Source organism: Parapedobacter sp. SGR-10 (assembly GCF_011030405.1).
Classification (GTDB): domain Bacteria; phylum Bacteroidota; class Bacteroidia; order Sphingobacteriales; family Sphingobacteriaceae; genus Sphingobacterium.
Window position 1 is genome coordinate 1 of the sequence record NZ_JAAJTJ010000012.1, and the last position, 57,671, is coordinate 57,671.

General features: G+C 43.7%; 44 protein-coding genes, 1 other RNA gene and 1 riboswitch (1 of these 46 running past the window's edge). Of the genes, 19 read left to right on the forward strand and 26 right to left on the reverse strand.

The genetic code is table 11. From position 1 onward, the window contains the following. Positions 1-2,055: tetratricopeptide repeat protein (locus tag G5B00_RS10155; protein WP_205966386.1), on the forward strand; the 2,055-nt coding region annotated here is incomplete at its 5' end. A 165-nt stretch (positions 2,056-2,220) separates the two neighbouring features. On the opposite strand, the gene G5B00_RS10160 is transcribed toward G5B00_RS10155, so the two are convergent. Next, complete coding sequence (locus G5B00_RS10160; RefSeq protein WP_163874480.1) at positions 2,221-2,646, reverse strand: nuclear transport factor 2 family protein; 426 nt, start codon at positions 2,644-2,646, stop codon at positions 2,221-2,223. Positions 2,647-3,366: 720 nt separating this feature from the next. Between G5B00_RS10160 and rnr the strand changes: the two genes are divergently transcribed. The 5 genes from rnr (at position 3,367) to G5B00_RS10185 (ending at position 13,143) form a co-directional block, all read left to right on the forward strand. Further along, on the forward strand, positions 3,367-5,499 hold the full coding sequence (gene rnr / locus G5B00_RS10165) for a ribonuclease R (protein WP_163874482.1): 2,133 nt from the start codon (positions 3,367-3,369) through the stop codon (positions 5,497-5,499). 433 nt (positions 5,500-5,932) lie between these two features. Next, positions 5,933-7,033, forward strand: a complete 1,101-nt coding sequence (gene carA / locus G5B00_RS10170; protein WP_163874486.1) for a glutamine-hydrolyzing carbamoyl-phosphate synthase small subunit — start codon at positions 5,933-5,935, stop codon at positions 7,031-7,033. Between the two features lie 134 nt (positions 7,034-7,167). Next, positions 7,168-8,463, forward strand: a complete 1,296-nt coding sequence (gene eno / locus G5B00_RS10175) for a phosphopyruvate hydratase (protein WP_163874488.1) — start codon at positions 7,168-7,170, stop codon at positions 8,461-8,463. Positions 8,464-8,702: 239 nt separating this feature from the next. Next, positions 8,703-9,002, forward strand: a complete 300-nt coding sequence (locus tag G5B00_RS10180) for a cell division protein FtsL (protein WP_163874491.1) — start codon at positions 8,703-8,705, stop codon at positions 9,000-9,002. A 292-nt stretch (positions 9,003-9,294) separates the two neighbouring features. Further along, a complete protein-coding gene (locus G5B00_RS10185) occupies positions 9,295-13,143 on the forward strand; it encodes a TIM-barrel domain-containing protein (protein WP_163874494.1) in 3,849 nt (1,282 codons plus the stop codon). A 209-nt stretch (positions 13,144-13,352) separates the two neighbouring features. Here the strand turns inward: G5B00_RS10185 and G5B00_RS10190 are convergent, their stop codons facing one another. Next, positions 13,353-13,826, reverse strand: coding sequence for a copper resistance protein NlpE (locus G5B00_RS10190; protein ID WP_205966387.1), 474 nt, complete (start codon positions 13,824-13,826; stop codon positions 13,353-13,355). A gap of 49 nt (positions 13,827-13,875) precedes the next feature. Here G5B00_RS10190 and G5B00_RS10195 point away from each other — a divergent pair, with 49 nt between their 5' ends. Continuing rightward, complete coding sequence (locus G5B00_RS10195) at positions 13,876-14,211, forward strand: HopJ type III effector protein (protein ID WP_205966946.1); 336 nt, start codon at positions 13,876-13,878, stop codon at positions 14,209-14,211. Between the two features lie 163 nt (positions 14,212-14,374). Here the strand turns inward: G5B00_RS10195 and G5B00_RS10200 are convergent, their stop codons facing one another. From G5B00_RS10200 to G5B00_RS10215, 4 genes are all read right to left on the reverse strand, one after another. After that, positions 14,375-14,929, reverse strand: a complete 555-nt coding sequence (locus G5B00_RS10200) for a DUF1697 domain-containing protein (protein WP_163874497.1) — start codon at positions 14,927-14,929, stop codon at positions 14,375-14,377. Between the two features lie 82 nt (positions 14,930-15,011). Further along, entirely contained in the window at positions 15,012-15,887 is an 876-nt protein-coding gene (locus G5B00_RS10205) for a VOC family protein (RefSeq protein ID WP_240894453.1), read from the reverse strand. Between the two features lie 14 nt (positions 15,888-15,901). Beyond that, positions 15,902-16,342 (reverse strand): VOC family protein, encoded by a 441-nt coding sequence (locus G5B00_RS10210; RefSeq protein ID WP_163874500.1) that lies wholly within the window; start codon positions 16,340-16,342, stop codon positions 15,902-15,904. Between the two features lie 154 nt (positions 16,343-16,496). Beyond that, positions 16,497-17,609, reverse strand: coding sequence for a metallophosphoesterase (locus G5B00_RS10215; RefSeq protein ID WP_163874501.1), 1,113 nt, complete (start codon positions 17,607-17,609; stop codon positions 16,497-16,499). Between the two features lie 307 nt (positions 17,610-17,916). Between G5B00_RS10215 and G5B00_RS10220 the strand changes: the two genes are divergently transcribed. The 7 genes from G5B00_RS10220 (at position 17,917) to G5B00_RS10250 (ending at position 23,404) form a co-directional block, all read left to right on the forward strand. Then, the gene (locus G5B00_RS10220) at positions 17,917-18,990 is read left to right on the forward strand and encodes a Glu/Leu/Phe/Val family dehydrogenase (RefSeq protein ID WP_163874504.1); all 1,074 of its coding nucleotides are present in this window, start codon (positions 17,917-17,919) and stop codon (positions 18,988-18,990) included. A 36-nt stretch (positions 18,991-19,026) separates the two neighbouring features. Next, positions 19,027-19,974 (forward strand): transcription antitermination factor NusB, encoded by a 948-nt coding sequence (gene nusB, locus G5B00_RS10225; RefSeq protein ID WP_163874506.1) that lies wholly within the window; start codon positions 19,027-19,029, stop codon positions 19,972-19,974. A gap of 6 nt (positions 19,975-19,980) precedes the next feature. Next, positions 19,981-20,427, forward strand: coding sequence for a DUF1573 domain-containing protein (locus tag G5B00_RS10230; protein WP_163874509.1), 447 nt, complete (start codon positions 19,981-19,983; stop codon positions 20,425-20,427). Between the two features lie 68 nt (positions 20,428-20,495). After that, complete coding sequence (yajC, locus tag G5B00_RS10235; RefSeq protein WP_163874512.1) at positions 20,496-20,819, forward strand: preprotein translocase subunit YajC; 324 nt, start codon at positions 20,496-20,498, stop codon at positions 20,817-20,819. Between the two features lie 99 nt (positions 20,820-20,918). Further along, the gene (locus tag G5B00_RS10240; protein WP_163874521.1) at positions 20,919-21,866 is read left to right on the forward strand and encodes a YbbR-like domain-containing protein; all 948 of its coding nucleotides are present in this window, start codon (positions 20,919-20,921) and stop codon (positions 21,864-21,866) included. A 6-nt stretch (positions 21,867-21,872) separates the two neighbouring features. Then, positions 21,873-22,460: a dephospho-CoA kinase gene (gene coaE / locus G5B00_RS10245; RefSeq protein ID WP_163874524.1), complete on the forward strand. Its 588-nt coding sequence runs from the start codon at positions 21,873-21,875 to the stop codon at positions 22,458-22,460. After that, complete coding sequence (locus G5B00_RS10250) at positions 22,460-23,404, forward strand: MBL fold metallo-hydrolase (RefSeq protein WP_163874527.1); 945 nt, start codon at positions 22,460-22,462, stop codon at positions 23,402-23,404. Before coaE ends, G5B00_RS10250 begins: the two co-directional genes overlap by 1 nt. Positions 23,405-23,574: 170 nt before the next feature. Here the strand turns inward: G5B00_RS10250 and fabV are convergent, their stop codons facing one another. From fabV to G5B00_RS10290, 8 genes are all read right to left on the reverse strand, one after another. Beyond that, positions 23,575-24,768, reverse strand: a complete 1,194-nt coding sequence (fabV, locus tag G5B00_RS10255) for an enoyl-ACP reductase FabV (RefSeq protein ID WP_163874530.1) — start codon at positions 24,766-24,768, stop codon at positions 23,575-23,577. A gap of 224 nt (positions 24,769-24,992) precedes the next feature. Next, positions 24,993-25,466, reverse strand: a complete 474-nt coding sequence (locus G5B00_RS10260) for a Dps family protein (protein ID WP_163874533.1) — start codon at positions 25,464-25,466, stop codon at positions 24,993-24,995. Positions 25,467-25,663: 197 nt separating this feature from the next. Next, positions 25,664-26,626: an aldo/keto reductase gene (locus G5B00_RS10265; RefSeq protein ID WP_163874536.1), complete on the reverse strand. Its 963-nt coding sequence runs from the start codon at positions 26,624-26,626 to the stop codon at positions 25,664-25,666. Positions 26,627-26,946: 320 nt separating this feature from the next. Next, the gene (locus tag G5B00_RS10270) at positions 26,947-29,127 is read right to left on the reverse strand and encodes a DUF4954 family protein (protein WP_163874538.1); all 2,181 of its coding nucleotides are present in this window, start codon (positions 29,125-29,127) and stop codon (positions 26,947-26,949) included. Between the two features lie 173 nt (positions 29,128-29,300). Beyond that, positions 29,301-31,142, reverse strand: coding sequence for a glutamine--fructose-6-phosphate transaminase (isomerizing) (gene glmS, locus G5B00_RS10275; protein WP_163874540.1), 1,842 nt, complete (start codon positions 31,140-31,142; stop codon positions 29,301-29,303). An 87-nt stretch (positions 31,143-31,229) separates the two neighbouring features. Next, a complete protein-coding gene (locus G5B00_RS10280) occupies positions 31,230-32,225 on the reverse strand; it encodes a glutathione synthase (protein WP_163874543.1) in 996 nt (331 codons plus the stop codon). Between the two features lie 19 nt (positions 32,226-32,244). After that, positions 32,245-34,074, reverse strand: coding sequence for a flavohemoglobin expression-modulating QEGLA motif protein (locus G5B00_RS10285; RefSeq protein ID WP_240894454.1), 1,830 nt, complete (start codon positions 34,072-34,074; stop codon positions 32,245-32,247). Then, the gene (locus G5B00_RS10290; RefSeq protein ID WP_317168845.1) at positions 34,064-34,903 is read right to left on the reverse strand and encodes an N-formylglutamate amidohydrolase; all 840 of its coding nucleotides are present in this window, start codon (positions 34,901-34,903) and stop codon (positions 34,064-34,066) included. Before G5B00_RS10290 ends, G5B00_RS10285 begins: the two co-directional genes overlap by 11 nt. A gap of 416 nt (positions 34,904-35,319) precedes the next feature. On the opposite strand from G5B00_RS10290, the gene rnpB reads away from it, so the two are divergent. Then, positions 35,320-35,732: RNase P RNA component class A (gene rnpB / locus G5B00_RS10295), an RNA gene on the forward strand. 53 nt (positions 35,733-35,785) lie between these two features. Next, positions 35,786-37,156 carry a sigma-54-dependent transcriptional regulator gene (locus G5B00_RS10300; protein ID WP_163874546.1) on the forward strand — a complete coding sequence of 457 codons (1,371 nt, stop codon included), beginning with the start codon at positions 35,786-35,788 and terminating at the stop codon, positions 37,154-37,156. 272 nt (positions 37,157-37,428) lie between these two features. Here the strand turns inward: G5B00_RS10300 and G5B00_RS10305 are convergent, their stop codons facing one another. The 6 genes from G5B00_RS10305 to G5B00_RS10330 form a co-directional block, all read right to left on the reverse strand. Beyond that, a complete protein-coding gene (locus tag G5B00_RS10305) occupies positions 37,429-39,135 on the reverse strand; it encodes a M3 family oligoendopeptidase (protein WP_163874549.1) in 1,707 nt (568 codons plus the stop codon). Positions 39,136-39,246: 111 nt separating this feature from the next. Beyond that, positions 39,247-40,428, reverse strand: a complete 1,182-nt coding sequence (locus G5B00_RS10310; RefSeq protein ID WP_163874552.1) for a homoserine dehydrogenase — start codon at positions 40,426-40,428, stop codon at positions 39,247-39,249. A gap of 223 nt (positions 40,429-40,651) precedes the next feature. Further along, positions 40,652-41,959, reverse strand: a complete 1,308-nt coding sequence (locus G5B00_RS10315; RefSeq protein ID WP_163874555.1) for an O-acetylhomoserine aminocarboxypropyltransferase/cysteine synthase family protein — start codon at positions 41,957-41,959, stop codon at positions 40,652-40,654. Between the two features lie 240 nt (positions 41,960-42,199). Next, positions 42,200-42,311: riboswitch (SAM riboswitch) on the reverse strand. Between the two features lie 217 nt (positions 42,312-42,528). Next, the gene (gene clpX / locus G5B00_RS10320) at positions 42,529-43,776 is read right to left on the reverse strand and encodes an ATP-dependent Clp protease ATP-binding subunit ClpX (protein ID WP_163874558.1); all 1,248 of its coding nucleotides are present in this window, start codon (positions 43,774-43,776) and stop codon (positions 42,529-42,531) included. 4 nt (positions 43,777-43,780) lie between these two features. Next, positions 43,781-44,479, reverse strand: a complete 699-nt coding sequence (gene clpP, locus G5B00_RS10325; protein WP_163874561.1) for an ATP-dependent Clp endopeptidase proteolytic subunit ClpP — start codon at positions 44,477-44,479, stop codon at positions 43,781-43,783. A 76-nt stretch (positions 44,480-44,555) separates the two neighbouring features. After that, positions 44,556-45,011 (reverse strand): type I restriction enzyme HsdR N-terminal domain-containing protein, encoded by a 456-nt coding sequence (locus G5B00_RS10330; protein ID WP_163874563.1) that lies wholly within the window; start codon positions 45,009-45,011, stop codon positions 44,556-44,558. A gap of 135 nt (positions 45,012-45,146) precedes the next feature. Here G5B00_RS10330 and holA point away from each other — a divergent pair, with 135 nt between their 5' ends. The 3 genes from holA (at position 45,147) to G5B00_RS10345 (ending at position 47,050) form a co-directional block, all read left to right on the forward strand. Then, positions 45,147-46,157, forward strand: a complete 1,011-nt coding sequence (gene holA / locus G5B00_RS10335) for a DNA polymerase III subunit delta (RefSeq protein WP_163874566.1) — start codon at positions 45,147-45,149, stop codon at positions 46,155-46,157. A gap of 63 nt (positions 46,158-46,220) precedes the next feature. Further along, complete coding sequence (locus G5B00_RS10340; protein WP_163874568.1) at positions 46,221-46,787, forward strand: hypothetical protein; 567 nt, start codon at positions 46,221-46,223, stop codon at positions 46,785-46,787. A 68-nt stretch (positions 46,788-46,855) separates the two neighbouring features. Next, on the forward strand, positions 46,856-47,050 hold the full coding sequence (locus G5B00_RS10345) for a YwbE family protein (RefSeq protein ID WP_163874570.1): 195 nt from the start codon (positions 46,856-46,858) through the stop codon (positions 47,048-47,050). 38 nt (positions 47,051-47,088) lie between these two features. Here the strand turns inward: G5B00_RS10345 and glpT are convergent, their stop codons facing one another. The 6 genes from glpT to G5B00_RS10375 form a co-directional block, all read right to left on the reverse strand. Beyond that, the gene (gene glpT / locus G5B00_RS10350) at positions 47,089-48,429 is read right to left on the reverse strand and encodes a glycerol-3-phosphate transporter (RefSeq protein ID WP_163874573.1); all 1,341 of its coding nucleotides are present in this window, start codon (positions 48,427-48,429) and stop codon (positions 47,089-47,091) included. Positions 48,430-48,444: 15 nt separating this feature from the next. After that, positions 48,445-49,359, reverse strand: a complete 915-nt coding sequence (locus G5B00_RS10355) for a glycerophosphodiester phosphodiesterase family protein (protein ID WP_163874576.1) — start codon at positions 49,357-49,359, stop codon at positions 48,445-48,447. Between the two features lie 171 nt (positions 49,360-49,530). After that, positions 49,531-51,501 carry a calcineurin-like phosphoesterase C-terminal domain-containing protein gene (locus tag G5B00_RS10360; protein WP_205966388.1) on the reverse strand — a complete coding sequence of 657 codons (1,971 nt, stop codon included), beginning with the start codon at positions 51,499-51,501 and terminating at the stop codon, positions 49,531-49,533. 88 nt (positions 51,502-51,589) lie between these two features. After that, a complete protein-coding gene (locus G5B00_RS10365; RefSeq protein ID WP_163874583.1) occupies positions 51,590-53,158 on the reverse strand; it encodes a DUF5689 domain-containing protein in 1,569 nt (522 codons plus the stop codon). 11 nt (positions 53,159-53,169) lie between these two features. Continuing rightward, positions 53,170-54,600 (reverse strand): SusD/RagB family nutrient-binding outer membrane lipoprotein, encoded by a 1,431-nt coding sequence (locus tag G5B00_RS10370; RefSeq protein ID WP_163874585.1) that lies wholly within the window; start codon positions 54,598-54,600, stop codon positions 53,170-53,172. 21 nt (positions 54,601-54,621) lie between these two features. After that, positions 54,622-57,671, reverse strand: partial view of a SusC/RagA family TonB-linked outer membrane protein gene (locus G5B00_RS10375; protein WP_163874588.1) — the 3' portion only. The gene runs 184 nt beyond the window's last position; the window shows 3,050 of its 3,234 coding nt (coding positions 185-3,234); the start codon falls outside the window, past its right edge; it ends in the stop codon at positions 54,622-54,624.

Genomic DNA, 57,671 nt, shown 5'->3' on the forward strand with positions numbered 1-57,671 from the left:
TTGATATATAGGTTAGTTGATTGTTCCTTATGCCTCATGATGATGATAGTGGGGCTATTATTGGCACACGCCTGCGGCGACATGCATACCCCAGCTCCATCATACGCCGCTGATACTTTACGGATCAGAGAATTGAACACTTCAGCTATGGCCAAGCTATATGCCGATCCCGATTCGATGCTTATACTCAGTAGCGCAGCCTTAGCGTTGAGCGACTCATTGTCTTATGAACGGGGGAGGTTTCAGTCCCTTTTTAATACTGGGCTCGCTTATAGGGCATTGGGCAAATATCAGCAATCGGTTGACCAGTTAGCCTTAGCACAGGAGGTTGCCCGGACATGGAGAGATACGCTCTTGCAGACCCGCGTATTGAGCGTATCGGCACAGGTGTACGTAGATCTTGGTGATCATGAGAATGCACTGGAACGCGCAACGCATGGACTATTATTGGCACAGCAGGCCAGATTACGGTCACAGGAAGCCTACCTGCTGAGTATTGTAGGGATGATATATGGGCTCCGCGAAAAAGATCACGATAAAGCACTAGATTATTATGGTAAGAGCCTATCCATATATCAAGATCTGGGAGACTCGACTATGATGCCTTTTGTGCTGGATAATATGGCCCATGTCTATTTGTATAAAGGAGATATAGGTCTTGCCGAAGAAAACTATACAAAGGCGTATCATCTGGCGCAGGATCTGAAACAGCCCAAAGCCATATTGACCGCTTTACAGTCATTGTCACATTTTTATACAAGGACCGATCAATTGGATAAAGCGCTTGGCCATCTCCTACAGGCGAGAGATATGCTGCAACACATGCCCGGTGACCGCACCCAATACCTTTTTATGCTATATCAGCTTACGGATTTGTATCAAAGTAAGGGCGATGCTGATCTGGCCTTGAGCTATGGGAGAGAAGCCATGGAAATCGCTGAAAGGGAACAACGTCTGTGGCACATGATCCGTATTGCCGGTAAGCTGGCAGAGGTTTATGAGATCAAAAAGGATTATAGAAACGCTTATCTTCTGAGCGAAAAAGCCAGAATTTCTCAAGATAGCCTGTATAAGAAGGATAAGGAGGATAACATCGTCCGTATAGAAGAACGGTACAAATACCAAAAAGAGCAGGATCAGGTCAAGGCCGAGCATCAGCTGCAACTGCAACGTAAGCAGTCCTATCTCTATATGTTTATCCTGATCAGTATAGCATTACTACTTATATTACTGGTGGTGATGTGGTTTCTTCGCCAACGAAATGTGTTGAACAGCAAACTCCACGAAGCCAACGAATGTATCGAGAAGCAGAATGATAAACTGATGGAGGAGGCACAGTTCAAAACACATCTGATATCTTTGATCACACATGATGTGCGAGCTCCGATCAGCAATCTCAACATGATAATCAATGTTTTGAATCATGGAAATAGTTCCGGGAACTGGACAGAAAAGTCGCTTAAAGGATGTCGCCAGGAACTGGACAAGGTAAAGTATTTTATGGAGGACTTCTTACGATGGGCCGTTTTCCAGTCCGAAGGTGCCAGAATCCATAAATCCTATTTTGATCTTGGCGATGTTATCCGATCGGTCGTCTCGCTATATGATCCGCAGGCCCATGAAAAAGATATAACCATAACGGAGTTTGTTGATGAGGATGTTGAAGTATACGGCATTAAGGAGGCGATTGCCACAGTCGTCAGGAACTTAGTCGGCAATGCGATCAAATTTACAGAAGCTGGCGGAACAGTAGTAGTCAAGGCAGCAAAACAATACGATGCCACGGAGCCGACGATAATCATCTCTGTGGAAGACAGTGGTATAGGCATGTCTGAAGATGTACAGCACAGCCTGTTTGCTCCAGCATCCCAGACAGATCGGTCGGGTAGAAGAGGGCTTGGACTTTTTCTTTGTAATTATTTCCTGTCGCTGCATGACAGTACGCTCCACGTGAGCAGTCGGCTCGGCATAGGTACAGTCTTTTCGTTCAGCCTCATACAACCATCGGATGAATCCATCGCACAGGAAGACAGATACGCAGACGAGGAAAACTAAATCGCCTTATTTTTTTACTAGTCATTTTATCAACCAATGTTACAGAAAATTGTTGACCAGATGTATTGTTTTGTTAATGGGCAGACAATTTATCACTGATTTTTGCTTTCAAAAAAGAGAGGCCGACACTCCTGCCGGCCTCGATTGAAACAAAAATACCCGGTTCTAGGGGTATGTCGTGACTACCTTGCTGATCTGCCAGGTGTCGTCATGGCAGCAGAGCGTGATATAATCTACGCGGGTGAAATTGTCAAACTCCATAATGACTTTGGCCATACAGGTTCTGCTCGTCTCGTCCAGGATACGGTAAGATGTCTTGCAGTCATAGTGAAGATTTTTTGTCTTTTTAAGGAAAGCCAGGTATTGTCTTCGGTTGGATTTCTTGTCGTTCTCCACGTTATAGTGTTCGAAGTCTTTGGTAAGCGACAGCTTGTGGTTTTCGAAGTTTCCCATACTCACGGCCGCCAGGTAATTGGTGATGACCAGGGAAGAAGGAGACGTGTTTTTGGTGTCGTCGATAGTCCCTGCAAATGAACGAAAAGAACCTAGAGAAACAAGAGCAATGACGAGGGTAGTGATGATAGTTTTCATGATGTGTTTTTTATGTTGTTAACTAAATTTTATTGTTTCGTTTAATGTATGACCAAAGGTAGACAGGCATTCATTTCCTCGCCATACCGATTAGGTGGATAGGGGAGGGTATTCGACAAAACCGGTTTTTTTGTCGGTGAAAATTTTTACCGATATATCTTCTTTTTGATCACCTACATATCCTCAAGACGACGGACAATGCCGGAGGGTTGCACAGGGAAAAAGCAGGGCATCGGCAGCAAGCTAAGATACAAGCCTGGCAAAGCCATCGTCGGTAGGAGCAAAAAAATACCTACTGATATTTGAGTAGAGACGAATCCGTGTATAAAAAAGAGGAAATAGATTTTTTTTGTTTGTCGTTAACTTTTAGCCAATAATCAGAGTATATTTTTTTTACTATATATGTATATATATGTCTGTTTTATAAAATTTTATACTATGTAAAATAAATACAAAGTTATAGCATAATAACCTATTTTTAACTACTGTTCAAAGTGTGTTTTGTTTATAGTTTTGATTATCAATTATTTATGATTTTTTATTTTATATTTAAATTATGTTAAATGTTTAATATTCAACTATATAAATAATATAAAATAATTATTTCATTTATGTATGTAGAAAACAAGTTTACATGTCTTTGTCCTACATCTCGATTGCCTTGATCTTAATTAAGCTTTTCCCAAAATCATTACTATCTTTACACTATTATTTTATATTATGAAGTCAACAAAAAACAATCCCTATAAAGAAGTTCTAACGAAGCTGATCCTTGGCGTTTTTGAAAAATCGAGCAATCAGCTTTTCAATTACAAGCAGGTCGCCTCGAAGCTGAACCTGTCCGATACGGACTCCAAAGTAGCCATCGCCGATATCCTTCACGAAGGTGTCGAGAGCGGTGTCTTTTCTCAACCCGAAAGGGGCAAATTCAAGCTTCGCCAACTCAATGTGTATATCACCGGAAAGGTGGATATGACAGCCGACGGTTCTGCCTATATCGTGCCTGATGATGAGCTCGAAGATGATATCTATATCGCGCCCCGAAAACTAAGGCAGGCACTCCACGGAGATATGGTCAAAGTGCATGTCTACGAACGCAAAAAGAAAAGCCGAAAAAGGGAGGGAGAGGTCGTCGAAATCCTGCAACGTGCCAAGACAGATTTTACAGGCACGATAGATATTTCCAAAGGCTATGCCTTCTTTCTTGCAGATGACCGGAAGATGCTGCACGACATCTTTGTCCCGTTAGACCATCTGAATGGTGCGCAAGACGGAGAGAAAGTCGTCGTGAGCATTACCGATTGGCCGGCGAATGCAAAGAACCCTGTCGGAAAGGTAAAAAGCATTCTCGGCAAGAAAGGAGAGAACGATACGGAGATGAATGCCATCCTGGCGGACTTTGGGTTTCCGCTCAGCTTTCCAAAAGCAGTCGAGGAAGCTGCCAATGCCATTTCGGAAGGTATCACAAAGGAGGAGATCGCCAAGCGACGGGATTTTAGAGATACATTGACCTTTACGATAGACCCGGTGGATGCCAAGGACTTTGACGATGCGATTTCGTTCAAGACATTGGAAAACAGGCATTACGAGATCGGCGTGCATATTGCCGATGTGTCGCACTACGTGACGCCCGACAGCATTCTGGACAAGGAGGCTTTCGAGCGGGGTACGTCCGTGTACCTGGTGGACCGTGTCATACCGATGTTGCCTGAGCGCCTGTCCAATGATCTCTGTTCCCTTCGGCCTAGAGAGGACAAGCTGTGCTTCTCGGCCGTATTCGAGATGGACGACAAGGCCAATGTCCACGATCAGTGGTTTGGCAGGACCATTATCCATTCCGACAGGCGGTTTACCTACGAAGAGGCGCAGGAGATCATCGAAACGAAGTCCGGCGATTATGCAGACGAGATACGGAAGCTCAACGAGCTGGCACAGATACTGAAAGAACGCCGTTTCAAAGCAGGAGCGATCAGTTTTGAGACTGAGGAAGTAAAATTCCGGTTGGACGAGAATGGGAAACCATTGGGCGTATACGCCAAGGTACGTAAGGATGCGCACAAGCTCATCGAAGATTTTATGCTGCTCGCCAACCGCCGTGTAGCCGAATTCATCGGCAAGCAGGGCCGTGGCAAAAACAAACTGGGCTTTGTCTACCGTTTTCACGATGTGCCCAATCCGGAGACCTTGACCAACTTTTCCCAGTTTGCTTCACGTTTCGGGCATCGGCTGACGATCAAGTCCGATAAGGAAACGGCCAAATCCCTCAATGCACTGATGACAAAGATCGAGGGCAGTAGAGAGCAGAACCTATTGACCACCCTGGCCGTGCGTTCGATGGCCAAGGCCATATACACCACCAAGCATTCTTCCCATTATGGATTGGCGTTCGACTATTATACACACTTTACCTCGCCTATACGGCGGTATCCGGACGTGATGGTGCACCGGCTGTTACAGTTTTATCTCGAAGGAGGTGCCAAGGTCAATATCGAGCATTACGAAAAGATGGCCGAACACGCTTCGCAGATGGAGAAGAAAGCCGCTGAAGCCGAACGTGCTTCGATCAAATATAAACAAGCCGAATTCCTGCAGGATCAGATCGGCGTGAAATACACAGGCCTGGTGTCCGGAGTGACCGAATGGGGGATGTATGTGGAGATTGCCGAAAACAAATGTGAGGGTATGGTCCGTCTGCGGGATATCACCGACGACTTCTACACGCTGGATGAAAAGAACTTTGCCATTATCGGCCAGCGCAAAAAGAAAGTCTACCAGCTCGGTGATGAGGTGCAGATCAAGGTCAAGAAAGTCGATCTGGAAAAAAGGCAGATTGATTTTACGCTGTTAAGCTGAGTTGAAATAATGAAACCCTTGAAGCCCAACTGACGCTGGCGCACGAATCCCTTCGTGTGCCTCAACAATAAGCACACGAAAGGATTCGTGCGCTAACAAGGGGGCAGATTGATTTTACTTTATTAGGTTAGGGGGCATAGGCTATTCCTATCGAGATTAAGGCCGTGTAGGGGCGAAGAATCTTTTGCCCTCTACTACGCCTCTTCAAACAACCCTTCCTCGAATTATTTTTTACATTTTATTTTTTACTTTTTACTTTTTCCCTTACCTTTGTCTCTCGTGAAAAAAGCCATTTTTGAAACGATCCCCACAGACATTGTCATCAATGTAAAATTGATAAATCATATAAATTGATAAGAATAGCCCATTTGGGCTTTTTTTGTGTCCGAAGGTTCGGTCTGATAAATGGCGCGTGTAAAATTTAAAATAAATAATGACCAACTACAGTAAATTACCAGCAATTTTGGTTCTTCAAGACGGAACTGTATTCCATGGCAAAGCTGCCGGAAAAATCGGAACAACTACCGGAGAGATCTGTTTCAACACAGGGACGACCGGATATCAGGAGATATTTACCGACCCTTCCTACTATGGACAGATCATGGTGACGACCAATGCGCATATCGGCAACTACGGTATCGACGGGGACGATACGGAATCCGGAAAGATACAGATCGCTGGTCTTGTCTGTAAGAATTATAACATCAACTATAGCCGCAAGATGGCCGATGAGTCTATCCAGAGCTATTTTGAGGCACAAAACCTTGTCGGTATCTCGGATATCGATACGCGTTCGCTGGTGCGCCATATCCGTGACAAAGGGGCGATGAACGCAATCATCTCATCGGAAAACCTCGATGTGGAGTCCCTCAAAGCCGAGCTGGCCAAAGTGCCTTCTATGGAAGGTTTGGAGCTCTCTTCTGTGGTTTCGACGACAGAGCCCTATTTCTATGGAGATGAAGACGCGACTACACGTATCGCTGTATTGGATCTGGGTATCAAAAAGAATATCCTCCGCAACTTCGATGCGAGGAATGTGTATGCAAAAGTATTTCCGGCCAAGACCACTTTTGCAGAGATGGAAGCCTGGAATCCGGAAGGCTACTTTGTGTCCAATGGGCCAGGCGACCCTGCCGCGATGCAATATGCCATCGATACCGTAAAAGAAATTTTGGCATCGGAAAAACCAATGTTTGGCATTTGCCTGGGGCATCAGGTGCTGGCATTGGCCAATGGTATCCGAACAGAAAAAATGTTCAACGGACACCGTGGTATCAACCATCCGGTAAAAAATATCATTGCCAATCGTTGTGAAGTCACTTCGCAAAACCACGGTTTTGGAGTTGTACGGGAAGATATCGAGCAATCGGACAATGTCGAGGTGACGCATGTCAACTTGAACGACAACTCTATCGAAGGTATCCGCGTAAAAGGCAAAAAAGCATTTTCAGTGCAATACCACCCCGAATCTTCGCCAGGTCCGCATGACTCACGCTATCTGTTTGACGAGTTTATCAGCATGGTCAAGGCTTAGGGTAATAAAATGTCCCAAACCCGAACGGGTTTGGGACATTTTTTATATTTTTGGTTTCGGCAATAAAAATGACTATATTAGTGTCCAGAATACACTAAGTGTGTTTGAAGTTTAACATAAATCCTATTTAGAAAATGAGTTTAATTATCGATGTTCATGCGCGTCAGATCCTGGATTCGCGCGGAAATCCAACAATTGAAGTTGATGTGACCACACAAAACGGTTTCGTAGGTCGTGCGGCTGTACCATCCGGTGCTTCTACCGGTGCACATGAGGCTGTGGAATTGCGTGACGGTGACAAGAAAAAATATTTGGGCAAGGGTGTTTTGAAAGCGGTCGAAAACGTAAATACAAAGATTGCCAAAGCATTGGAAGGTGTGGATGTGTTCGAGCAAAATGCGATTGACAAGATCATGATCGATCTTGACGGTACAGAAAATAAAGGCAAATTGGGGGCAAATGCTATCCTGGGCGTTTCTTTGGCTGTTGCTAAAGCTGCGGCACAGGAAAGCCATCAGCCGCTATACCGCTATATCGGTGGTGTGAATGCCAATACCCTGCCTATCCCGATGATGAACATTGTCAACGGAGGTGCCCATTCGGATGCTCCGATCGCTTTTCAGGAATTCATGATCATGCCGGTAGGTGCTTCTTCTTTCTCCGAAGCTTTGCGTTGGGGAGCTGAGGTATTCCATACATTGAAGAAGATCCTGCATGACCGTGGCCTGTCTACAGCAGTAGGAGACGAAGGCGGTTTTGCACCTACATTCGAAGGTACCGAAGATGCTATTGAAACTATCCTGTCAGCAATCAAAAAAGCAGGCTACAAGGCCGAGTCAGACATTTGTCTGGCATTAGACTGTGCTTCCACAGAATTTTATGTAAAAGGTAAATACGACTACAAAAAATTCGAAGGAGACAAAGGTGCGATACGTACGAGTGCAGAACAGGCAGCTTACCTTGCTGAATTGACCGAAAAATATCCGATCATCTCTATCGAGGACGGTATGGCCGAAGACGACTGGAAAGGCTGGAAACTGTTGACCGACAAAATCGGCGACCGCGTACAGTTGGTCGGTGATGATCTGTTCGTGACGAATACAAAACGCCTTCAAGACGGTATCGATAAAGACACGGCCAATTCGATCCTGGTCAAAGTAAACCAGATCGGTTCGTTGACAGAGACGATCAATGCGGTGACCCTGGCACAGACGCACGGCTATACTTCTGTAATGTCGCACCGTTCGGGCGAAACAGAAGATGCTACTATAGCGGATCTGGCGGTAGCACTGAACTGTGGACAGATCAAGACCGGGTCGATTTCCCGTTCGGACAGGATCGCAAAATACAACCAGCTCCTTCGGATTGAAGAAGAGTTGGGCGCAAATGCGAAGTTTATCGGAAAAAACTTTAAATTTGCTATCAAGTAATGTTTTTAGAAACTCTTCCAAAGTTCCAAACTTTGGAAGAGTTTTATACAGAGCACTAATTTAGCTCATGCTAGCGCACGAATCCTTTCGTGTGCTTATTGTTTTATGGCACACGAAGGGATTCTCGTGCGCCAGCGTTTGGCTATAAGCTCGCACTAGCTTTCAAAAACTTCGGAGGTCTTTTTGTTTCTAACCAATAAAAGTCCTAACTTTAAAAAAATTATTTCTTTTTATCTGGCATGGAACGTCTTGTTTTATTGATCCGCAACAAGTATTTGATCACAGGCATAGCCTTTGTAGTCTGGATGTGCTTTTTTGATCGGTACGATTTTGCGACACAATACAATTATCTCCAGGAAAAATCAAAATTGGAAAAAGAAAAGACTTTTTATGGGACAGAGATCAAAAACATCGAACAAGCCATAAAAGATGCCCAGTATAATTCCAGTGAGATCCAACGTATAGCCCGTGAAAAATACAAGATGAAACGGGATAACGAAGATGTATATGTCATTACCGAAGTAGAGGTAAAGAAATAAACTTTGGCAATTATATACTTTAGCAACCAACCCGTCATTTCGAACGAGGAACGAGGAGAAATCTATGGATGAATATGAATTTTATTTTCCTTTCTGTCCATAGATTTCTCTCTTCGTTCGAAATGACGAAAATTTAATATGCCTATATCGAGATACTCAGATGCTATCTTTGTAATATTTTTATGATTACCTCCTACTTCCTATAAGTTATCCGTACTTTTACCCTACCTATTTTTAAAGCTTATTATACAGTATCGTATTTTTTTTTGTTTAAAGAGTATAACTGTATATAATGCATAATTTATCCAAACACGCCCTATGGGCATGTTCTTTTGTAGCCCTGTGTATGGGCAATCCTGCCCAGAGTAAGGCGCAGCAGTCGGCCGGCACAGAACGGCTCCAGTCTTCCTTTCAAATCAAATCTGCACACCGGATCAACCCGACCACTGTCGAAGTATTGTTTACCGACAATAGGCGGATGACCTTTGATTTTTATGCAGACCATATATTCCGGCTGTTTCAGGACAATAAAGGAGGTACATTGCGTGACCCGCAAGCCAAACCCCAAGCGCAGATATTGGTTGACAATCCGCGTAGATCCATAGGGTCTTTGGACGTGTCGGAGTCTGCCGATGAGATAGTCCTTCAAACACCCGCTATCAAGGTGTCAATCAAAAAGGCAAATAGCCTGCTTTCTGTCATAAATACCAAAACAAGTAAGACCGTGCTGGAATGGAGCGAACCGGCCCACTTTGAAAAAGATAAGGTGGCACTTTCCTTGAAAGAGAATCCAGATGAGTATTTCTACGGTGGAGGCGTGCAGAACGGCCGTTTTTCGCATAAAGGAAAAATCATTGCCATCGAAAACCAAAACTCCTGGACAGACGGTGGCGTAGCATCTCCCACACCTTTTTATTGGTCTACCAAAGGCTATGGGATGATGTGGTACACGTTCAAAAAAGGAAAGTATGATTTCGGAGCCAAAAAAAAAGGTGAGGTAAAGCTCTACCATGAAAATGATTACCTCGATGTATTTTTCATGGTCAATGACGGAGCCGTACCCCTATTGAACGACTTTTATCAACTCACTGGAAATCCGATCCTGATGCCCAAATTTGGATTTTACCAAGGCCATCTGAACGCGTACAACAGGGACTATTGGAAAGAAGATGAGAAAGGGATTCTGTTTGAAGATGGCAAACGGTACAAAGAAAGCCAAAAAGACAATTCAGGTATCAAAGAGAGCCTGAACGGTGAAAAAAATAACTATCAGTTTTCTGCGCGTGCTGTCATAGACCGTTACAAAAGTCATGATATGCCTTTAGGATGGATCCTGCCAAATGATGGTTATGGAGCCGGCTACGGACAGACGGAAACATTGGATGGGAATATCCAAAATCTGAAGGAATTTGGAGATTATGCCCGAAAGAACGGCGTAGAGATAGGGCTGTGGACACAGTCCGACCTGCATCCGAAGGATAGTATTCCCGCCCTGCTACAAAGAGACATCGTCAAGGAGGTGCGTGACGCAGGTGTGCGCGTACTCAAGACAGATGTAGCCTGGGTAGGTCCGGGGTATTCGTTCGGGCTCAACGGCATTGCCGATGTCGGCCATATCATGCCCTATTACGGCAACGATGCCCGTCCTTTTATCATCTCACTGGACGGCTGGGCCGGTACGCAGCGTTATGCCGGAATATGGTCGGGAGATCAAACGGGAGGCGTATGGGAATATATCCGTTTTCATATCCCTACCTATCTGGGTTCAGGTTTGTCCGGACAGCCCAATATCACGTCCGATATGGACGGTATATTTGGCGGAAAGAATGTGCCCGTCAATGTGCGGGACTTCCAATGGAAGACCTTTACGCCCATGCAGTTGAATATGGACGGATGGGGATCCAATGAGAAATATCCGCATGCCCTTGGCGAACCGGCAACCTCTATCAATCGCAATTATCTCAAGCTCAAATCCATCCTCATGCCTTATGCCTACAGCGTAGCACGCGAAGCCGTAGATGGATTGCCGATGATCCGGGCCATGTTCCTAGCCGATCCGAATGCCTATACCTATGGAAAAGCCACACAATACCAGTTTTTGTACGGGCCGAATTTTTTGGTCGCTCCGATATATCAGAATACCAAAATGGATGAAGAAGGCAATGATATCCGACATGGAATCTATCTGCCTCAAGGCGATTGGATCGATTATTTCTCCGGTGAGCTATATCAGGGCAACCGTGTATTGAATAGCTTCGAAGCCCCGATGTGGAAGCTTCCGGTCTTCGTGAAGGCAGGTGCCATCATACCTATAACCAACGCCAACAACAATGTCTATGAAATAGATACAAAGAGACGTACCTATGAAATATACCCTGCAGGCGGATACAGTACTTTCACGGAGTATGATGACGATGGCACGACACAGGCATATCAGCACGGACAAGGTGTCACAACCAGGATCGAGTCCACGGTAAAGGGACAACAAGCCAAGGTAGTCGTGCATCCATCGGAAGGTTCTTTCGAAGGAATGGTAACCGACAAAACAACAGCTTTTGTCGTGAATATAACCAGAAAACCAAAAAAGGTTTCAGTCAAAGTCGGGAATAAGAATATCCGCTTGCATGAAGTATCCTCATCGGATGAGCTCGAAAAAACGGAAAATTCCTATTATTTCGATGAAAAGCCTGATCTGAATCGTTTTTCCACAGCAGGAACTCCATTCGTTGATTTCAAGATACATAAGACACCCCAATTGCATGTCAGGGTACAAGCTACGGATATCTTGTCAAACAGTGTACAGCTCGATATACAAGGATTTGAATTCAATCCGACCAATGGCTTGCTGAGCCGAACAGGCGCACTGTCTGCTCCGGCGAATGTACAGGTCAAGGAAGAGAATATCCAGGCTTATGCGATGAAGCCGACCTGGGATTGGGTGTCCAATGCGGATTATTACGAAATTGAATTCAACGATATGCTATATTCGACTATCTGGGATACAGTCTTATTGTTTGATAATCTACAACCTGTGACGGATTACACTTTTAAGGTACGCGCCGTGAACAAAGACGGTGTATCGGACTGGGCGACGGTACAGGCAACCACAAAATCAAATCCGCTCGAGTTTGCAATCGTAGGTATAGTCGGAGAGACCTCTGTTCCTAATCAGGGCGGGAACGATATTCATAAGCTTTTGGATTTTGATGAAGGCAATCTGTGGCATACCAAATGGGGGCAGCAAGCGGTGCCTTTTGATATGATCCTGGATCTGAAATCCTTTAACCAGCTCGATAAGTTCCATTACCTGCCTCGTACAGGTGGAGGAAACGGCATCTTGACCAAAGGCAAGGTTTACTACAGCAACAATAAAGAAGATTGGTCTGAAGCCGGGGCATTTACATGGGAACGGAATGATGAGACAAAGGTCTTGACATTTGAAGGCAAGCCTACGGCAAGGTATATCAAGCTGTCCATCGAAGAGGGTTCGGGAGGTTTTGGATCAGGCCGTGAGCTTTATGTATTCAAGGTGCCGGGCAGTGAAAGCTATATTCCGGGAGACATCAACAATGACCGTTTGCTGGATGCAAACGATCTCACTTCCTATATCAATTATACAGGATTACGACAAGGAGACTCAGATTTTGAAGGGTATATCAGCAATGGCGATATCAATAAGAATGGACTTATCGATGCTTACGATATATCTGTATTGACGACACAGTTGGAAGGTGGAGCGAAACCACGGAGAGATGAACAAGTGAAAGGACAGATTGCACTGCTGCCTTCGGCTGTGCAGTTGAAAGCAGGGGAAACTGTTGAGATCACGATCAAAGGTAAGGGACTGAAGGATGTCAACGCTTTGAGCTTTGCCCTGCCTTATTCACCCGCGGACTATACATTTGAAGGAATACATGCACCGGGTATTATGCAGATGGAAAATATTACCAACGACAGGCTGCACACCAATGGAATCAAGGCACTCTATCCTACATTTATCAATGTCGGTAACCAGAAAGCCTTGTCCGGAGATGTAGACATCGCTGTGATCAGGCTGAAAGCCAAAAAGAATCTCCGGTTTAACCTGGTGCCTAAGGATGGTTTCTTAGTGGATAAGAAGTTGAATACAGTAAGGTTTTAGTGGGTGTCCATAGACTTCCGAAGTTTCCAAAACTTCGGAAGTCTAAGCTTAAAACTTTTCCAAAGTTCTGAACTTTGGAAAAGTTCGTTACACCGTTATCCCTATTTTTTCTCATGCTAGCGCACGAATCCTTTCGTGTGCTTGGTCTATCGGCACACGAAAGGATTCGTGCGCCAACAGGGGATGTCTGCCTGTAGGTCAGACATCCTCTATTTTTTCTTCAAAACATAATATTCAGCAAGTTCACCGGTGATTTGTTTCCCTTCTATATCCAATTGGATAAGCTGATTTTCGCCCACCTTGAATTTTAGATCGGTATCTTTCCCCTTTAGATGGACTACGCTTCCATTATCATGCCACATAAATGTTCCGCTATCTGTAAATGCCTGCTCTCTTTCGAGGTATTCTGCACGGTAAGTGAATGTTCCATCGTCTTTTAACTCGACGGTGGTTTTAATACCGGGACAGTCTGCACAGGGAGTTGTCCCTTCATAGCTACCTTGCCAGTCCAGAGAGTTTTGTGATGTATGTACGGTATCCATATAGATGTCTTCGGTGTCGGATAGACGGTCTTGTGACTGTTGCGTATTGTTAGGATTGTTGGAATGGCATGAAATAAATAACAATGTAGCTGCTATGCCGTTTAAAATAAATACTTTCATGATCTTTTTCTTTTGTTCCATAATTTATAACTAAAATCAAGCCAAACTTACAAAGTTTTTCTAAGTTTGTATGATGATACAACAGCTATTAGAACAACTGGATTCGAAGACCGTTCAATTTAAAGATATCCTCGCTTATATAGAGGAGCATTATACCTATACAGCTTCTGCTTTTCAAAATGGGGCACAATACAATGCTGCACATGAAAATCAAGGTAGTGCACGGGTGCTTTCATTTGCCCGGCTTGAGGGACTGCCCAAGGAAGATACGTTGAAGCTGTTTGCCGAGCATTATGAAGCCGTGCTAAACACTCCGGACGGTGTCGACCACCAGAATATAAGGCAGTTTATGCAACACGGTTGGGAAGGGGTGAAGTTTGAGAATCCTATATTGACTAAAAAATAACGAATGTTTTAAATCTTCTGTTTGAGGTTTTATAGTTCACAGATGGTACAGCTCGAAACCAAGAATTTGTGCAGCAGCACAATCTGCGAGAAAATATCCGTGTAAATCTGCGGGATATATCTACGTGTTGGAAAATTTTTACACAACGCTTTACGAATGTCAATCACGACTTTTCGAGAATATTCTGTTGCAGCATATCCTGCATTTTTTTCATTGTATTCATGTTTCTGCCTGTGCTTCGCACTTTGAGCTTTTGTTCGATAAATATGTTGGACAATTTGGAAGTCGCCATGCCGTCCGGTACATAAAAATAGGCTATATCGCCACTTATCTTGATTTCTTCATTTCCAAGGTCGATCTTGTGGAAAGCTTCAAGCCGAGTGCTATCGGGTATAGAATCTAGAAAAGTGACAAAGAGCCTGTTTCCGGGGAGGGATGGATCAAAAGGGTTTTGAAGGATACTTTGATGGAGTTGTGCTTCATCCAACACAAATACATCTATATGCAATTTGAAATGGTTGGCGATTAATTCGTGTATTTCTTGTTTTATCGTATCCTTGTCTTTGTCTGAACTCAAACATATATTTCCACTCTGAATATACGTTTTTGCCTGTTCGAAGCCTTGTTTTGACAATAAATCCCGGAGTTCGGCCATCTTGATGATATTTTTGCCAGAGACATTGACAGCTCTCAAAAAGATGACGTATTTGTTTTTCATGGGGTTCGCATTGGGTTTATGAATATTAAAACTACAAAATATCTGTGTATGGCAAAAACAAATTTATAAAAAACTATCCTAATCAGTTAAGGTCGGCTATAATGATCTTTTTCATTTTCATCAATGCTTGGTTGACCGAAGGTGAGGAAATCAATTTGTCGATGTTGTCCGGTACGACCTGCCAGCTTACTCCAAACGGATCTTTGCACCAGCCACACATACTTTCTTTTCCTTGCTCCGTAAGCTTGTTCCAATAGTAATCGATTTCCTCCTGGTCCTTGCAATGTATGACAAAGGAGACGCCTTCGTTGAAAGTGAAATCTTGTGGCACACCACTGTCCATAGCCATAAACAAGGAATGATGAGCAACGAACTGTGTATGTTGAATTTGCCCGGTCATTTCACCATTCGGATATTTTAATATACCGTCCGAGCGATAGTCTGCAAAAACGGATTGATAGAAAGCCAGCGCTTTTTTGCACTGGCCTTGTTGAGATCCGCAGAACATCATTGTCGGCACAATCTTTTGGTTATGGACATCCGAAAGTTTTCCGAGATAGAGTTGCCAGTTGACATTGTATTTGTCTTGTAACCAACCGTATCGGTGACTCCAAGGGTAACTGCCCAAGGCCATCAATACAGCACCTCCGGGCAATAACTGATGCCATAAGGTATCTATTTCTTCTTCACTTTCGCAGATAACCATCATGGATATGGATGGATTGATCTGAAAGATAGGGCCTCCATTGATTCCGATGAAATTGACACCGGAAAGGTTTACACTGGCAACGACAGGATTGACGTTGCTCATGTAGCTGTCCGGAAAAATAGAAGCATAATGCTTTAGGGCTTCTTCTGCATTATTGTCAAACCAAAGAGACAGTGTGATAGAGGAATTATTGTCCATTTGAGTAAAAACTGATTTGTTGTAGAATAGATTACGGAATAATGTCGACATTATCCATATTTCTGTCATAGTGATTTATTCCCTTCAAAATGAATCATCCACCAAATACCAAATTTGTCTTGGAAAGAGGCATATAGCTCTGCCCAGAATTGCTCTCCAAGTTCCATTTCAATGTCTCGGGCATCCTTGGTCAACCCTGCGTACAGCTCTTTCGCTTCTTCGGCAGTCTCTGTGTCCAACATGATATACGTGTTGTTGCCGGGCGTAAGTTGATGACCATAGCCCTCGATACAATCAGAGCCCATGATTGTGGCCCCGTTAGGTAGGGTGATAGCGGTGTGCATCACTTTTACTTTGTCCACATCTGACATTGGATGTTCGGGATCTTCGGGCATATCGCCAAAACGGTAAGTACTCACCGTAGCGGTTTTAAAAACTTGTTGGTAGAAATCGAATGCTTCCTGGCAGTTGCCATTGAAATTGAGGTATGCGTGAATCTTTGCCATAGTGTTGGATTATAGTTGTGATACGTAAAAGTAAGCTTTATTGGGGGTAAAAGACTTGACCTATGACAAGAATTGAAATTAATTTAAGCACATAGAGCTGTCTCCTACATTTGCTTCATACAAACATAGGAGACAACTCCGTATGCCATGTTTTTTACTCCGCGAATTGAAAGGAAAAACTATTCCGTGCATCCGTTTTCCATGCGTGCTGCTGTGTAGTGGGTGAAATAGCAAACAGTGGCGAAAAGGTTTTTACGTTGACGGTCTTGTTGTCGGGAAGGAATTCGAGGATACGCAACCAGCCATCTCCACCATTTCCATTGCGGTGTCCGCCACCCAGGGACTGGCTGTCGAATAACATCTGGTGTACCGGTCTTCCGGTGGTATTTTTGTCCATTCGGTAGCCTTCGCCGGATATGTGACCACACAGTACCAATTCTATATTGGAACCGGGGTGGATGAGTTTCTCCCATATCTGTTCTCCGCTGTTGGCGTAGGGGAGGTTTATTCTTTCTGATTTTTGGACGACAGTGTTGACGGTATATGGCTCGTACACAAACCATTTTGGTACGCCTGTTGTGCGATGGTCTTTTGCATTGAGATAGGCATGGGTAATGAGTACAATGCGATGGTCTTTGTATTGTTGCATGTCGGCGATCCTTTTGGCCCATGCAACCATGGTATCACGCGGGGCATACTCAATAGTCAAGAAGAGATAATCTTTTCCTTGGGGAGTTTTGATCTCATAGGCAGCATTTTCCAAGGTGTGCACACCCTGCTCGTTTGTTGCGTTTTGTACAAGGGTCTTTTTGTTCAGCCAATTGTCGTCGATGCGAAAGAATTCCGTATAACGGGAGGTTCGATTGCCTTGTCTATCTATGGTGTAATCATGGTTTCCCGAGGCCGCTATATAAGGCACTTTGCCGTTGAGTCTGGAAAATAGCTTGGCAGAAGTTTCCCATTGGCGTTGAGCGCTTTGGTCTCCGTCATGTCCTTGGTTGATGAGGTTGTTGTGTTCCACGAGATCTCCCACACAGACTACCATTTTAATATGGAGCGTATCAATATTGTCTTCTATCCAGCGCATCATAAGATCCAGGATAGGCTGGTTGCGGTTCCATTTGACGTAATTTTGTATGTCTGGAATCATAACGACGCTCCAGGAGTCTTTATTTTCCAGAGTGGGTTTCTGAAATTTTTGTTGGGCTGGAAGTATGGAAGCAGCACAGATTATTCCAATCAGTGTAAAGAGAAACTTTCTAATCATGTCTATATAAATTTGATGTTAAATTATGAAGTTATACATAAGGTGTTAAGTTTATTTTAGGTTTCTGTTAATTTTTCATTTTATTTATTTTTTAACTTAACGAAAGTAAAAAAAAGATTTTTAAATATAAAAGTGTGTGATGATTTGTCTTGTAAAATTTAGGGGATAAAAAGAGAGGGATGGGAATTCAATGACGGGAAATACTACTTTTGAAGAAGCTTCTTCAAAAACTTTGGAAGTCCTCTCGCTATGTAAATTTATTTGTCTATTTTTGTAAATCCTTTTTTCAGGGACTATTTTGGTAGAAATGGATATACACAATAATTCTGTTTTTGAATTGATGCGTGCCGAAGGTCATCAGGATTTGTTTTTCTGCAATGATTCGGAAGTTGGGTTAAAGGCGATCGTCGCTATTCACGACACGACGTTGGGACCCGCAATAGGCGGCGTAAGGATGCTACCTTACGCCAATGAAGCCGAAGCTATAGAGGATGCGCTAAGGTTGTCCAGAGCAATCACCTACAAGTCTTCGTTGGCTGGGTTGAACCTCGGAGGAGGCTGTGCGGTCATCATCGGCAATAACCGCACAGAGAAGACAGAAGTATTGATGCGCCGTTTTGGCAAATTTATCGAAGGCCTTAGCGGTAGTTTTATTGCTTCTATCGATGTAGGGACCACCCAAAAGGACTTGGAATATATTCATTCTGAGACCAATTATGTAGCCGGATTGCCCGAATATATGAACGGAGGAGGAGATACAACTTTCTTTGCAGCCCGTGGTGTCTTCTATGGTATCAAGGCAGCCATCAAGGAGGTTTATGGCGACGACTCGTTAGCGGGACGCAAAGTCGCGGTACAGGGGGTAGGCAGCGTGGGCGAGCATTTGGTTGCGATGTTGCGCAACGAGAATGCCCGTGTCTATGTGTCGGATATGACCGAGGAACGTAAGATGAAGGTGGCTTCTAAATATAAAGCCGAACCTATACAGTACTCGTCCAGTTATGAATTGGATGTAGATGTGTATGCCCCATGCGCTTTGGGTGGTACGGTCAATCCGGATACGGTACCTAAGATGCGTTGCAAGATCATTGCCGGGTCGGCCAACAATCAATTGAAAGAAGAAGCAGAAACAATACAATTACTCAAGGAAAATAACATTTTATATACACCTGATTTTTTAATCAATTCGGGTGCGTTGATCAGTTGCTATTCCGAGCTGGAAGGTTATGGCAATGAGCGTACAGAAGCATTGGTACGTAATATCTATAGTGCAACGCGGCATGTGCTCCAAAGTGCACGGGAAGAAAATATCACGACCTTTGAAGCCGCCAAACAACTAGCAGAACAACGTATTGCGAGTATGAAAAAAATCAGCAGATAATTGCGTTCTTTATATACAATCGTTCTTTAATAAAATATGCTAAATAGAAGACACCTTCGCGAGAAGGTCATGCAGACGCTTTATGCGTACAGTTTGTCGGAAGATAAACAGGTTAAGAATTTTGAGAAGGCTCTCTTCAAGAGTGTGGATGAAGTCAATGAGATGTACATCTGGACGCTCAATTTGTTGGATGAGGCGGCCGAGTATGTCGTGTTGGACGCCGAAAGCAGGGCAGCTAAGTTTTTACCAACGGAAAAGGACAAAATGCTCACGACCAAACTGAACACCAACACATTCATCGAATCCCTACGCCAAAATAGACAGTATGTGGAGCTCGTCAAAAAATACAAGGTGTCCTGGGAATTTGATCCTGAGATTGTGCGTTCGATATTCGTCCGATTGAAGGATTCAGAGGCTTATCTAGATTATCTTGCGGAGACAGATCGTAGTATTCAGGTCGAAAAGGATATCATTAAATATATCTTTAAGAAGATTATCCTGAAAACGAGTGAGGTGGAGCAGGTATTTGAAGAAAAATTTATCAATTGGCCGGTTGACAAAGAAGTCTTACAGGCTATGATTGCTAAGACATTCAAAAATTTCAGTTCAGAAAACCCAACGCATAACAAACTGGCAGATCTTACCCCAAATTGGGAAGAGGATAAGGAGTTTATCGAAGAACTGTTGAAAACAACCATTCGCTACGGCGAAGAATACCAGGCACTGATCGCTGAAAAGACAAAAAACTGGGAGTCTGATAGGATTGCATTGATGGATACGCTCTTGATGCGTATGGCTATCAGCGAACTGATCAATTTTCCGTCTATTCCGGTCAAAGTAACGATTAATGAGTATATCGAGCTATCCAAAAATTTCAGTACTGCAAAAAGCAATACCTTTATTAATGGAATATTGGACAAGATTTTAGCAGATCTGACCAAGCAAGGTCGGATCCGGAAAACAGGAAGAGGACTACAAGATTAAAGTGATATGAAAATAAAAAATATATTGATGAGCTGTGCCGCTGTAGCTATATTGGCAGCTTGCAATCAACCGGCACAAAAGAAAGAGACCAATACTGAGGAAACTGCGGTCGACGTAAATTCTTCGTCAGATACGGGGCAGTTGGGTACGATAGAATTTGAGGAAACTGCGTATGATTTTGGCACGGTAAAAGAAGGAGCCATCGTCGACCATGTCTTTAAATTTAAGAATAGCGGCGATGCCCCCGTCATTTTGTCGCAGGTCAGTGCTTCATGTGGTTGTACCACACCTGACTATACGAAAGAACCGGTATTACCAGGCAAAGAAGGCGAGATCAAAGTCAGCTTCAACAGCCAGGGTCAGGTCGGGCAGCAGCAAAAAATCGTCACGATCAGTTCGAATGCTTCGAATAAGGTCACGACTGTGCAGATAAAGGGCACTGTAGAGAAATAGTTTTTTGTTTAAGGTTTCACGTTAGACCTTAAACTTTTAAATCTTAAACTTTTTAAATTTACATAAATATGATGTCAACAATTCTATTACAAGCAGCACCGGGGGGAAGTGGATTAATGAATTTCCTACCTATGATTTTGATCATAGTGGTCTTTTATTTTTTCATGATCCGTCCGCAGATGAAGAAACAAAAAGACCATAAGAAATATATCGAAGAGTTGAACGTAAATTCGAAGGTCGTGACTACAGCAGGTATCCATGGACGTATCGTGGAAGTAGGCGACACCACGTTCTTGGTCGATGTAGGTTCGGGTGTTAGAATCCGTTTTGACAAGACTGCTATTGCGTTGGATGCTTCCCGTGCAGCAAACAACGAAACAAAGAAAGCTTAGTTTTTTTACAATGTATTGAGCAAGGAATGTTCCTAATATTCCTTGATAGTAGAGACGTTGCATGCAACGTCTCTACTATTTTTATTACATTTGCTGTAGATGAAGTACAGGCGATTCACAAAGATCCAGCGGCGTAAGATTTCGATATTTCTTCGGTGTCTTATCATTTCTTTTGTGGCATGGCTGCTGATCGCTGTATCCAATCGCTACACGTTTATTGTCAAGTCCAGCGTGGAGTATGTCAACCTACCGGAAAAGCGTGCTTTTCATCCATTGCAATCGGATACGGTACAGGTACACCTAAAAATGAGCGGATGGAATGTCTTGATGGCCAGGCTAAAACCTAGTGTGTCAAATATCCAGGTGGATCTCAGTACTTTGGCCAATCGCAGTTTTATCGTTTTTTCCGATCAATTGGAGTTTATCAATAGACAGTTTGCTTCGGACAAAGAGGTCGACCGTGTATCTCCCGATACGTTATATTTTGACTTTTCGCAACAGAGCCGACGTAGGGTAGAGGTCCGTGTTCCGACGAATATTTCTTTTAAAAAACAATATGGCATAATAGGGGAGACCAAGACAAATCCCAAACAGGTGACCATCACGGGGCCTTCCGAAGATATAGACAATATCGACTTTTTGGAGACGGATACGGTCTATGGCAACGATATACATACAGATATCCGTACCGTGGTCAATATCAACAGACGGCAAAGGACAAATATTACGATCCACCCTGCTCTGGTAGAGGTGACAATTCCTGTAGGAGAGCTGACCGAGAAGCAGGTCGAAGTACCGCTACATGTGCTGAATAGCAAAAAATATACTTCGGTAAGGGTTATTCCTTCTAAAGTGACCGTGACCGCTTTGGTGTCGTTACAAGATTATGCCAAATGGACCGCCAGTGACTTCGGAGCAGTTGTTGACTTGGATAATTGGGCACAAAATCAAGTAAGCAGTTTGCCTGTCAAGCTCTTTAAGTATCCTGATTTTTGTAAGATAGTTCGTGTAGAACCGCAGAATGTAGATTTTTTTGTCAGAAAATAAAATAATATGTCAATCAAAGTAGGGATAACAGGAGGAATAGGTACCGGTAAAAGCTTTGTGAGCAAGATTTTTAAAACATTAGGTGTTCCTTTTTACGATGCAGATTTGGAAGCTAAGCTGATCATGAACAAAGATGCAAAAGTACGGGAAGCACTGATTGGTGCTTTCGGTTCACAAACGTATTTTGATGACGGTTCATTGAACAGAAGATATTTGTCCGAGCAGGTATTCAACGATAATGAAAAGTTGGCTCTACTAAACAGCATCGTCCATCCTGCTGTCATCCAGGACAGTATCGATTGGTCCAACAGGCAGCATGCGCCATATATATTAAAGGAGGCGGCCTTATTGTACGAAAGTGGCTCGTATAAAAATCTGGATTATACCATATTGGTCACCGCACCGGAAGAGCTACGGATACAGCGTGTCATGCAAAGAGATCATGTGGATAGAGAAGAAGTGTTGCGGCGTATGGCTAAGCAGATGCCAGAAGCAGAGAAGTTGCAGTACGCTGATTTTTTGATTCATAATGACGAAAAAATCCCCTTATTGCCCCAGGTTTTGGCCATACACAACACTTTGATCCATACCTAATGGGGACGATATTGGCCGATTTTTTGATTGAAACACCTTCCGGCTATTATTGTCGATACGGAGATTTTTTTATAGACCCGATATTGCCTGTAGATAGAGCGGTCATTTCACATGCGCATGGGGACCATGCACGCCCCGGACACGAACGGATATATGCTACAGCCGGTACCATTGCATTTATGCAGGTAAGGTTTTCAAAACAATCCGTAAAAAGCTATCACCCTATGGCGTATCATGAGTCATTTTCCTTGGGTGAGGTGCAGCTTACCCTTATCCCGGCAGGGCATATCCTTGGATCTGCCCAGATTTTGATGCAATATCATGGGGTTTCATATCTGTACACCGGAGATATCAAAATGCAGGATGACCCTACCTGCGAACCTTTGGAAACAGTACAGGCCGATGTGCTGATCACGGAGACTACATTTGCCAATCCGGCTGTCAGCCATCCAAGTGCCGGGACAGAGATCCGAAAACTGTCGTCTACCGCTCATGGTATTATGTTGGGCTGCTACAGTCTGGGCAAGGCGCAGCGTATCAATCATCTGCTCAATCAATATTGTCCCGAAAAGACGGTGTACGTGCATCACAGTATCCTTCCGATGCATCGTGTGTACGATAGACTTGGCTTAGTCCCCCTACGGTATGAGATGTATCATCGTAAAGCGATGAAAGACGGGCAACACAAGATCTATTTGGTGCCTCCACTGACATTCAACAACTACTATCGGGCCAGCAATGTTCTCCGTGTATTTGCGTCGGGATGGAAAAGATTGCAACAACATAACGATATGGAGCTGTATATATCCGATCATGTGGACTGGGCAGATCTTCTGGTTTTTATCGGACAGGTCAAGCCTCGTGAGATATGGACCGTGCATGGAGATGGACGGTTGCTGGCCGATTATCTGCAAGAGCAGATTGCAGTTAGAGTATTGATATAGGTAATAAAAGCGTTTTTTTTGTCATCCGCCAGTAGTCGGACACAGTGTTGACGATAGGAATTGCAAAGCAATCATTCATACCATTGAAAGTTAACGCAAATGAATAACCATCTGATATACGATTGTTTTTAGATTCTTCCTATCGTCAGAATGACAGAGTTTGCAATTGTTTATGCTATACTAGGCACATTCACCACTTCATTGGTATCCTTGTCGTAATCTATTGCTTCGAAATTGAAACCAAATAGGTTGAAGAAATCATCGCGGTATCCTTTGATATCCGAGATACTATCCAGGTTTTCGGTCGTCACCTGTTCCCAAAGTTTAGAAACTTCCTCCTGTACATCTGGACGCATTTCCCAATCGTCGACCCGGATACGTCCCTTGTCGTCCAAAAGTACATTGTCCGTGTACAGCCTTTCTGCAAATAGACGCTGCATCTGCTCGATAGTACCTTCGTGTATGCCTTTTTCCTTCATGACTTTGTACAATAATGAAATATACAAAGGTACGACAGGAATAGCTGAGCTGGACTGTGTGACCAAAGCCTTGTTGACCGAAACATAGGATATGCCATTCAGATCTTTTAACAGGTTATTGAGAACGGGCACTGTTCCTTCCAGATCATCTTTGGCTCGACCGATTGTCCCGTTGCGGTAGACTGGATAGGTCAGTTCGGGGCCGATATACGAATAGGCTACAGTTTTCACGCCTTCGGCCAACACACCGGCTTCTCTGAGGGTTTCGATCCAGAATCTCCAATCTTCTCCTCCCATAACGGCGATTGTATTGGCAATGTCCTCTTCGTTTTCTACAGGCTGTATCGTAATGTCGGATACTATGCCAGTATGAAAGTCTACTGTCTTGTCTGTAAAAGGCTTTCCGATAGGCTTGAGTACTGAAGCATGGGCTACACCCGTTTTGGGGTGGGTGCGCCTGGGAGAGGCCAGGGAATATACGACAAGGTCTACTTGACCTAAGTCTTTTTTGATCAAGTCGATAGTTTGTTGTTTGATTTCATCCGAGAAAGCATCGCCATTGATGCTCTTGGCATATAGACCTGCGGCATGGGCTTCCTTTTCAAAAGCCGCACTGTTGTACCAGCCTGCCGTACCTGGTCTACCTTCTGCAGCAGGTTTTTCAAAAAATACACCGATGGTGGCAGCATCCGAGCCGAAAGCAGCCGTAATGCGTGAAGCCAGACCAAAACCTGTAGAAGCTCCTATGACCAACACTTTCTTAGGGCCATTACTGATCTTTCCTTTTGATTTTATATACTCAATTTGGTTTTTGACATGTTGGGCAGTCCCCTCAGGATGTGAGGTCAAACAGATAAAGCCTCTGACGCGTGGTTGTATAATCATATTTTATCAAACTAAGTTAGTTGTCGTTCTCTAATACTCCTGCAAACTTAAAGAATTTAAACTAAAAAAAACTATAAGGTTTAACTTTAGTGTGTTTAGCTTTTCAATGGCAAAGTTGAGGGCTACGCCGTTCTGAAACCTTATAGGTTTGAATAAAATCAACTAAGGTCAACTTTTCCAAAGTTCAAAACTTTGGAAAAGCTAGCCGTCACGGATAGTACGTCTTACCTCAAATGAGCCCGCAGCATCCAAGCGGTTTTTTCATGTTGCTCGATGATACCTCCTAAAAAGTCCGAAGTACCCGCATCACCATGCTCTTCTACTTTTTCTATATCAGCACGGACAGAGATGATTAAGCTTTCAAAGTCGTTCAATAGTTCCTTGATATAACTGTTGCCATCGTTTTTGTTCCCACTTTGGGCCTCCGTTAGTTGAGTCAGCTTTAGGTATTCTTTCAATGTGCCTGTGGCATAGTGCCCAATGGTACGGACCCGTTCGGCGACGTCATCTACGACCACGGCAAGGTCGTTATAGATTGTTTCGAAAAACAAATGCAATTCGTGAAAACCTGGTCCTTCGACATTCCAGTGTGCATTTCTTACTTTTTGATACAATACACTTTCATCAGCCAATAGTTTGTTTAGGATGACAGCTACTGCTGCTGTGTCTTTTTCTTTAATTCCAATGTTTGTTTTCATGATATATTCTGTTTTAAAGTTATGTAAGTTATGTGGGTGATGTAAGTTACGGAAGCAATGTCATGAACTTTTATAACCTCTATAACCTTCATCACTTTATTTTAAAGTTATGTAAGTTATCAAGGTGAAGTAGGTTATGAAGGTATGCTTTCCGCCCTCATAACTACATCACTATCATCACTTCCGTCACTTTATCTTTAATATCGACTTGCCTCATTCAGTTTGTTTAACGTTTCTTCGCTCAATCTCAACTGTAGGGACTCTACAAAAGATTGTATATGTGATTCTTTAGTTGCACTGGCAATAGGTGCGGTTATAGTTTCCTGCGCCAATAGCCAAGCTAATGCAATGGCGGATGGCGAAGTATTGTAAGCATTGGCCACCTCGTCCAGAGCTTCTAGGATACGTTGCCCTCGCGCATTCCAATACTTCTTGACAATGCCTTCTCCACGGGTGTATTTTGTAAAGTCCTCGGCAGACCGATATTTACCACTTAGAAAACCACTTGCTAATGAATAATAAGGAATGACCCCTAATTGTTTTTCCAAAGCGATATTTTTGTACAGATTTTCGTATTTGGCTCTGTCAAACAGATTGTATTCGGGCTGTAAAGAGATATAACGGGGAAGGTTCTTTTCCTCTGCCACATCTATGCTTTCGACCAATCGTTCGGGATTGATATTGGAAGCACCGATGTAACGCACTTTTCCTTGCTTGATCAATTCTTCGTATGCACGTAATGTTTCTTCTACGGGGGTCTCCTCGTTGTCGTAGTGGGTCTGGTATAAATCAATATAGTCGGTTTGAAGACGTTTGAGGGAATGATCTACATGCTCCAAGATATAGGCGCCTTTCACGTTGGGTTTTTCGGCATAATTGAAGCGTCCACCTACCTTTGTCATCAAGATGACCTTGTCCCGGTTGCCACGTTCTTGGAGCCATTGGCCAATGATGGTTTCAGACTCGCCGCCTACATGGCCTTGTACCCAATGCGAATAGTTATTGGCCGTGTCTATGGTATCAAATCCCCTATCCATAAAAGCATCCAAAATCGCAAAAGATCCAACCTTGTCCAATGTCCATCCAAATACGTTGCCTCCAAAAATCAGAGGAACTATTTCCAAATCATACTTGCCCAGTTTTCTTTTGTTGAATGACATATCACCTTTGTTTTTGATTTTACACAAGTTACCCATTTTTATGCTTATTCGATAAAAAAGCGTTCCATTTTTGTGTCATAAATCTGATTTGGTTAGAACTCAATACTGGCATCTTGACCACCTAACGCTGGCGCACGACTCCCGTCGTGTGCCTTGTGATATTAAGCACACGAAAGGATTCGTGCGCTAGCATGAGAGGGGGGCACAAATCCTTTCGTGTGTCAGCCTTACGTAGAGACGCAATGCATTGCGTCTCTACTCCGAAGAAATGCTTGCGCCAGACAAAGATAGCGCACGCTCGTAGCGTGTGCTTAAGAAGCTCATCTGCTCAATATCACGCTGACCTTCTGCCGATACTGTTCGAGCTCTTTTTGTTGTGCGGAGATAAATGTGTTGTCTTCCAGTTTCCCGAGGACTTTTTCCATTTCCTCCTTGGAATTGTAGATCATCTGTTTGAAAGGGTTTTCGTAATCTTTGGCACGAGAGCGGCGAATTTCATCGTATATCCAGGTTTTGGTATCTACGCTTTCTTGCAGACAGGAAACGATAAAATCCCGATCCCACTGTTCCAATGGTAAATGTGTGATCTCTGCCAAAGAAGCAATGGCATGCCGTAGCTTGGTTAAAGGGTATGCCTCGCTCCAAGAGTGATAGGCCTGATGTACCTGCTTCCAGGAACGGATGGTTTGATCTTTTATTTGCGTGATAAGGTTGTCAATATGCCGGTGTGGCACGAGCTGCCCGCCGATATTATCAAACATAAGCCGATCTTCTTTTAAGGATGTGCTGTTTTGGAGAAAACCATCTATGGAATCTTGAGCATAGAAGTGTTCGGCAAGCAAGGTGGTCGCATAGTAGCGGATCATTTTTCGGAATATATGATAGCTCTCACGAACTTTTACCAATACCACTTTTCTGTTGGAATATTCTGTTTGAGACAACAAAATTTCCCGCTGGCTGATATCAGTATCGTTGGAAAGAATTTCTTGTCCCAAGACACGATAGTCCGTATGCCCCTTTTCAGGTGAAAAGGCTTTGCCTACGGCATATTCTATTTCCTTGAGCGCATCAAATATTTCGTTGACGGTATCGGGTGCAAGGATGTCGTATTCGAGATATTGGTTTTTGAAACGTCTCTTGTCCCTGGCGATAAATTTGGAGGTATTGCGCATGAGCGCATACATATTGTATAGAAACCAATATCCGGGGACTATGACCAATTGATTTTTGTAGGAATCATTGCTGACCAGGGAGAACGGTAAGCGTATATCCAGTTCGTGCAGGAAGTCGCCCTTGACCAACAGGACATAGGAAGCAAAGCGTGAGTTATGCTTCAGGCTCACACATAGTCCGGGCCAAAATCCTCTTCCGGCCACAATCTCTCCATCGGCAGCCCTGGAATTGTGATTGGAGCCGATCGTCGCACCTGCTGCCATGTTGCTCTGTCCTTTGAGGAGCGAAGCACATAGGAAAGAATTGTTGTGGTGCTGTTCGTGCGCCGGAAATATCAATGAATTGAGGACTTCACAGCAGGAAATGGTTGAGTTGTCTCCTAGGAAGGAATTGATGAGTCGTGCACCGTACTTGAGCTGTGAATAGGAGGAGAGAATAAAACGCACGGCTTTGACGCCATAAAATATGCGACATCCATATCCCACTATACCATTGACGATTTCGCATCCTTCGCCGATCTGTGTATAGGCTTCGCTGGACGAATTGATGGTCACGTTTTTGAGTTTGTTTATACCTTTGATGTAGGCGTAGGGGCCTACACGGACATCCTTGACAATATTGGAGTTCTTTAAGACGACACGGTCTCCGATCTCACTGTAGGAACCGCGTAAGGTGGAAAATTGACTTTCTGTCATTTCCTGAAATCTTTTTTGCAAGATATCGTCCTCACGCCACCGTGTCCAAAGGTATACGTCTGCTGCTTGCATGCCATCAAAAGGCAATACAGCGCGTCCGGCATTTTCATTGCATAGCTCCAGCCATATCCGGCGTTCCTCCGGGTCGCCATCTTTCAGGATGCCGTTTCCAAATTTGGCATTGTTACTGGTTTCCATCTCATTGATATTGGACAGGATGACCTCATCGCCTATGATGAAATGGGACATATAGCGTACGTGGTGGATGGCGACATCATCGCCTATATCCGAACTGATGATCTGGGAATTGTATATACCGCAGGACAATCGGAGATCCCTGTATTCTAAAAAAACAGGACTCATATTGCCGATACGTACCAGACCGAAAAATTTGGAGTTGTAAACCTGATCGGGAAAAAAAGATTCACTGACGAGGACTTGGCTCCAATCGGGGCAATAATTATTGTTTGCCTTCAATGTGCTGATCTCTGCGGCATAGAGCTGACGGTATGTCCTTTCTTTTTTTTGTTGAATGTTTCGGATGTGGTATTCGTCCAGACCTTCGGGAAGATATTCCTTTGGGATAAAATCATGGCCTAAACGTTGTATCGGTGTTTTTGAAATAGCTGACATATCGTTTATTCTATCCTATTTTGCTGATGAGGATTGAGTTGTTTTATTGCTGTCATTCTGCGTGAAACGAAGAACCACGGAGTGCTCATCGAAGATAATCTGTCCGTATCGCAATGTATTGTTTTTAGATTCTTCACTACGTTCAGAATGACAAAGGATATGATGATTTCCTGTTATTCTACCGTCACTGATTTTGCCAGATTTCGAGGCTTATCCACATCCGCCCCCCGTTCTATACCAATATAATAGGCGAGGAGCTGCAAAGGAATGGTAGACAATAGCGGAGCGATGATTTCGTGTGCTTTCGGAATCTGTACACAGTCGTCCGACAGGCTGCTCGCTGTATGGTCATCTTCGGTAACAATGGTAATCAGTTTTCCACCACGGGCTTTGATTTCCTGCATGTTGCTGACTATTTTTTCATGGACACGGTCTTTGGTCGCAACGAAGACAACAGGTAGTTGCTCATCGACCAATGCGATCGGGCCATGTTTCATTTCGGCAGCTGGATAGCCTTCGGCATGGATATACGATACTTCCTTGAGTTTTAATGCGCCTTCCAGGGCAATAGGAAAATTGTATCCCCTGCCCAAAAACAGAAAGTCACGGGCATCTTTATATTTTGACGCTATTTTCTTGATAATATCTATCTGCGTATCTAGGATGTGTTGGACTTTTTGGGGAACTTCGGATAGTTCTTGCATCAACTCTTGGGTGATACGCTCGTCCAAAGAGCCCTTGAGCTGAGCGAGCTTAAGAGCGAATAATTGAAGAACAGCCAGCTGTGCGGTAAAAGCTTTTGTACTGGCGACCCCAATTTCGGGACCTGCATGCGTATAGGCTCCTGCATCTGATAAGCGAGCAATGGAAGATCCGACTACATTGACAATACCAAAGATGGTAGCCCCCTTGCTTTTCGCATTTTCCAACGCGACCAAGGTATCCGCTGTTTCGCCGCTTTGTGAGATGGCAATAATGACATCACGTTCGTCGATCACAGGATTGCGGTATCTGAATTCGGAAGCATATTCGACCTCAACATTGATCCTGCAAAGCTCTTCAATCAGGTATTCGCCCAAGAGCCCGGCATGCCAACTGGTACCGCAGGCCACGATGATGATACGCCTGGCGGCCAACAGTTTGTCTTTTATGGAGTCGACGCCGCTCAGTGTGAGCTGATGTTGGGTGGCGTCCAGACGGCCTCTCAACGAATCATAGATGGCTTCGGGCTGGTCGTGGATTTCTTTGAGCATAAAGTGCTCATATCCCCCTTTTTCAATCGTGGCCAGTTCCATATCCAGTTTTTGGACGAAAGGGGTGAGGCGTTCGTTCCCCAGGTTTTTGAGGATCAACTCATCAGGCTTGATAATAGCGAGCTCGTAATCGTTGATATATACCACCTCTTTGGTATAGCCAAGCATCGGGGAGGCGTCCGAACCGAGGAAATGTTCACCTTGCCCGATACCGATGACCAAAGGGCTGCCTTTGCGGGCTGCAAAAATGGTCTGCGGGTATTCTTCGGACAACAGAAGGATCACATAGGCTCCGGTGACACGTTTGAGCGCGATACGGATTGCTTCTTCCAGTTCGCAGTTGTTATTGAGCTGTATATCTTCGATAAAGTTGAGCAAAACTTCTGAATCTGTATCGCTGTGGAAGGTATATCCTTTTTTGAGGAGTTCTTCTTTGAGGGCTGCATAGTTTTCGATGATTCCGTTGTGCACCATCGTCAATTTTCCCGAACGGGAAATATGGGGATGTGCATTGCGATCGGAAGGAGCTCCATGTGTAGCCCATCTGGTATGGCCTATACCTATATTTGTGCTTTGTTCCAGACCGTTCATCAGCTCTTCCAATGCCGCGACTTTGCCTGCTTTTTTGAAAACTTTCAGGGAGTTGCCAAAATGAAGGGCTATGCCTGCACTATCATAACCTCTGTATTCCAGTTTTTTTAACCCTTCTATCAAATAGGGATAGGCAGGTCTGTGTCCGATGTATCCTACGATTCCACACATATTAGTCTGTTTATAGTCGACAAAGCTAAGAAAAAAATAAAAAACAATCGATTGCGTAACAATTTTTTGTTATTTTTTTGATTGTCTCTACGATGTCGGTCCTCGTTCGATATCTTGGATAATGGCTGCAGAAAAATCCGCCTGATGTATCATTTCAGCATGGTATAGTGCACCGGGGCTAAATACATTGATCTCCATTATCTTGTTTCCAACGATATCCAGTCCTACGAAGTACATACCATCTTCCACCAGTTGTGCCGATACTTTTTGGGTCATTTGGAGTATGCGATCATCGATCAAGGCTTCTTGTACGCTGGCACCTTGATGGAGGTTACTGCGAATTTCATTTTCTTGTTGCACACGGTGTACGGCTGCATATTTTCCGTTCACTTCAATAGGCTTTCCATTCAAGAGAAAAAACCGAATATCTCCAAAGGCAGCTTCGGGCAGGTACTCCTGCGCAATGACATAGCCGTCCCGGGCGATGGCTTCCACCGTTTGTTTGAGATTTTGGATGTTGTCCTTATTGATCAAAAAGACATTTTTTCCTCCCGAACCTTTTACCGGTTTAAGAATGATTTTCTCGTTCTGCTCTTGAAAAAATTGCAACACATCTAGGTGATTGCGAGTAACGATGGTCTGGGGCTGTACAGATTGATCAAAATTTTCCAGATAGAGTTTGTTACTGGCTTTGGTCAGTGTTTCGGGATTGTTGATGACCCTTATACCCTGTTTTTTGGCTAGTGCGGCAAACTGTAATCCTGCAGGTGCAGCCCAAGGTCTATTGATCATATCCAATACGGGATCAAAACGTAACCATAATACGTCGATATCCGAGAGAGGGTATAATTTTTTTGGTGTATTTCTCAGCACCTGGATCAAGGTTGCGGTATCGGGACTGTGTTGGGAAGGAAGTACATGTCGGGCATGGGCTCCCAGCAACGGATCAGTGCCGTAGTAGAAATCGGCTAAGCCGATATAAAGCACTTCATGTCCACGCTGCAATGCCTTTAGTGCTAAGAGCGTCGTGGTGAAGTTGACATCCTCCTTGTGGGTTTGATTGATGACAAATGCGATTTTCATAGATAATGATGCGTTAGGGTTATTGTATCATTTGGAATATTCCCTTGTTTTTCAATTTTTCGAGTTTTGTGATATACGGTTCTGTCAGGTATCTTGGTAGCAGTGCCGGCGCTTTTAGGATACCTTTAAAGAGGAGTTCCTGTACAATAGGGATATAATCCTTGCGTATCTTGCCCATGGTGAGCAGATTGATGTCGTTCCCTTCCTTGATATAGCTGACCAGTTCGATCAGTCCTTGCAGGTATAAAGCATCTTTGGTCAGTCCACCACTGCGGTACACACGCATGGCCATTTGGAAAGCGGTTTGTTTGTCAAACTGGTACTGATCGACCAAAAGTGAAAATGTGTCTGTAAAGTGATTGCCCGCAATCATATGGTGCACAGTGACGACTCGTCCCGCAAGCACACGCAATCGATCATTCGTCAGTTCATCTACCATGTATTCTGCCATCACAGCCAGTCCTTCCTGTAGTTTTTCATATCCCGGTACACCTAGACGGAAGAGGTTGAAGGGTTGTTGTTTGCCGTTGAAATAGGTGACGATATGCGTACCTACCTCATGTTGCAAAAGTGCATTGACCCGTCGTCGGGGCAAGGCATACTGCTTGCTGATATTGAGTACCCCTTGGTTGACCATCACACCGTAAATATCGTCCCTCAGTCTGATCGTTGTGTTGAATTGAGGTTCTTGCGCTCTAAGATAATTGATCTCCTGTTGTGCCAATTGCGCAAATTCTTCTGCATATACGATGTCATCTCCCCGATCTTTAGGATATTCGTCTTGTGCCGTAATGGTCAGTATGGCTTTGGCTCGGTCAAGGAGCTTTTCACTCACATTGCCAAATAGTTGTAGACTGCCCAGCATGAAACCTTCCTTGCCCCGTTCGCTCAGCATACTCATCATCCAGTCCAGCTCTTTCCTTTTGTCCCTGAATAGATAGGCAATGGTCGGATCGTACAGGTCTTCTATTGGAAGATTATAAAGGTTTCTCTTGACAATGTCCGGATCTATAGGCATAGGTCTATAGAGGAATGTCGGTGCTTTTCGATAGTTGTCTTTTTTGAATTGTAGCCAGGCTTCGTGGGTGTTGATCGGTGTGACGAGCAGCAGGAAGTCAAAGCGTGTGCTTTCTTTGCCGAGTTTTTGGTCGATTTCCCATACCAATGGTAAGAGCTCCCTGGGATGGCTTATCTTGAATTCCGTGGGTTTGCTTAGGGTATGGATACGTACAAATTCAAAGAAAGTCTTGGACAGACTGCGGGATAAAGCTTCCCGAATCTGACGGAGAACTATAGGGAGCACCTTACTACTGCTGTCCGTGAGATAGGAGGGATCCACACTAAGGCCGATATAGAGTATCTGATTGTTTTTTCTGTCTTGGAGGTTGACCAGGGGAGAGCCACTTGCCGGGAATTTTTCTTTTTTTCCCGTGATGTGCCTTACGGAAGAGGTTAGGCCTTCGGTCTGAATCTGTTTATCCAGGTACTCTGCTATGGTCAGGGCATTTTTACGAGCCACATGTACCTGTACATCCTCCTCTTGTGACTCTGTTGCAGCCCAAGCCTCTATAATGAGGCATGAGCCAAACACTTCGACAAGTTTTTGGGAAATGGGCGTAATCCAAAAGGGTATATCAAAATTTCGATCCCGTATAATGAGGTAGCTGTACTCGGATTTGACGAGTGCAGAAAGCATGGGGTCTTTTTTTTCGTATTCTCTATAAACAAATAGATAGGGTGTTATTTTGTTGAACACCAATTTGTTTCGGATAGGTATCTGTACGTGAAAAGAATCCCTTGTGTTTATTTTTTGCAGCAGGTTGTCTAAAGTTTTACGTTCAGCTTTCATAAGCAAAATAATTTTCTAAGGTCTGTATAGTGTGCAACAAAAGCTGTTTGTATTCTTGCAGTTTTTCGGGGTACAGCTGTCCTGTCCATTCATCCATAAAGTCTTTTCTGAATTCAATGGAAAAAACACACCCTTTGTCTCCATAGTGTTCGTTGATGTATTTGGAGAAGTATCCGCCCTTGAATTTAATGTTTTCACGGACATCAAAGGAAGGTTTTCCATCTACCTCCTTCTGCAAGGCCCGGATGAATTGTGCGGTCAGATCGGTCCATTTGTCGTGATTGTGTAGCGTCCCTATGTTGATCTGGGGATTGCTTTGATGGTCAATGATGGCTTGTGGGCCTTCTCTTTTGGCATTATAGCTATGTATATCATATATGACAAAAAAATTATGCCGATCGATGGTCTCTTTTATTTCTTGATCTATCGTGCGAAAGACATGGTCATAATTGTTGTACAGTTGTTCGATCATAGCTTTGGGAAGATCTTTTGCCCACACATGCAATCCCCAGGTTTGGCTAGGGGAGAGGTACAGGGCATCTTGCTTGCTACGGTTGAGATCCAATTGGAAGCGTGACGTAGCTGATATAAACCGGTTGAATGGCAATTCTGCCAGAATAGCTGTGTAGGGGTCTTCCTCCCGAAGCCTTGTCTCTTCGTCCAGGCATAGGTAGCCGAGAAGACGCTCATCTATATGATGTCCATCGTGTATGGCAAATGCCCAAAATGGACTTTTTATTTTTTCTAAATGATAACGGTACGTCAATAGCATATCTTTGTCTATATCTATCTGAATAAACCGATAAGATGGTAAAATGTTTTGGATCACGACGTAGAGACGTGATTTATCACGTCTTGAAAATGTGGAGACGCGATAAATCGGCGTCTCTACAATAAGAATGCACGGCAAAAATCCCCTTTTACAAAAAATGCGTCATTGCGAGGAGCGGAGTGACGTGGCAATCTACGTTTTTTGTTTGTCAGATTGCTTTGTCGTGCCTCCTCGCAATGACGACAAACGAGGTAAGGGAAATCTGTCGTGCACCCTATTCTTTCTGTCATGCTGAGGCTTGCCGAAGCATCTTTAAACATGGTTTTTAGATCCTTCAATGCGTTTAGAATGACAAAAAAACGGAATAGTCGGGCTTTTCGGACGCCCCCTGAAAATGTGGAGACGCGATAAATCAGCGTCTCTACAACAAAACAATAAAGAAGGCAGCGATAAATTTCTTAACTTTGCAACAGAAGCAGACCTGTTCTATCGCTGTCCCGATGTATCGGGAGAGAGGAAAGTCCGGGCAACATAGAGCAACACGCTTCCTAACGGGAAGGTCCCGATTAACTTTGTTGAGCTTGCTCCGCTCGGTTTGTCGGGAACAGAAAGTGCCACAGAAAATATACCGTCCCGATTCATCGGGATAAGGGTGAAAACGTGAGGTAAGAGCTCACGGTCTTGTATGGTGACATACATTACGGTAAACCTCGTGTGTTGAAAGACCAAATAGGTCGCAGAATGAAGGCTGCTCGTCTTCTCTCGATTTTGTCGGGATCTGCGATGGGTAGGTTGATGGATCCCGTGAGTGATTGCGGGACTAGATAAATGATAGAAAGCCTCTCGTTGGAGGATACAGAACCCGGCTTATAGGGTTTGCTTCTTTTTGATTTTTCTTCTGGTTTTTCTTATTTTGCCCTTTTTATTATTTATTCCTGTATGGCTACAATATTAATTATAGATGATGAACGTCCTATTCGCAGTTCGCTCCGGGATATCTTGGAGTACGAAGGCTATAAGGTACTGGATGTGGACAATGGTGTCGATGGTCTGGAGACACTGAAAAAAGAAAAGATAGATCTGGTATTGTGCGATATTAAGATGAATAAAATGGATGGGATGGAGGTCTTGGAAGCTGCCCGGGAAATCACCGATACACCATTCATTATGATTTCGGGTCATGGTACAATCGAGACGGCTGTAGAGGCTGCCCGCAAGGGAGCTTATGACTTTCTGGAAAAACCACTGGATCTCAATAGGCTATTGATCACAGTCCGGAACGGATTGGAGCGCGAATCCTTAGTCAAGGAAACAAAGGTCTTGAAACGCAAAGTGTCCAAGACCCGGGAAATATTGGGCACCTCGGATTGTATCTCCCTGATCAAGGAAAGCATAGAAAAAGTTGCTCCTACAGATGCACGCGTACTCATCACGGGAGCCAATGGCTCTGGAAAAGAATTGGTAGCTCGCTGGTTGCATGAGAAATCCAATCGCTCTTCCTTGCCTCTAGTGGAGGTCAATTGTGCAGCAATTCCATCCGAGCTTATCGAGTCCGAATTGTTTGGCCATGAGAAAGGATCGTTTACCTCTGCCATAAAGCAACGAATTGGCAAATTTGAACAGGCTAACGGTGGGACATTGTTTTTGGATGAGATAGGAGACATGAGCTTGTCGGCCCAAGCTAAGGTGCTACGGGCTTTGCAAGAGAATAAGATTACACGAGTGGGAGGCGATAAGGAAATCAGTGTCAATGTACGTGTGATCGCCGCGACCAATAAGGATTTGCTCAAGGAAATCGATGCAGGCACGTTCAGAATGGACCTTTACCATCGCCTTAGTGTCATATTGATCCATGTACCTTCACTGGGAGAGCGTCGTGAGGATATCCCTCAGCTTGCCGAGTCATTCTGCGAAGAAATATGCTGCGAATACAATATTCCGACCAAAGAGTTTACGGATAAGGCCATGAAAGCATTGCAAGAATTGCCATGGACAGGTAATATCCGGGAATTGAGAAATATGGTGGAGCGATTGATCATTTTGAGCGGCAAGGTTGTTACAGATAAGGATGTGTACAATTTTGCCAATCCTTCTGTCTCCAATCATGCATCAAACGGCCATTTGGAAGGGGGGCATTTGAATATAGATGGCATGGACGATTACCAGACATTTAAAGAGTATGCGGAAAAGCAGTTTTTGGCCCATAAACTTAAAAAATACAATTGGAATCTGGCTCAAACGGCCCAGGCTATCGGACTGCCGACCATAGATGTGCAGATGTTGTTGGACAAGTATAAACTAAAGGCATAAAAAAGGCCGGAATCTGATTCCGGCCTTCTTCGTTAATCATTATATTTTCTTTTTTGTCTGTTATAAAGCATAAAGATTACAACAATGAGCAACAATGCACCAATAACTATGGCACCTACTGGAGAACTCTTCTCTACCGGCTCCCCGGACTGTGCCACCCCCAAATTGGCTAACAGTGTCAAGAAAAACATGCTATACCACTTTCTCATAACTAAAAATACATAAAAGATCGTTTGTAAAAGTAGGCATTAAACTGAATCAAAGCAATTTATTTAGTTTTTTTTAACTTCTTTTACCAAAAAATCGATCAATTCACGTATATATTCCCTGTCGAAGTCGAATTTTATACCGGCTTCGGTGTATATTTCGGGAATGGTGCGGGTGTATCCCAGTTTTAAAGCCCCCATATACTTCTCTATTCCGGCAGTTTTGTTTGTTAAGTAATTTTTCCAGACAGCAATGGCTCCCAATTGGGCAAAACCATACTCGATATAGTAAAACGGAACTTCAAAAATATGGAGTTGTTTGTGCCAAAGATATGCTTCAGCACCCTCTAATCCGTTCCAATCTGCAAATCCTCGTCCAAACTCGTTGTAAATGGTCAACCAGGCATGCTTTCTTTCTTCAGCAGTGTGCTCGGGGTAGGTATATATCCAGTGTTGGAATTTGTCGATCGTCGCTACCCAGGGCAATGTCGATATCGCGTCCCGAAGTTGCTCTTGCTTAGCTCGGGCCAAGTCGGTCGGATTGGTCAAAAACAAATGCCATTGATCCATAGAGATTAGCTCCATAGACATAGATGCTAGTTCAGCCACCTCGCTCGGTACGTTTTTAAAGGGTGTCAAAGCCAAGTCGGCACTGATGAATGTATGTAGAGCATGACCTCCCTCATGTACCATTGTGGTCAGATCCCGCAGCGTCCCTGCGGCATTCATGAAGATAAAGGGGGCTCCCGATTCGTAGAGTGGATAGTTGTATCCACCCGGAGCCTTGCCGATACGGCTTTCTACGTCGAATAGATTGTTTTCACGCATCGTACGGATACATTGCCCGATGTAGGGGTGTAGGTTGTGAAAAGCTTCTTCTGTCTTGTGAATCAGCTCTTCTCCCGAAGAGAATGGTTTGAGGGGAGGAAGATTTTCCGGGTCTACGGACATGTCCCAAGGTCTGAGTGTATCGAGTCCTAGACTATCTTTCCGTTCATCGGCAAACTGTTGTAAAACAGGTACGACGACTTCTCTGACTGCATCATGAAATTTTTCACAATCCTGTACAGTATAATCGAACCGTCCCATAGCGGTAAACATATAATCACGGAAGTTCTCAAAACCGGCATTTCGTGCAATTTGGTGACGCAGTCTGACCAATTGATCGAACAGCGTATCCAATTGCTCTTTTTTATCCAGTCTGGCATTGTTGATGATGCGCCAAGCCTGTTCTCTTTTGGTTCGATCATTTTCGAGCAATAGGGTGGAGGCCTGTTGTAGCGTCATCTCTTTGCCATCTATGTTTACCGAAAGACTGCCGACAATACTTTGGTATTCCTGCTGTTTGAGTTGTACTTCGGTAAAAAGAGGAATATTTTCTTCTCTAAAAATTTCCAGTGATTTTTTGACCTGTCGCAGATAGACTGCATAGCCTTCTCCGCGGAGGCTATCGATATGGGGACTGCTGATTAGTTTTTTGTCCAGATCATTGTTGATGGAAGCCATCTTGGGCTCGATCTCTGTCGCAAAATACTGAAAGTCTTCGACCAGTTTTTGATCTGCGGTATTGCAGGTCATGCGGATATACCGCCAGGCGTAGTCTTCGCTGAGTACGGCCTCCAATTCACTGCGGTATTGTAACCATCTCAACAATTCGTCCGAAGAGTTGATCTCTTTGTTCTTAAGTTCCAAAAATAGAGGTTCCAGGGTTTCCCAATGGATTTTCAGGTTTTCAGGTATGAATTTTCTTGGTTTTGCTAAGGCTGTTTTCATGCGTAAAATTTTTCTGGGAGAAGAAAATGTAGAGACACAGTGCATTGTGTCTCTACTAGAAATTAATACGTAGAGACGCGATCAATCGCGTCTCTACAAAATAAAAATAAATTACAATATCTCCGCGAGGAAATAGCCGGGTTGATGGATCAGATCTCTTTTGTCAATGATCTCCTGCAAATTGATATATCCGATGACATATTTGGAGTCTTCGCCGTAGAAGCGTTCTACGATGCTGTTGAATGCGATGTTTTCCAATACATTGTCGTTCTCGTAGCGAAAATATACTTTTAGTTCGTAATTTGTGCTATATGCAATTTGAGCAGCATCGAGATGCTTTTTGTACTCGTAGCGATAGCCATAGCGAAGGGCGGCGATATCGGACAATACGGCTGATCCTGTAGGATGGCCTCCGGCTCCTTTGCCGAAGAAGAACTGTTCATCTGCGAAGGCTGCTTTGACCAATACACCGTTGTTTTCGTTCTCCACATTGTACAGTAGGCTGTCTTTGGTAATGAACTTGGGCAATACGTAAAGTACAACCTCACTGGAGGAGATTTCTTTTGCTAAAGGAATCAATTTGATCTTGAAATTCTTTTCCTTGGCATAACGGATATCAGCATTGTTCAGCTTGTCGATACCGAGATTAAGGATTTTATCGGGATTGACATAGATGCCGTAAGCGTGCGAAGCCACAATAGCTAGTTTGAATTTTGGATCATAACCGCCCACGTCCAATGTAGGGTCGGTCTCTGCGAATCCCAATTCCTGTGCTTTTTTCAAGGCAGAGTCGTAGCTTTGGTTTTCGTTGAAAATCTTGGACAGAATGTAATTGGACGAGCCGTTGAATATTCCGCTTACGGAGTGCAGGAGTTCGTTGTCATAGTATTCTTCCAGATTGCGGATAATGGGGATACTCCCGCATACAGCTCCTTCATAAAGTAGGCATGTGCCGTGTTCATGTTGTATGTCTACCAATTCCTCCAGATGGGTGGCAATCATTTTTTTGTTTGCCGATACTACATTTTTCCCGGATTTGAGTGCACGTGCAGTAATGTTGAAGGCAGCGTCTGCGTCATCAATCAGTTCGACTACGGTGTTGATCTCGGCGTCATCCAGAATCACATTGGCATCCGTCGTAAACAGGTGTGCCGGCAGACTACGCTCTTTATCCGCGTTTTTGATGACAAATCTCTTGATTTCAAGGTTCAGGTTTTTGGTCTTGATGATGTCGTACAGGCCTTGTCCTACGACACCGAAACCAAACATGCCTATAGTAAGCTTTTTGCTCATTCTTTGTATTATACTTTAATTTTTTTTATACGGTAGAGACTGTCTCAAAATTAAGAAAAACGCGTCATTGCGAGGAAGAATGACAAAGCAATCATTCATGCCATAAAAAGGCAAACTCGAATGAATAACGATCTAAAACTGCTTTAAATATAGATTCCTCCTATCGTCGGAATGACAAAAACAACGAATAGCTACTGCTTTTCGGACAGCCCATTATCTTATACTATCTGATCTTATCAAATGCTTGCTGAAGATCCGCCTTGATATCATCGACATGTTCTATACCGACAGATAAGCGCAGTTGTCCTGGATATACTCCGGCCTGACGTTGTGCTTCTTCGGGTAATTGTTGATGTGTGGTTGCCGCAGGGTGGATGATCAATGTTTTGGTATCCCCAACATTCGCCAGATGGCTGATCAATTCCAATGAGTCGATAAAGTCATTGGCTTTGTCTGCCCCTCCTTTGATGGTAAAGGACAGCACAGCTCCATAACCATTCTTTAGATACTTTTGCGCATTTTGGTGATAAGGGTGGCTTTTCAAACCGGGATAAGTTACCTTTTCTACCTGTGGGTGTGCTTCGAGCCATTGGGCGATTTCCAACGCATTGTCCACATGGCGCTGTACGCGTAGAGATAAGGTTTCCAAGCCTTGATTCAACAAGAAAGAGTTGAAGGGGGAGAGGGCGGGACCAAAGTCACGCAAGCCTTCCACACGCGCACGAATGATAAATTGGATATTGCCAAAAGGACCATTTTCGCCAAAGACATCCGAGAACACCAAGCCATGATAACCTTCGGATGGCTCGGAAAACTGCGGGAATTTACCGTTGCCCCAATTGTAATTTCCTCCATCGACAATCACACCACCTATACTTGTCCCGTGTCCGCCGATCCATTTGGTGGCAGCTTGAACCACGATATTTGCACCATGCTCCAAAGGTTTGAAAAGATATCCGGCAGCTCCGAATGTATTGTCCACGATAAGCGGTAAATCATATTTACGTGCTATGGCAGCTATCTGTTCAAAATCCGGGATATTGTAGCTTGGATTCCCGATTGTCTCCAGGTAGATTGCTTTGGTACGGTCATCGATCAGGGACTCGATCTGTGCCGGATCAGCATCCGTTGCAAAACGCGCATCGATACCCAATCTCTTGAAAGAGACTTTGAACTGGTTGTATGTACCGCCATATAAGTTGGAGCTTGTGACGAAATTGTCACCACTTTCCAGAATATTTGTTAACGCAATAAACTGTGCCGCTTGTCCCGAAGCCACAGCCAACGCTGCTACACCACCTTCCAGTGCCGCTACCCGTTTTTCAAAAACATCGGTGGTGGGATTCATAATGCGGGTATAGATATTGCCGAATTGTTTTAAGGCAAATAAATTGGCACCGTGCTCGGCATTGTCAAACACAAAAGAGGTAGTTTGATAGATAGGTAATGCACGTGCTCCTGTGGTTGGGTCAGGCTCCTGACCGGCATGTACTTGTAGTGTTTCGAATTTTAAGGTTTTATAATCTGCCATGTTGTTTTATATTAAGGGTAAAAAAATATCTTTCTGTTGCTTTCAAAAAAAATCAAAGGTTGGTCGTCGTATAATTGCACAAGATGGATTGTTCCAGCAAAAAAAGAACAACCGTTCCGCGCAGAGACGACTAGCGCATTCGCAATATACAGCAATGATTTTGAAATACGATGCGATGGGCAAATTTTGTTGCCACAAAAGTCATCGTATGTGTAATAATTCTCGGTGTCATAGTCTAACTCATTATATGCTCCAGGGCAATACACCTTGGACAGGAATTGGCACCTTTTCAAATCCATTGATGGTTGCCAGTGGGTCATAGAGCCAGTCTCTCGCCACTTCTTTATAAATCAAGACCTATGTTTGAAAGGCGTTGATTAGAAGTACTTAAAAAAGTACAGTGCAAAGATAGTGATTAAATTTGAAAATGTAAAAGATTTGAAAATTTGAAGATTATCTCTTTTCCCTACCAAAGACGACCATTAAAAGATCGATTTTTTATCCTTTAGGGGGGAGAGGGGATAGTTTACTAATTTTTTAGCACATGGCTTAAACCATGTGCTAAAAAATTAAGCCGCTTTCAATTTCTTGATATCTGACTTGGCAAACTTCTGCTTGGCGTAGTCCAATGTGATGTGGAGTACCTTGTCCTGTAACTGCTCTTTGGTGGTCGGTATCTCAAACATAGCATCTAACATGATCGCTTCGCAGATACTGCGGAGTCCACGGGCACCTAGTTTGAATTCCCAAGCCTTGTCCACAATGAAATCGAACACTTCCTTGTCAAACTTAAGCTCTATACCTTCGTATTCAAACAGTTTGATATATTGTTTGATCAATGAATTCTTGGGCTCTGTCAGGATACTCAAAAGTGTTTCCTTGTCCAACGGATTGAGATACGAAAGTACCGGCAGACGTCCGATGAGCTCGGGAATAAGGCCAAAACTCTTTAAATCTTGTGGCGTGATATACTTGTAAAGGTTGTTGAGATCGATATCCTCTTCCTCTTCACTCATCTTATACCCGACGGTCTGCGTCCGCAGACGGTTTGCAATTTTCTTTTGTATACCATCAAAAGCTCCACCACAGATAAACAGGATATTGCTTGTATTGACCGAAATCATCTTTTGATCGGGGTGCTTACGTCCGCCTTGAGGGGGTACGTTGACGTTGGTACCTTCCAATATTTTCAGCAAAGCCTGCTGTACGCCCTCTCCGGACACGTCGCGCGTAATGGAAGGATTGTCACTTTTGCGTGCGATCTTATCGATCTCATCGATGTAGATAATACCACGTTCGGCGGCAGTCACATCGTAGTCTGCTGCTTGCAGCAACCGTGTCAAAATGCTTTCCACGTCTTCGCCCACATAACCGGCTTCGGTCAATACGGTGGCATCTACGATCGAGAACGGAACATTCAGTATCTTGGCTACAGTCTTGGCCAGGAGCGTTTTTCCTGTGCCTGTCTCACCGACGATAATCAGGTTTGATTTTTCGATCTCGGTTTCGTCAGCAGAGGTCTTTTGATTCAATCGCTTGTAGTGATTGTACACGGCGACCGAGATGACCTTTTTGGCTTCATCCTGACCGATGACATATTGATCCAGATGCTGCTTGATTTCCAGGGGACGGATCAGCTTTAGTGTCGTTTGGAGAGACTTGTTTTTGCGTTGGTTGAGCTCTTCGGCCAGGATTTCTCCCGCCTGTGTCACACAACGGTCACAGATATGTGCCCCATCTCCCGCAATGAGCATCAATGCTTCATTCTTGCTAATCCCACAAAAGGAGCAGTGTATATCTTTGTTACTTTTACTCATCTTTTTATTTACTTTCTTTCTTCGGTATCAGTACCTCATCAATCATGCCGAATTCCTTTGCCTCATTGGCACGCATCCAATAGTCGCGATCAGATGATTTTTCTACCCATTCATAGGTTTGTCCGGAATGTTCGGCGATGATGGAATACAATTCTTCTTTTATTTTGAGCATTTCCCGCAAATTGATCTCCATATCAGCAGCGACTCCCTGTGCTCCTCCCGATGGCTGATGGATCATGACCCGTGAGTGTTTTAGCGCAGCTCTTTTGCCTTTTGCTCCGGCAACCAATAGCACGGCACCCATTGAAGCGGCCATCCCGGTACATATTGTCGCTACGTCTGGTGCGATATATTGCATGGTGTCGTAGATGCCCAATCCTGCATACACACTTCCTCCCGGAGAGTTGATGTATATCTGTATGTCCCGTTGTGCATCGGTAGATTGTAAGAACAATAATTGTGCCTGTATGATATTGGCTACCTGGTCGTTGACGGCATCCCCCAAGAAAATGATACGGTCCATCATCAGTCGGGAGAAAACGTCCATCTGTGCGACATTGAGCTGTCTTTCTTCTACAATGTACGGTGTCAGGTTCGTGGGTATGGCAGCCGCTGTCCTCGAGATAAATCCGTCTACATGTTGGCTTCCGATACGGTGGTGCTTGATAGCATACTTTCTGAATTCGTTTTTATCTATATTCATTTTGATGTTTTTCTAATGTTGTATTATAAAGGACTAATATAAAAGGTTTTTTGCGAAAAATTCAAACATTTTGTGTCTACTGAATGTAATTTGGCAAATCTTGGAGAAACTCACAGCTGCTATCCTCAAAATTGATCTTGCAAAAAAAGTGCTCTATGCCATTGCTGACCAATAACAACGGTATCCTGTGCCGTATATTGTAATGGCTGATCTGCTCAAAAGTTTTTTGGCTGATTTTTACGCCCGGAGCCTTGAATTCGGCCAATAGCACTTTTTGTCCCTGCTGATTGTAAATGACCAGATCCGTCCTTTTTTGCCGGCCGTTTAGCGTCATCCCCCCCTCAATATGCATGAGACTCTTTGGATATTGTTTGTATGTATGCAGATGGTGTATCCAATGTTGTCTGACCCATTCTTCGGGGGTAAGAAGTAAATTTTTCCTTCTTAATTCATCGAAAACGTAGATTTTCTCTTTGATGCGTCTGAGTTTCAATGGATAGGAAGGCAAGTTTAACGGTGTCGGCCTAAACATGTACAAAGATAAGGAAATTATAGTGTATTGCGATAGGTGTATTGCGTATTCCGTCAGTAGAGACGCAATGCATTGTGTCTCTACCATTACATAAATATCCTTTCTTTCGACAGAAATGATTAATTTCGCAGCAGGATGAACGTGAACAGCATACTGTCGGATATCAAGCAACGAAAGTTTAAACCGTTGTACCTATTGCATGGAGAAGAGGCTTACTATATCGACCTGATCAGTGACCGTATAGAGCATACGGTATTGCAGGAGGCACAGAAAGGCTTTGACCAGACCGTGCTCTATGGCAAAGATACGGACATCTCGACGATCATCAATGCGGCCAAGCGTTACCCAATGATGAGCGATTATCAGGTCATCCTTGTCAAGGAGGCCCAGAACCTCAAGTGGAAGGCCGAGGACGAATTGTTTACCAGATATGTGGAAAATCCCACGCCGACAACCATTTTGGTACTGGCTTACAAGCATGGCAAGTTCGACAAGAGAACCAAGCTGTACAAGCAGATTGATAAGATCGGGGTGGCCTTTGAATCGGAAAAGCTTTACGAAAACAAGATAGGAGCCTGGATCACGGAAGAGGTACAGCGCGAGGGCGGCCGCATACATCCGCAGGCAGCTGCTTTGATGGCTGAATATTTGGGTACTGACCTCTCCAAAGTGGCCAACGAGGTGCAAAAGCTATTGCTGAATGTGTCCCGGGAGCAGGAGATATCGCTGAAAGATGTGGAGGACAATATCGGTATCAGCAAAGATTTCAATGTGTTCGAACTGAACAATGCCTTAGGCAAACGTGATGCGGTAAAGGCTTTTCAGATCGTGGATTATTTTGAGGCGAACCCCAAAAACAATCCTTTCGTGGTGGTACTTGGATCATTGGGGGGATATTTTACGAAAATTTTAAAATACCACTACCTAGGCGATAAATCTTCGCAATCTGTCGCCAGAGCTTTGGGGGTTAGTCCTTTTTTTACCAAGGATTATGATATGGCTGCTCGAAATTTTAACAAACGCAAGACCTTCGATGTGCTTGCTGTGTTGCGGGAGTATGATCTCAAATCCAAGGGTATGCATGTCGGTCCTTTGGCAACTCATGGGGATCTGATGCGGGAAATGGTTTTTAAGATTTTGAATTGATGATGAGATGGCGTAGGGGCGAAAAATCTTTCGCCCGTACAAATGAATGTTTTAAGTAAACAAATGAAAAAAATAATACTCTCTCTCTTTTTTATGGCCGGCAGTAGCCTGGCCTTTGCCCAGTCCAGTACGTATTTCATCATTCAGGGTGGGGGCAATTTAGGTTTTGCAAATGAAGGTTACAAAGGGGCTTTCAATGGGTATTCCGCACATTTTATCTTTGGCAAGAACTATTCGGACCGTGCTTATTTGGGATTAGGGTTGGGCAATGAACGCTTGCAGGGTAAGTATCAAACGAACGATCCGCACGATGCTGACCAGACCAGGCGCCAATATGACCAAAATCTCTTTCCGATATTTGTAGACGGAAGATTGCCATTTGGGGAGTTTACACCAACCTCAAGGATAGGGCTATTGGCCAATGCGGGCTATGCACCCCGGTTGAGCGCGATGTATGACAAAGGTTTTCTTTTCAAGGCCGGCTTTTTCTACCTGTACGAGCGGCCTGGACGAATGAATTGGACAGTTTCGGCAGCATACGGTTATCAGCAACTGACCAAGAATATCCATGCACGCAAGGATTTTCAACATCAGCATTTTAATGTTTCTTTGGGGGTGATGTTAAAGTAGAGGCGTGATTGATCCCGTGTCATAGCTAAATGGATCACGTCTTGCTATATATACAAATAAAAAAACAAATGGACGGAAAGACAAGAGCACATATCAAACCGGGCGTGTTGGTCAACATCGTGTTGAAAAAGGACCAGCGGACAGGTAAACTGACAGAAGGGATCGTAAAAGACCTGCTGACCTCAGCGCCGTTTCATCACCGTGGTATCAAGGTTCGTCTGGAAGACGGACAGATCGGGCGTGTGCAGGAGATATTGGATTAGGTAGAGACGCAATGCATTGCGTCTCTACTTTCGTGCATTTACCTCAATTGAAGCAGATCTTTTTCCCTGTTCCACGTGAATGCGGTGAATAGGATAGCTAGACCGCAGGACAATAAGATGACCTCAAAACTGGCATTCCATCCACTATAGTCTACAATGCCCCCCAACGCCGCGTTGGCCAAAAGATCGCCGATGAAATAACCAAACAAGCCGGTCAAACCTGCGGCCGTACCGGCAGCTTTCTTGGGGACGAGATCTAATGCTTGCACGCCGATAAGCATGACCGGACCGTAGATCAAGAAACCCACTGTCCACAGCGAACCGTTCACGAGCCAGGCGGTCTCCCCCGGGGTCACCCAATACACAAATACGGCCAGAAAAGTAAGTGCCATGTAGATAATGGTCACAGGGGCACGGCGGCCCTTGAACAGTTTATCGCTCATTATCCCGCAAAGGATGGTGCCTGGTATGGCAGCCAATTCATAAATCGAGGCTGACCATGTCGCTTCCGAAGCGGTAAAATGCTTGGCTTCCTGCAGATACGTTGGGGCCCAGTTGATGATCCCATTGCGCACGAGATAGACAAAAGCATTGGCAACAGCGATAAACCACAACATTTTATTGTTGAAGACATACTTGAAGAAGATGTCTTTTGCACTGAACTCTTTCTCCTGCGATTTGTCGTACGTCTTTGGATAGTCGTTGTTGTATTCCTCAATAGGGGGAAGCCCACAGGATTGCGGGGTATCTCTGACCAACAATATTGAAATCAAAGCTACCAATAGTGCCGCTAACCCCGGGAAATAAAGACGGGCCTGCCAGTCGACAAACAACTCTACACCGAGTATAGCCAATGGCCCCACCAAAAAACCGCCTACATTGTGGGCAAGGTTCCATATGGACATGGCCGTACCCCTCTCTTTGATCGAATACCAATGTACTACTACGCGTCCACATGCAGGCCACCCCATACCTTGTACCCATCCGTTGATAAACAAGAGAATAAAGATGATAGCAATAGATGAGGTTGCAAAGGGTGAGAAACCCATGAATATCATCGTCAGTGACGAAAGGATCAATCCGGTAGCCAGAAAATAACGGGCATTACTCCGATCCGAAACATTGCCCATCAAGAATTTACTAAGACCATAGGCAATTGAAATCGCAGACATGGCAAACCCTAGTTCAGCCTTGCTATAGCCCAGGGTATCCTGTAGATCCTTGACGGCAAACGAAAAATTCTTACGAACAAAATAATAGGCCGCATACCCGATGAATATACCGATAAACACCTGTAAACGCAGTTTTTTATACTCAGGATCTATTCTGTCTGCAGGCAACTGCGGTTTGTGTGCTGCGGGTTTGAAAATATTGAACATAGATTGTGGTTGTTGTTAAAATAAGTTGGGGTAGTCACTGATGATACCATCTACTTTGAGTTTTTCAAGTGCTTGAATCTCTTCCTTGGTGTTTACCGTCCATGGCACGACTTTGATGCCTTTTTTATGGGCATCTTCTACAAATCCTGCGTCGACCAGTTTGTAGTAAGGGCTGATGATAAAAGGTTTAAAACCCAACTCTTTGATCAATTCATCAATCGTTTTTGTGTTTTTGCCATCGATCAGATAGGAGGTCTTTATCTGCGGATAAGTCTTGTTGATATATTGTATGGTTCTTTTGTCAAAGGATTGGATCACAGTGCGCGAACCTATGCCTTTCTCGATGACGATCTGTAACAATAAGTCTGAAAATTCTTGTGGGGCGGGGTGTGCTATATGATCTCTCTTTTCGCTGCTTTTTGTCTCAATGTTATAGTACATAGGGGACTTGCGCGTAGTTTTGGCATAAGCCTCTGCCTCATCGATCAGATCAGCCAGTAAGGAGATCTTTGTAGAGATCTTTTTTTGTTCGGGAAAATCAACATTTCCTTTCAGTCCCAGGTCAAACGTTGCCAACTCTTCCCAGGTATAATCGTACAATAAGCCCTTGATGTCTTTTCCTTTCAGTTCTTGACCGTTAGTATAAGTCACAAACTTGGGGTTTAGATAGTGATCGTGATATACGACGACCTTTTTGTCTTTTGTAATATGACAATCCATCTCCAAGGTAGTCACTTTTGGAAGGTCTATAGCTACTTTCATAGCACCAATGGAGTTTTCGGGATATAGGCCTCTTGCACCCCGATGTCCTTCATACGAAAAAGAAGGAAATGTAGCATTTTGTGTCATCGTGTGTTTGGTGGTTTTGCAGGAAGATATTCCTAGACATACAATAACCAATGGTAGGACAATTTTATTAATGGCAGACATTGTTTGTTTTTGTTTTTACTGTTTCAAAAGGTTTGAGTTCGTGTCAAAACTATCTAAAAATAAACTATTTTAAATAAAGAAAAAGTAACAATTCTATTTCTTAGAATATGCTTGGATATTTACCTTTTCTACTTATCATAATATTACCCCTAATATACAAAGGAGTCGTTGCTATTTCATGTTATATGTAAAATCTTTTGGTCTTGTCATGGTTTCGGTGTAAATGTTGCCAAAGCGATCTTTCACCTGAATATCTAATGTAGTATTCGCTGCACTGGCTTTAACCTTAAACATATGTGAGGTGTTGGTTGAATCGAATGTTGGCTCGGCGTTTACGTTCAGACGTTTCATACTGTATGATATGATATGCAAAGGGTCTCTGGAGTTTACACGTGTTACGGTGAGCGGATTTCCGCTTTCAGTCACCGTAACCGTCCACTGCGGATCGTATCCCCAGATATTGATAAGCACCTCATTGTTTTTATTTTCATTGGCAAAATCAAAAGCGTATTGAGGTACCATACTCTGGAATTCGGTTTTGGCGCTCGATGCATATTGACTTGCTGTGATATGCACATTGTTCAGATCATACGATCTGAACTGATAATCTTTGTCATAACCAATAGATTTATAATGCCATTTGATATCCTTGCCGGTCATTTCCCATACGCTATATCCACCCGGACTGCCATCTGGAGCGATATGATTGTCGGAATAACCGGTTCTGCCAGTCCACCACCAGGTGGCACATATTGCGGCGGTGTTGTGCTCCATGAGTTTTGTATTGTGTGGGACACGGTAATTAATATGTGTATGTCCGGTAAGAATATGTACTTCGTTGAATTGGCTCAGCAGGTTAATCAGCTGTTGCCCATTGCTTGTACGGAATCCTGGCAGCGTACCGTTTGCAGCAGGTGCATTGTGTACCTGAATATGTGTGGCGATGACGATAGGAGTGGAGGCATCTATTGTGGCCAGGTCTTTTTCGAGCCAACTGAGTTGTTGGTCTGAAAATTTGGCATTATAGTTTCTGTTACCGACTACTCCTGAGGCACCGCCAGTATTGATGTATTCGGTATTGTCCAGTACGATATAGTGTATCTTTCCCAGATTAAAAGAATAGTAGGTCGGTCCCAGTGTACGCCTATATGCATTTTCGGCAGACCAATCGTTGGCAAAATAAGGGTCGTTGTCATGATTGCCCATGATATTGAATACAGGAGCATTGACCTTACTGATTTGTTTTACGTATTCCGGAAGCATGAAACTATTACTGTACCAATAGGTATCCCATGTGAGGTCCCCCAAAGTCAGCCCATACACTTTTTTACCTTGACCCTGATAGCTTGCAATCTGCTGATTGACATCAGCTACAAATCCGTTTTGAAATTGTGTTAAATCTTCGTTACGGTTGGCCAGATGCAGGTCGGCCATAGCCAGGACGATATGGTTGTCATTGTTGACAGGTTTCAGTTCAAAATCTTTTACTTCTACAATGTCGGTGCCGGCATTGAGATACTGATAGAAAACAGGTAAGTTATTGTTTGTGCTGACGACTTCATAGTTGCCGGGAACGGAAACAAAAACATAACCAGTTTGTTTGTTGGACGCCAGATAATAAATGCCGTTTTGATCTGTTTTGGCGACATCGTATCCATCGGAAACAACCACATTGGCGACTCCCTGTCCATTGCTAAACACGGTTCCTTTGATATTTTTGCCCGCTATATCGGGGATATTGGGATTGATGACAAAGTTGACTGTGGTTTGACCCAGTTGTCTGGAATAATTACCTCTTTTAAGGATGACTGTGTAAGAGCCACTTTTGAGTTCGGTGGAATAAGTTAGCAGGATACCCTCATTGCTCACGGACTTGATGGGGATATCTATAGCTGTTCCTATATTGCCTTTCGGAACAAAGGATACGATGTCATCATTTTTGAATCCCTGGCCCTTTATGGATAATTCGCTACTGAGTGAAACATTGTAAACAGATTCAACTTTTAAGTTTGTCAGATTGATTGCTGCCGGTAGTTCGGTACCATCGTCTTTTCCTCCAGGAATGGTGGTATCTTTGCACGAATAGTTTAAAGATACGAAAGCTAAGATAAGGGCAATCAGAATCCTATGAATTTTTATCATATTCATTTATATAGTTTTTGGTTTTAAGTAAGTGTTTAATAGTTTGGCCTACAAACCATTTTCTTGGTTTGTAGGCCAAAACTAGTGATTAATCCACTTGTTTGGTCACACCATCGCCGGTTTCGATCATATCAATAGTGGAACTTTTATCCAAAATAAATATGTTATGCTCTCTTGGAGTTTCCCATTTTCTAGTGGTCGTGTTAAACTGTCCACCTAATTGAAAGAAATATCCTGCATCTGTATTAGTTGGACCGCCGTGATGTGGGAATCTGAAATCATTTTTGCCATCACCCATGGAGAAGAAAGGCGTGAGCTCTCCGGTGTCTTGGATATACATGGCATAATGATCCGTATTTGCAATTCTATAGCCATGTGTTTTATCAGGACTGATGATGGAAGCTGTTCCGTTGCCTCCATAGAATATCACATCTACAGGTACAGATTGTTCGGCGACATTCGTCCCAATGAATACTGCGATACCTCCGGCATTTCCACTATTTGGCATAATATTCGAATTTTTATCTCCCAATCCATCACCAGGATCGTTGGCTGTCGCAATGGTACGAATCCATTTTGCGTTCGAAATATCTGTAGAGTTAGCTCCATTTATTTTTTTCTGATGACCACCAACATAGAAAATATCTCCTTTACTGACAGATCCTTCAGTAAGATTAAATTTATATGTTTTTGCACCGCCTGTTGCCCACCCCGCTGTATGTAACACTGATCCTGCGTTATTGCTTGTCACAACGGAAAAAGGTACTTCAGCAAAATTAATATCTGTATTGGCGCGTAGTTGGATATATTCATAGTTACTATCACCACCTGAAGGATCGTTACAGAAACCAGTGATAATAATAGGGGTAGATCCGATGTATTCTGGTACTTCAGGATCTGAGACATCTACTATGTCTTCGCTATATCTGGGGAATATATTGTTTTTAGTAATGTCGCTATCTTTTGCTCCTAACATGATACCTGTAACATTTATATTTCTAGGTACCTGTGTCTGTGCAAATTCAGCTTCGGGCAGGGTGACTATACCAACAGTGTCTGCTCCGTTTATCATCAGTTTTGTTCCATTGAATACTTCTCCGGTTTCGGGCTTCGGATACATTTGCCCACCAACAATCTTCACGAGAGTGCCTTCAAAATTTTGTGGAGCTAAATTCATGCTGTAAGCGGTTGTCGTTACCCCCATGATATTGTTGCCCGTGGAGATTTTTTCAATATCTGCTGTCGTCACGCCGGTAACGGTCAGGAAGCCATCTCTTGTCAGTGTTTTATTATTGATATTGACTACGATCGAGTCGCCGGGCAGAAAATCTGCCGCTACGGATCCGGCGTGAATAGCCATACCTCTTAAGCGATTACGCTTCCATTGTTGGAGGATGATCGTACCGTCAGGGACATTCCCACTTCTATGGTCAGAAATAACTGTACCGTATATCTTAGATGCTCCGGTCAGCGTTTCCTCGTTGAGTTGTACATCACTACCTTTATGCAGGGCTCGTACATCTTCCAATGCGATATATGGGCTGAGTTCGCCCAGATAGTTTTCTGATTTGTCTTCACAGCTATGAAAAAGACCGACTGAGGCCAATAGGGCTAACAGGATAGCCTTTATTGTTTTTTTGTTGAATATAGTTTTCATAACAAGTTTCATTAAGGTTTTTGCCACCATACTAAGGTATTAATATTATCCGGTCCCTGATTTGCGACAGCTTTTCTGTAATTTTCTTTATTGGCGGCTTGCACGTATACCGGATAGTTGAGTCGTGCAGGCATTATGCCATTGTTGCCGTGCCCGGAAAGGATAGGTAGCTCCGGATAGCCTGTGCGCCTGAATTCGAACCAGGACTGTAGATCAGTGAAAAACAATGCGTAGTATTTCTGTTGATGGATGAGCTGCATCTTATGTGCTAAGTCTTCATTGTCATCCCAAACAATATGTTCGCCACCCATGTAATAACTCGGTACGGTCATTCCCCATAGCTCGATAGCGTTTTGAATCCCGGTTTCATAATATTCCTGCGCGGTCTTATTCGATACCCAGCCTTTAACAGCTGCCTCTGCCAAAATAAATTGTAGTTCGCCATAGTTCAGGATATTGCCCAACAATGGTTCTACCATTAATGAAGTGAGTAAAGCGGATTTGCCTTGTGGATTTGTACCGATGGGGTATCCACTAGGTACACCTGCATAATCTCCTTCGAAGAGTGAAGCCCATTTCTGAATGCGAGGATCTGACCATTCATTCAGATTGTTGACAAAGAAAGTAGTCAGCTTCGGGCCATACCAGTCTCCGGGTCGCCATGTGGCAAAAGGAGAAACGTAAGGAGACGAACCTGTCCATCTTAAGATAGCCGACTCGGCATTGCTGGAGATCAAAGGATAGTCCGTTGGTTGGTCATCTACGATCTTTTTGATTTTCGCAGGTGCATCCATATTGGCCTTGTGCGATACACGTAAAAGTAACCTCAGATAAAGTGAATTGCCAAACTTTCTCCATAAAGCTACATTGCCGTTAAAAATAGGCTCACCGCTTATATTGGGACTGCCTTTTAGTAAGGTGTTTGCTTCTTCCAGCTTTTCAAACAGATCCTGATATATGGCTTCCTGCGAATCAAATTCAGGTGTGACGTTCAATTCTTTTCCTTGCAGTGCATTGAAGTAAGGGATATCTCCATAGGTGTCCGTCAACATAGAAAATACCCATGCCTGACAGATCAGGGAAACCCCCATATACGATTTGTCTTCCATTGCTTCGGCAAGTTTGTATATGTCTCTGAAATTATTCAATTGCGTATACCAATTGTTCCATAGGTAATCTGCTTCGGTAGCCCGGATATCATAGCGAAAGATTTTTCCATCTCCATCGCCCATATCTACCGTGACCTGCATCAGTTCGTTGGTGATGCGCTGGCTCCGGCTCATGTTGTATTCCACGACCTTTTTAAGGGCGGGAGCAAGCAGGTTAGCCGGTTGTACATTGCTTAGACCATTTGGATTCGTATTGATTTCCTCAAAATTCTTGTCGCATGAGGAGGCTCCTGTTAGTAATACAAAAGCCAAAAATATATGTATTCGTTTCATTTTTTTTTGTCCTCCTTAAAATTAAATGCCAATAACAATGTTCAGACCAAAAGTTCGTGTCGAAGGGAATTGTCCCAGCTCAAAGCCTTTGTTGATATCTGATCCACTTAACGTCCCAAATTCGGGATCGAATACAGGCCATTTGCTCCATACAAACAGATCTCGGCCAAATATGCCTACAGTTGCACGTTGTAGGCCTATGCGGGCCAATTGTTTGGCTGTAAAAGTATAGTCGATGCGGGCTTCCCGCAATTTCAAAAAGTCTGTGGAGTACGATGTACCTTCTACATTGTCTTTTCCTAAATGGGCTGTGTAGTAATCCCAAACATTTTCGGTAATAAAATCATTTGGCCTATAGGTGCCGTCTCCGTTGTCAATAACCCCTTTGCCAATAATACCATTGTACCTGCCACGTAAGGTGTTCTTTGTTTTGCCTTGCTCAGCTAAGTTTGCGGCCGTCAGCGAATAAGCTACTGCGCCAACCTGGGCATCGACCAAGAAACTAGCCCTGAACTGCTTGTAACGGAATTCGTTGTTTAAGCTCGCTTTCCATTTCGGGTTGGTATTACCAATATACATCATGGTATCGGTCAGTTGTGGGATACCGTTTTCGTAAATGATTTCACCCTGCGGAGAGCGTAAATACCCTCTGCCGTAGAGATCGCCCATACTTCCACCCGGGTACGCAATAATAGCTCCACGGCTACCAGGGCCATTTTGAAGGACGATGCTTGGCAGAATATCCGTTAAATATACAACCTTATTTCTGTTAGCGGTGTATGTTCCGTTTAGCCTCCATTGGAAGCCTCCTTTATGAACAGCAGTACCGCCGGCCTCTATTTCTATACCACTATTTTGGATTTCTCCGGCATTCAATAGAATTGTGCTATAGCCGGATGATCTGTCTGTCGTGGCTCTCAAGTGTTGATCCTTTGTCCAACCATGATAATAGGTGAGTCCTAAGTTAAATCTGTTTTTGAATAATCTCATGTCCGTACCGATCTCAAAACTATTTGTCCGCAGAGGCATTAGATCCGGATTTGGGATCAAGGTAGGATTAGAAGCACCCCCCGGAAATGTAACTTCCGGATTGTAAGTGTAAGATGTTAGATACGGTGTTGTTCCACCGCTACCTACACCTGCTAAGGAAGAGCGTAATTTTAGGTAAGAAATCTCTTGCGGAAGATCAAATACTTCGGAAACAATCAGACTGAGGTTTGCTGATGGGTAGAAGAAAGATGAGTTTCCTTTTCTTTCCGGAGTTGCTAAAGTACTGGCCCAGTCATTACGCGCTGAAAAATCAAAAAACAAAAGCTCTTTGTAAGAAAGTGTACCAAGTGCAAACCAGCTGTTTAATACATATTGTGATTGTAATGGAGAAGACACTACCAATCCGGCCGCATTGGCCAAAGTGTAGTTGCCAGGCACTGAAAGCGAATCTGCATAATTCCTTTCCTGATGTCTTTCATTTCTTAATGTACTTCCTCCAATAGATAAGCTTGTTTTGATGTCTGAATTGATCTCTTTGTTATAGTTAATCATCAGATCCGTACTGGTTTCCTGATTATAGATGGTTTGTGTACGGTACATTCCTTTTTTGAATTTTTCAGTATCAAAAGGGCGTTGTTGTGAACGTCTTTCAATGCCAAAATCTAAATTGGTACGCACCATGACATTCAGATTTTTTGAAAATTCATAATTCGCCTCCACGTTGCCCGTCAATCCGTTACGCTTGGATTTATTCAGCATCTCGTACGCGATCAGGTACGGGTTGTCCGGATAGCTACTGAATGGATAGTTTTGCACTTCGTTTTCTTGTCCTTTCTTCCAATAATCTTTCAACCAATCGAGGGGTGCATTAGGTACCCAGAAAATATTCCAATACATGATTGATTGGTTGTTGTAACCGGTGGAAGGCAGATTGTCACTTTTGTTTTGCTTAAAGTTGATGCGTGTCTGGATCTTTAATTTATCCGTAGCTTTATGACTGGCATTGACAGATATCGTATTCCGGTCGTAGCCTGTATTAGGTATGATCCATTCATTGTTTAAGTTGGTAAATGAAAAACGCATTGTTGTACGGTCATTACCACCGTCCAATGTAGCGGAATTTGTAAATGTACGTCCGGTATTAAAGAATTGTTTCCGCGCATCGGGATAAGGAACCCAGGGGGTCGGAGTCGTTGCTCTTGTTTGTGTGACAGGATCGTATTGGTAGAACAACTGTCCATCAAATTTAGCTCCCCAAACTGAACTTGTACTGCGTGTACTAGCCAATCCACCCCCGGCCAGGAAAGAATAGTAATTGACACCTTCGTCTCCTTGACCGTATTCGAATTGGTAATCCGGCCATCGTGAAATAGATTCAATGGTGGTGTTGGATGTGACTGTGACACCTATGCCTTTTCTGTTTTTGCCGGATTTGGTAGTAATAATGATCGCACCGTTGGCACCTCTCTGTCCGTAGAGAGCTGTTGCATTGGGGCCTTTCAATACCGTAATGTTTTCTATGTCTTCAGGATTGATATCTGATAATCCTGATCCATAGTCGGAAGGCGAATCGCCGGAAAGGTAGGCACCATGATCTCCTCCAGTCATTTTACCTGTACTACCACTAATAACAATTCCGTCGACAACTATAAGAGCATCATTATCGCCTGTAAGGTTATTTTCCCCGCGCAGAATAATTTTGTTTGAACCTGCCGGGCCACCTCCAGAACGTACCAAATTGACACCCGCTACTTTTCCGGATAGAGCATCCGTCCAGTTGTTGGAGATGGCATCGGTGAGTTGCTCGCCTTTTAGCTCGGTAGCGGCATACCCCAATGCTTTTTGATCTCTCCTGATACCGAGTGCCGTTACGATTACTTCACTGATCTGCTCGGCAGATTCTGACATTTGTATCACCGCATTGTTCATGTTGACATTGAATGTTCGGGACACTAACTCGTATCCGATGAATTCAAAGGTGACACTGGATCCTTTGGGGATATTCAGCTGGAACGTTCCGTCAGCATTGGATGATGCTAAAGTTCTGCCATTTAGACGGATGGATACGCCTGCTATAGGTT

Excerpts from the sequence above, each read along its gene's own strand:
- G5B00_RS10160 (WP_163874480.1), bottom strand. The coding sequence starts at position 2,646 with ATGAAAACTATCATCACTACCCTCGTCATTGCTCTTGTTTCTCTAGGT.
- rnr (WP_163874482.1), top strand. The coding sequence starts at position 3,367 with ATGAAGTCAACAAAAAACAATCCCTATAAAGAAGTTCTAACGAAGCTG.
- carA (WP_163874486.1), top strand. The coding sequence starts at position 5,933 with ATGACCAACTACAGTAAATTACCAGCAATTTTGGTTCTTCAAGACGGA.
- eno (WP_163874488.1), top strand. The coding sequence starts at position 7,168 with ATGAGTTTAATTATCGATGTTCATGCGCGTCAGATCCTGGATTCGCGC.
- G5B00_RS10180 (WP_163874491.1), top strand. The coding sequence starts at position 8,703 with ATGGAACGTCTTGTTTTATTGATCCGCAACAAGTATTTGATCACAGGC.
- G5B00_RS10185 (WP_163874494.1), top strand. The coding sequence starts at position 9,295 with ATGCATAATTTATCCAAACACGCCCTATGGGCATGTTCTTTTGTAGCC.
- G5B00_RS10190 (WP_205966387.1), bottom strand. The coding sequence starts at position 13,826 with ATGGAACAAAAGAAAAAGATCATGAAAGTATTTATTTTAAACGGCATA.
- G5B00_RS10195 (WP_205966946.1), top strand. The coding sequence starts at position 13,876 with ATGATGATACAACAGCTATTAGAACAACTGGATTCGAAGACCGTTCAA.
- G5B00_RS10200 (WP_163874497.1), bottom strand. The coding sequence starts at position 14,929 with ATGAAAAACAAATACGTCATCTTTTTGAGAGCTGTCAATGTCTCTGGC.
- G5B00_RS10205 (WP_240894453.1), bottom strand. The coding sequence starts at position 15,887 with ATGTCGACATTATTCCGTAATCTATTCTACAACAAATCAGTTTTTACT.
- G5B00_RS10210 (WP_163874500.1), bottom strand. The coding sequence starts at position 16,342 with ATGGCAAAGATTCACGCATACCTCAATTTCAATGGCAACTGCCAGGAA.
- G5B00_RS10215 (WP_163874501.1), bottom strand. The coding sequence starts at position 17,609 with ATGATTAGAAAGTTTCTCTTTACACTGATTGGAATAATCTGTGCTGCT.
- G5B00_RS10220 (WP_163874504.1), top strand. The coding sequence starts at position 17,917 with ATGGATATACACAATAATTCTGTTTTTGAATTGATGCGTGCCGAAGGT.
- nusB (WP_163874506.1), top strand. The coding sequence starts at position 19,027 with ATGCTAAATAGAAGACACCTTCGCGAGAAGGTCATGCAGACGCTTTAT.
- G5B00_RS10230 (WP_163874509.1), top strand. The coding sequence starts at position 19,981 with ATGAAAATAAAAAATATATTGATGAGCTGTGCCGCTGTAGCTATATTG.
- yajC (WP_163874512.1), top strand. The coding sequence starts at position 20,496 with ATGATGTCAACAATTCTATTACAAGCAGCACCGGGGGGAAGTGGATTA.
- G5B00_RS10240 (WP_163874521.1), top strand. The coding sequence starts at position 20,919 with ATGAAGTACAGGCGATTCACAAAGATCCAGCGGCGTAAGATTTCGATA.
- coaE (WP_163874524.1), top strand. The coding sequence starts at position 21,873 with ATGTCAATCAAAGTAGGGATAACAGGAGGAATAGGTACCGGTAAAAGC.
- G5B00_RS10250 (WP_163874527.1), top strand. The coding sequence starts at position 22,460 with ATGGGGACGATATTGGCCGATTTTTTGATTGAAACACCTTCCGGCTAT.
- fabV (WP_163874530.1), bottom strand. The coding sequence starts at position 24,768 with ATGATTATACAACCACGCGTCAGAGGCTTTATCTGTTTGACCTCACAT.
- G5B00_RS10260 (WP_163874533.1), bottom strand. The coding sequence starts at position 25,466 with ATGAAAACAAACATTGGAATTAAAGAAAAAGACACAGCAGCAGTAGCT.
- G5B00_RS10265 (WP_163874536.1), bottom strand. The coding sequence starts at position 26,626 with ATGTCATTCAACAAAAGAAAACTGGGCAAGTATGATTTGGAAATAGTT.
- G5B00_RS10270 (WP_163874538.1), bottom strand. The coding sequence starts at position 29,127 with ATGTCAGCTATTTCAAAAACACCGATACAACGTTTAGGCCATGATTTT.
- glmS (WP_163874540.1), bottom strand. The coding sequence starts at position 31,142 with ATGTGTGGAATCGTAGGATACATCGGACACAGACCTGCCTATCCCTAT.
- G5B00_RS10280 (WP_163874543.1), bottom strand. The coding sequence starts at position 32,225 with ATGAAAATCGCATTTGTCATCAATCAAACCCACAAGGAGGATGTCAAC.
- G5B00_RS10285 (WP_240894454.1), bottom strand. The coding sequence starts at position 34,074 with ATGAAAGCTGAACGTAAAACTTTAGACAACCTGCTGCAAAAAATAAAC.
- G5B00_RS10300 (WP_163874546.1), top strand. The coding sequence starts at position 35,786 with ATGGCTACAATATTAATTATAGATGATGAACGTCCTATTCGCAGTTCG.
- G5B00_RS10305 (WP_163874549.1), bottom strand. The coding sequence starts at position 39,135 with ATGAAAACAGCCTTAGCAAAACCAAGAAAATTCATACCTGAAAACCTG.
- G5B00_RS10310 (WP_163874552.1), bottom strand. The coding sequence starts at position 40,428 with ATGAGCAAAAAGCTTACTATAGGCATGTTTGGTTTCGGTGTCGTAGGA.
- G5B00_RS10315 (WP_163874555.1), bottom strand. The coding sequence starts at position 41,959 with ATGGCAGATTATAAAACCTTAAAATTCGAAACACTACAAGTACATGCC.
- clpX (WP_163874558.1), bottom strand. The coding sequence starts at position 43,776 with ATGAGTAAAAGTAACAAAGATATACACTGCTCCTTTTGTGGGATTAGC.
- clpP (WP_163874561.1), bottom strand. The coding sequence starts at position 44,479 with ATGAATATAGATAAAAACGAATTCAGAAAGTATGCTATCAAGCACCAC.
- G5B00_RS10330 (WP_163874563.1), bottom strand. The coding sequence starts at position 45,011 with ATGTTTAGGCCGACACCGTTAAACTTGCCTTCCTATCCATTGAAACTC.
- holA (WP_163874566.1), top strand. The coding sequence starts at position 45,147 with ATGAACGTGAACAGCATACTGTCGGATATCAAGCAACGAAAGTTTAAA.
- G5B00_RS10340 (WP_163874568.1), top strand. The coding sequence starts at position 46,221 with ATGAAAAAAATAATACTCTCTCTCTTTTTTATGGCCGGCAGTAGCCTG.
- G5B00_RS10345 (WP_163874570.1), top strand. The coding sequence starts at position 46,856 with ATGGACGGAAAGACAAGAGCACATATCAAACCGGGCGTGTTGGTCAAC.
- glpT (WP_163874573.1), bottom strand. The coding sequence starts at position 48,429 with ATGTTCAATATTTTCAAACCCGCAGCACACAAACCGCAGTTGCCTGCA.
- G5B00_RS10355 (WP_163874576.1), bottom strand. The coding sequence starts at position 49,359 with ATGTCTGCCATTAATAAAATTGTCCTACCATTGGTTATTGTATGTCTA.
- G5B00_RS10360 (WP_205966388.1), bottom strand. The coding sequence starts at position 51,501 with ATGATAAAAATTCATAGGATTCTGATTGCCCTTATCTTAGCTTTCGTA.
- G5B00_RS10365 (WP_163874583.1), bottom strand. The coding sequence starts at position 53,158 with ATGAAAACTATATTCAACAAAAAAACAATAAAGGCTATCCTGTTAGCC.
- G5B00_RS10370 (WP_163874585.1), bottom strand. The coding sequence starts at position 54,600 with ATGAAACGAATACATATATTTTTGGCTTTTGTATTACTAACAGGAGCC.